The following is a 57,671-nucleotide window of genomic DNA, read 5'->3' as shown; positions in this document are numbered from 1 at the left end:
TTAAGAATGGAAAAGATAACGTCTTGTTTGCGAGAGCGGGCCATATTGTCTATGCCGACTTCTGCTGCGATATCTAATAGTTCATGTACTGATTTCTGTTTTAATTCGGTAAGGTTCATATACGGATGTTTGCGCTGGCTCATGTGAGGAAAATTGACGGAATTAGTGTTAGTGAAAAATATTGAAACGCTAATTTGTGTTTGGAAGTATGATTTTAATATTAGCTATGAAGTTTTCAAATTTTGAACAAATAATTATGCAGTTTGTTCTAAATTGAAGGACCCCAAAGGACAAATCTATATAGCAAAAAACGTTTGATTGGAATCTTGAGCCAAATTGAAATAGTTTCAAAAAGTATCAAGAACACACTTACTATAGTTCGACTTAAAGGCGAGGTCTATAGTGAAACCTCGGAAAAATTGATTTTTGGCATTTTTTTGATCAATTTTTAACGTAATTTGTTTGAAATGACTCTAATTGTACTTATATGTCCGGACTCACCTTATAAAAAGCCTAATAACTCCAAAAAGGTGCCTTGTTTGCTGCTAATGATTTTAGTCGAGTAACTGATATACTCGGGTTTTAAATAAGACCACGGCAAAGAAGGCTAACGGATGCAATCACTCTTTTTGCAACAATCTCATGACTTTCCTTTCGAAAAAATCGCGGCCATTGATCTTGGATCGAACAGTTTTCATATGGTCATTGCGCAAGTAACTCATGGTCAATTGAGGATTATTGCTGAATACGGCGAGAAGGTGCAATTAGCCGCTGGGCTAGTCAATGGTCACCTTGATGATGAATCACAAAAAAGAGGGTTGGACTGTTTATCCCAGTTTGCTCAAGCCATTGAAGATTTACCTCCTGGCTCGGTACGTGTCGTCGGTACAAACGCTTTGCGTGTGGCTAAGAATAAATATAATTTCATTGGCAAAGCGATGGACATCATGAGCCATCCAGTTGAGATCATTGCTGGACGAGAAGAAGCCCGCCTTATCTTTGTGGGGGTGTCCCGCACCATGGATCATGGCGATGCGAAAAAGCTGGTGGTTGATATTGGTGGTGGTAGTACAGAATTCATTATCGGACAGCAGCTTGAGCCTATTCTCACTGAAAGTTTGCATATGGGGTGTGTGAGTTATACCAAACGCTTCTTCCCAGAAGGTGAAATAACCAAGTCCAATTTTCAAAAAGCCATTACTGCTGCCCGCCTAGAATTATTAAGTATCCAAGATGATTACCTCGACGAACAATGGGACATAGCCATTGGCTCATCAGGCACTATTAAGGCGGCTTTCAATATTATCCGTGAAAATAACTGGAGCAAAAAAGGCGTTACCCTCAAGTCTTTGAAGCAGATCCAGAAACTATTATTAGCGGCAGGGCACCCAGATAAAGTGGATTTCCCAGGCTTGAAGCCAGAGCGGAAAAATACGATTGCGGCGGGTATTGCCATCTTAATAGCCGTGTTCGAATGTTTCGATATTAAGCAAATGGATTTTTCTGTTGGTGCTCTTCGTGAAGGGGTTCTGTATGACATAATGGGTCGTTATGCTGAAACCGATATCCGTGAACGCACCGTTAATTACGTCCTAAATCAATATCATATAGACACGGAGCAGGCGAAGTTAGTTACTCATACAGCGTTGTCCGCTTTGGCTCAAGTGAAAGAAAAATGGCAGCTGGATAATATCTCTAGTGAGGACTTGTTACGCTGGGCAGGGCTTATGCATGAAGTTGGACTTGGTATTTCTCATAGCCGATATCATAAGCATGGGGCTTATATTATTAGTGAATCGGATATGCCCGGCTTCTCTCAACAGGAGCAGCAAGCTCTCGCCAATTTAATTTTGCGCCACCGTCGTAAATTTACTCAGTCACTCGACTTTCGCTTTGCTAAAAGTGACCAGCAAGATCTAGATCGTTTGTCGATTTTATTGCGTTTGTCTATCTTGCTACACCACGATCGTAAAGAAGGAGATATGCCTATTTTCTCTTTAAAAGCCGATGGTAAAAACTTGCACATAGAGTTTTTGGCAGAGTGGTTAGACAGTCGTCCGCTTACCTTGGCAAACTTGCAACGAGAAGCCGAGCTACTAAGTGGCAGTGGTTACACGCTTACTTTTAGTTAGAGCCAAGAAGGTTTGATCGAGCGGAATCAATTAGGATAACCGCTCGATTGAGCGATACAGGTCCACCGCTTCTTCGCGACTTAAACCATTGATACGTGAAGATCGACCAACACTGGAAGATACTTGGATCGATTCATTATGAGGTGCTTCTTGTTCCTCTTGTTGAGAAGAAGACGACTGGCTATTGGCGTTATCTAGAAGGGATTTAGCATAGTCAGAAAGCTGAATCGAATCGCTCTCTTTATAGGCTTGCTGATTTTGGGCCGAGTTATTCTCTACTGCTACGGAAGGCGTGGGCAGCATTTGGTGCCAAGAATGATTCGTTACATTTGAAATAGTCACAACAGTCCCCAAAAGTCTGAAGTCGTTTAATTATTAGCCAATAGCACATAAAAAACAACCTCCAATTTATAGCAGACGTTTGTCTTTTTAGTGACTGAAATCCAGCCAGTATTATTTTTGCTAAATTGACTTTTGTCAGTAGGCGTTAACGCTCAAGCTTTGTAAACTAGTTAACCTTTATTCTAATAATAATTCACAGATACGAGGCTTATAATGCCAGCTATTTTGCAATTTACATTGATCGCTCTTGCTGTTCTTGCCCTGCTTGGGGTTATTCTGGAAGATATTATTCATGTTAATAAAGCCAAGGTGACCTTATTTTTAGGGACTTTATCTTGGGTAATTCTCTTTATTTATCACAGCCAAGGCAGTGCAGAACATTCTGACTTAGTGACACTAGGCTTTGCTGAGAATATTGCTGAAATCGCCAGTCTCTGGCTCTTCTTAGTCTCTGCTATGACTTTTGTGGCCTATTTGAATAAAAAGGGTTTAATTGAAAATGTTATTTATTTACTGCTGCCACAAAAAATCACTGAGCGCCGACTGCTTTTCCTAACGGCGATTTTTTGTTTTGTCTTTTCATCTCTGGCCGACAACATTACCGCAACCCTCGTCTCTGTTACGCTCATTTTATCCCTGCGCTTAGACACTAAAAAAACCATACGGTTTGCCACACTAGTGGTGTTTGCCGTGAATTCAGGTGGGGTCGCTCTGATCACAGGAGATGTCACCACATTGATGATCTTTCTGGCCGGTAAAGTGGGCATTATCGACTTGCTTATGCTGTCGTTGCCGGCCTTTATTACAGTGATTTTGCTCGCTACGTTGTTGTGTCGCGGCATGGGAAATAGTGTTGAGATCAATAACCAAAGAGCAGAGGTGCGAGGTGTAGATGTCGCCATCGGCATTATCTTCTTATTAACGATTTTGCTGACGATTGTGGGTAATGTATTGTTCGCGATTCCACCGGTACTCACCTTCTTGATGGGAATGTCCATCATGTTTTTGGTGGCACGTTTCTTTAATGAGGATATAGAAGAAGATCCAATACTGGAGTATATTCGAAATATAGAGTTTGAAACTTTGTTGTTTTTCCTGGGTATTTTACTACTGGTTGGCATGTTAAAAGAGATCAGCGTATTGGACTCTCTGGTGCAGATGTACCAAGTACTGCCGCCTTATATTGCCAATTTCATTATGGGAGTATTGTCTTCTGCAATTGATAACGTGCCTTTAACCGCCGCTTTGTTGAAAGCCGGCATTGTGATGTCTCCAGCTGAATGGTTAGGTTTAACCTATGCAGTTGGGGTAGGCGGCTCCTTATTGGTCATTGGCTCTGCTGCAGGTATTGTTGCCATGAGTAAAGTGCAAGGCTTAACTTTTGCTTCTTATGCTCGTTATAGTCTAGTACTGCTCTTTGTCTACAGTGTGGGCTACTTAATGGTGATGTACCTATCTCAAATCATGCTCAATTAGTTTTTTTAGAGGGCTCTTTAGCCTTAGATAGGCCTAGAAATCTTAAGCTAAATAATAGCTTAAGAGCTTTTCGATAGTTGGCGTAACTATTGAATGCAGATATTTCAAGATATTTTCGATAAGTGTAAAAGTAGGTCTGTAGCGAATTGTTGCCCATAGGATTGAGCATAATTAGTGCGTTTCCATACAACAGGCCTGATTCGGTGCGGGATTAAGAGGGAATCTATGGCGAACTGGTATTGGATAATAAGCGCTTCAGCGCTGGTATTTATTATGCAAGCAGGCTTTTTATGTTTAGAAAGTGGCCGTATTCGTAGTAAAAACAGCATTAACGTCGCTGCCAAAAATATTTCAGATTTTGTGGTATCAACGGCAATTTTTTGGTTGTTTGGCTTTGGCATTATGTTTGGTCAAAGTGTCTCTGGCTGGTTTGGCACCAGTGAATTTTTCTTCGATGAATCCCATACGCCTTTTCAAATCAGTTTCTTTATTTTTCAAATGATGTTTTGTGGTACAGCCGCCACACTTACCTCTGGCGCAGTGGCTGAGCGGATGAGTTTTATTGGCTATTTGGCCATTACAGTGTTACTTAGCGCGATAATTTACCCTGTAGTTGGTCATTGGGCTTGGGGCGGTGCTTTTAGCGGCAATGGTCCACAAGGCTGGCTAGAATCGATGGGCTTTATCGACTTTGCCGGCTCTACTGTTGTGCATTCAGTGGGAGGCTGGGTCGCACTGGCCGCTATCATGATTGTTGGGCCGCGACTTGGTCGTTTTGAGCAAGGCATACGTTTACCACCGGGCAATAACTTACCCTTATCCGCATTAGGCGTCTTGCTAATCTGGTTTGGTTGGATAGGTTTTAATGGCGGCAGTACCCTAGCGCTCACTGCCGATGTGCCCTTAATTATACTCAATACATTTACTGCGGCCGCTTGGGGAGGGATTTGTGCTGCTGCACTTAACTATTACAAAGATAGATATATCGAGGTCAGCACTGTGCTTAACGGTGTTATTGCTGGCTTGGTCGCGATTACGGCCTGTTGTCATTTGGTGACGCCTGGAGCTTCTGTGATCATCGGTGCTATCGCCGGTTTGATCGGCTATTACGGTGCTCACCTAATGGAAAGAGCGCGCCTTGATGATGCTTTAGAGGTTGTCCCAGCTCACTTGTTTGCAGGTATTTGGGGGACTCTATGTGTCGCGTTATTTGGACCGGCCGATAAAATCACCACAGGCCTAAGTTTCTGGCAACAGCTAGGCGTGCAAGGGTTAGGTATTGCTGTCATAGGTGTGTATTGTTTTGGTGTGGCTTACGTCGGTATCCGCTTGTTGAGCTGCATTATTCCTCTTAGAGTGAGTAAGCTGCAAGAGGAGCAAGGGCTTAATGTGTCCGAACACAGAGCCACTACGGAAATGTTAGACCTGTTAAATTCCATGCAATACCAACAGAATAACGCCGACTTTTCATCCCCTGTGCCGGAGGAGCCTTTTACAGAAGTTGGTCAAATCGCTCGAAAGTATAACCAAGTGATCGAGCGAGTGAACAGCGAGATCACCCATCGAGATAATGCGCTCACAAGCTTCCAAGAAAGTGAGATGCGTAAGTCGGCTATTTTGAATTCGTCTATGGATTGCATCGTCAGTATTGACCAATTTGGGCGTATTATAGAGTTCAACCCAGCGGCTGAACGCACCTTTGGTTGTTTAAAAAAGCAGGTGAAGGGCGAGTATTTTATTGAATTATTTATTGCCGAAGCGGATCGAGAAAGCATCTCCAATAGTTTAGCCGCAGGCTTTATGTCTTCGTCAGGTTTGATCTTGAATCGTCGCAATACCTACCCATTACAGCGCTCCCCTAACCATCCGTTCCCAGCGGAAATTACTATAACAAAATCCACTGCGGTAGCCGAAAAGCAGACTGAGTTTACACTACATATTCGTGATGTTACACGACAACGCAAGTTACAAGAGAGGCTTAAGTTCCTAGCCTACAGTGACCCACTGACAGGGCTATTTAACCGTACTTATTTTTTAGAAAGATTAGAGTCATCTTTAGAAACTGCCACTAAACAACATGCTCCTGTTGGGGTGTTGTTTCTGGATCTGGATAAATTTAAGGTGATTAACGATACCTTAGGGCACAAGGCAGGAGATGAGTTGCTATGTGAAGTGGCTGCGCGCTTACGGGAAGTGTCGAAGGCGTCCGATGTCATTGCTCGTTGGGGAGGGGATGAGTTTATCGTCATGTTGAAGGACGGTGTATCTAAAGCTAGTTTAGAAAAGCAAGCGTTGAATATTTTAAAAATCATGCGCGGTACTTTTTTGCTGGTGGGTAAAACTGTTTCTGTTCCAACTAGTATTGGTATAGCGATAAGCCAAGAAAATAACTTGGAAGCTGAGCAGCTCATCCAAGAAGCCGACATTGCTATGTATTGGGCGAAGGAAAAGGGTCGTGATAATGCTCAGTTTTATAATTCCCACATGGCAAAAGCGGCGGCCAGTCGCTTTGATTTTGAGCAAGATTTAAAGCAAGCTTTGAGTGATGACCACTTCGAGCTTTATTACCAGCCGAAAGTCTATTTACAAAAGGATAACCTACTGGGCTTTGAAGCACTGATACGTTGGAATCATCCAACTAAAGGCATGATAATGCCTGAGGACTTCATTCCATTAGCAGAGGAAAGTCGCCAGATCATTTGTATTGATCGTTGGGTGATAAAGCAGGCCATCTTGCAGCTGAAAACATGGTGTGAACAGGGGCAAGACTGTCTTCCAGTTGCCATTAACCTATGTAGCACGCACTTGGTCACGGATGGCTTGGTAGGCTATGTGACCGATCTGCTTAAGACGCATAAAGTCGCGGGAGAGTTGCTGGAAATCGAGATTACCGAAGGTGTCTTGTTGCAAGACGTAGAGCTTTGTATCGAAGTGATGGCGGCCCTGAAAAATCTGGGCATCAAGATCTCAATAGACGATTTTGGGACCGGCTATTCATCCCTGAGTTACTTAAAGCGTCTGCCCATTGATGTGCTGAAAATTGATAAATCTTTTGTACGCGAATGTGATCGCCGCATGGAAGATGCTCAACTGTGTGAAACCATTACTCAGCTGGCTCATAATTTAGAACTGACGACGATTGCAGAAGGCGTAGAAAGTGAATCCCAAGCAAACATACTAAAAACCTTTGGCTGTCACATCTTCCAAGGGTATCACTACTACCCACCGTTAAACTGCCTTGAAACCACAAAGCTTTTAAAGTTTAAGCCTTAGGGGCGTTGTCATCGCTTGGTTTAGCTGGCTGGCTACGGCTACGCATTGGTTTCATTAGGTGCGTGTTTTGGGTCTTTTCCAAAGGTTTAATGCGATAGTGCAGGGCTGTCTTGGCAAGCATGTTCGCTGCCACAGGCGCAGTGATCAAAAGAAACAAAGTAATCAAGAACTCTTTAATGGACAAAAAGCCCTGTAGGTGACTTTGTAGCAACATTGACGCCAGTAGCACTCCTGTAATACCCAAAGTCGAGGCTTTGGTTGGGCTGTGTAAACGAGTATAGATGTCTGGTAAACGAGCAAGACCAAATGAGCCTAGCAATAAAAAGCCGCCACCGATCACCAACAACACACAAATTATAATCTCAAGAAACAAAGGCATAACGTATCCTATTCTATAATGTCGCCGCGAAGTAAGTACTTACAAATAGCTGCTGTACTGACAAAACCAAGCATGGCAATTAAGAGCGCTGCTTCAAAGTACAAAGCACTGCCCATGTACATGCCGTACAGCAAGATAAGGGCAATGGCATTTATGTACATGGTGTCTAACGCCAAAATGCGGTCTGGCAAACTTGGTCCTTTAAAGAGTCGCCAAAGGTTTAAAATTAAGGCGATGCAAATGCAGACTGCTACCGCGGTAATCGTCAGGATTAGCATTGAAAAATCTCCTTAATGGGGGCTTCGTAACGTTGTTTGATTAAATCGATGAGCGCCACTTCGTCCTCTAAATGTAATGTATGAATATAAAGCCAAGCTTTGTCTTCTGACACTTCTGCGCTCACTGTACCCGGTGTTAAAGATACGGTACTGGCGAGTACTGTGATGCCCAAGTCCGAATCTAGATTGATCGGAATAGCGACAAAGCCAGGGGTAAGCTTCTTCACTGGACCGATAATAAGCAGCGCCACTTCAAGGTTCGCAGTAATGATGTCTTTGATCACCATAAAACTGTAGCGCACGGCTAACCAAGGCTTTTTAATGCGTGGGTGTTTTTCGTGCATATCTGAAATGAGCCAAGGAATACTCAGTGCAAAAAACAGTGCTAAAACAATGTGACCCGCACTTATGGAGTTGTTCAATAGTAGCCAAACGCTAAACAACAATAAGCTATGGAATGGCATGGGCAAAAGCTTCATCGCGTCACTCCTGGTAATAAGTCATAAGCTGAACGCTGAATGTCATGTAGGTAGTTTGCGGCATGCAGCGTGAATTCTGCCATGCTACCGCCAAAGATCACGAGCAAAGGAGAAGCCAGTAGTAATAGGCCAACCGCTAGAATTTCAGCAGGTTTTGCTATTTCAGCTTCATCGACCTCGTTACCATTATGGCGCCAGAAAAGCGTGGTACCTGCTCGGGAAAAAGCCACCAAGGTGACTAAGCTGCCGATTAGCAGCAATGGCCAAATCCATAGGGTTTCTGCAATGGATTGGGTGGCTTGTAGGATCATGATCTTGCCAACAAAACCAGACAAAGGAGGCATGCCGATAAGCGCTAAAGCACTGATCGCAAAGCCAAAACCCAATAGTTTAGGTTGTTTCATAAGGCGGGAGTGAACGAACCTGTCCTCAGCTTTACCTCTTTGTCGGCTAATTAAATCAGCCAATAAGAATAACCCAGCTGAAGCGAGCGTACTGTGCACAAGGTAGTACAGGGCAGCAGCCGTACTCTCAATCGAGTTGATCGCAGCACACACCAATAAACTACCACTGGAAACGATAACCAAATTGGCGCTCAAAATACGAATGCTCGGGCTGGCAATAACACCAATGCTACCAATAGCAATGGTTAGCAAAGCCATCGGCCAGAGCCAAGGGGTCGCAATATTTGCAAGCTCACCCGCCTGCTCGCCAAAGATGACAGTGTAGACACGGAAAATACTGTAAATGCCCACTTTGGTCATGATGGCAAACAAAGCGGCCACAGGAGCCGTCGCACTGGCGTAAGTTTTTGGTAACCAGAAATGCATGGGGAGCATCGCAGCTTTGAGGCCAAACACAACCAGCAGTAACAAGGCACCAGTTTTCGCCAGCGTGGCTGTTTCGCCTTGTAAACTGCCTACTTTAATAGCCATATCCGCCATGTTCAGCGTGCCTAAGGTGCCGTATAGAATTCCTAAACCAAACAGGAACAAGCTAGAGCCGACGAGGTTTAGAATTACGTAGTGCATCGCCGCTTGGGTTTTTTGCTTACCGCCAGCGTGGATGAGTAGCGCGTAAGAGGCGATCAGTAAGATCTCAAAAAATACGAAAAGGTTGAAAATATCCCCTGTCATGAACGCGCCATTGATGCCCATTACTTGAAACATAAGCAGCGGATGGAAATAAGCGCCGCCTTTATCTTGTCCGGCGACAGAGTAAAGGATCACGGCAAAGGCTAAAAATGCCGTCACCGATACCATTAGTACCGATAGAGGGTCAGCGACTAAAGCAATACCGAATGGTGGCTGCCAGCCCCCTAAAGCGTAAACAATGACACCCTGGCTTGATACTTGGGTAAATAATAAAATGGCCGCAACGAACACACAGAAGCCCGCAATGACCGAGCAAATACGCTGGGCTTTTAACTGACGAGAAACTGGTGGTAGTAACATAATGACGCCAAAAAATAATGGAATCAGAATCGGAAAAATACTCAAATGTTGCATTTAACGGCTCCCTCCGTTTTTCGGGGCCGCATCGCGACTAGGTGGGGCAAGAGCGCCATCTACGTGGTCGCTGCCTAAATCGGCGCGGGCACGCATCGCAAGGATGACGGCAAATGCAGTCATTGCAAAACCGATAACGATGGCGGTTAGTACCAAGGCTTGCGGTAATGGGTCACTGTATTGCTCCGATTCGCCTAGTACCGCAGCAGCATTAAGCTTCAGACGACCACTAGCGAATAGGAACAAGTTAACGGCGTAAGATAAAAGTGTGAGCCCTACAACCACTGAAAAGCTGCGACCTCGTAAAATAAGAAAGATGCCACAGGCGGTCAAAAGACCGACACAAAACGCATACATACCTTCCATAATTATTCTTGCTCCTGTTGAGTAAGGCGTTCACTGGTGGTGAGCTGGCCAAGGTTAGCCAAAATTAACATGGTCGCTCCAACCACGGTGAGAAACACCCCGAGATCGAAAATCATGGCGCTAGCCAATTCAAATTTGCCGATCACTGGTAAGTAGAAATAGTCGAACCAAGTTTTTAGGAAAGGCTGTCCAAAGGCCCAGCTACCTAAACCGCTCAAAGTGGAAATCCCGATACCCATACCGATCATGACTTGGTAATCCAGTTTGATACGAGTCTTAATCCATTCCACCCCATGGGCCACATATTGCTGAATAATCGCAACGGAAGTGATTAGGCCAGCGATAAAGCCACCTCCAGGCATGTTGTGACCGCGCAAGAAAATATAAGCAGAAACCAACAAGGCCAGTGGTAACAAACTCTGTGAAATCACCGATAACAAAATCGGATGTTTGTCTTTCGACCATGGGCGACCGTGATCATCGGTGGACGGCATGTACAAACGCATACGAGCGATTAATTTATAGATGCCTAAGGCTGCGATACCCAGTACAGTAATTTCTCCCAAGGTGTCAAAACCACGGAAATCTACCAAGATGACGTTAACAATGTTTGTACCGCCGCCGCCTGTTTTACTGTTGGCCGTAAAGAAGGTAGAGATGGTATCGAGAGGGCGGGTCATCAATGCATAACAAATGGTTCCGACAATTCCTCCTGCGAAAGATGCTAAGCCTAAGTCACGAACGACGCGGCGGGGAGAAGACTCTTTCGGCGTTTTCTGTGGTAAGAAGAATAAGGCCAAAATCAAAAGGATAATTGTGACAACTTCTACGGACAATTGCGTTAACGCCAAATCGGGGGCGGAAAACTTAGCAAAGGCTAAGGAAACAATTAAGCCCACAACAGAAAGGGTGATCAGTGCCATCATACGGCTACGGTGACACACTACCGTTGCTAACGCGGCTAGACATAACAGCACCGCACAAGTAATAGAAAGTGCATCCAATGGAATCTCAGCCCTTTGCCCTGCCGTGGTATTTAGCTTCATCAAACTACTGGCCGTCATGATCACAGCCAAAACCAGAGTGAAGAATATATAGCGCTGCAGAGAGCCGTTTTCGGTCAGGCTGATAAAGCGATTCGCTTTCGCGGTTATGCTTTGCACTATGCCTTCAAATACCAGTTTAGGGTCGCTGGCAGGGAATTGTGATTGAAACTTAAACAGGTGCGAACGGTTTTTGTAGACCAACAAACCGCCTATCAATGCGATCACACTCATTAATAATGGGAAGGTGAAGCCATGCCAAATAGCCAAGCTGTAAACAGGCACCAAGCCATTTAGCGTTGCGCTGGCCGCCGCAAAGAGTAAGTCACCGACAACCATGCTCGGGAAAATACCGACAATTAAACAAAGCGCTACAAGTATCTCAACCGGTACTCGCATGTAACGCGGTGGCTCATGAGGGGTTTTAGGTAAGTTGATTGGCTCACCGTTAAAAAACACATCGTGAATAAAGCGTGTGGAGTAAGCCACAGCCAATACGCCGCCTAGGGTTGCTAACACAGGGATAAACCAAGAAAGCGAACCAAGTGATGCTTGGTGTAGGGTTTCGGTGAAGAACATTTCTTTTGATAAAAAACCGTTCAACAGTGGTACACCTGCCATGGAAGCGGAGGCCACCATAGCGAGAGTGGCAGTATAAGGCATATATTTCCACAAACCATTGAGTTGGCGCATATCCCGTGAGCCGGACTCATGGTCAATGATACCGGCCGCCATAAAGAGCGAGGCTTTAAAAATAGCGTGGTTAATAATGTGGAATATTGCCGCGACGGCCGCAAGGTCTGTGCCCATACCGAGCAACAGAGTGATAAGTCCTAAGTGGCTGATTGTCGAGTTAGCCAACAAACCTTTGAGGTCATGTTGGAATAAAGCGATATACGCCCCAACCAAGAAGGTCGCCAAACCGGTTAAACTCACGATTAGGAACCATAAATCAGTGTTGGCCAACGCTGGGTAAAAACGCGCCATTAAGAAGATACCAGCTTTTACCATAGTGGCAGAGTGTAAGTAAGCGCTCACCGGTGTTGGCGCCGCCATGGCGTTTGGTAGCCAAAAATGGAATGGGAATTGAGCTGATTTCGTGAATGCACCCAATAGAATCAATACGACAATCACAGGGTAAGAGGCACTACTTTTAATGAGGTCGCCACTGTAAAGTACGATTTGCAGACTGTAACTGCCCACCGTATCGCCAAGAATCAATAAGCCTGCTAGTAGTGCCAGACCGCCAGCACCAGTAACAGTTAGTGCCATGCGAGCGCCTTTTCGGGCCTCTGTTTTGTGTCCCCAAAAGCTGATCAATAAGAAGGAGCTAATACTGGTTAATTCCCAGAAAAACCAGATCTGTATCAGGTTGTCCGAAAGCACCACGCCCAGCATGGCAAACATAAACAGAATCAAGTAGGCGTAAAATTTCCCTATAGAGTCTGTCGCCGATAAATAATAGCGGGCATAGAGAATAACCAATAAGCCGATGCCAAGAATCAAGATAGAGAAGAGCAATGCTAACCCGTCTAAACGGAAAGCTAGCTCTAGGCCCATGCTCGGGATCCAAGGGATAGAAGCCTGAAAGAGAGAGCCGTTAAAAATTTCGCCAGCATGACTCAGCACGAGTAGTAAAGTGATAGCAGGTAATATGGCCGTCATGAATGCACAAGTTGTGCGACTAAAGCGAGCAGCAAATAACGGGACTAGTGAGCCTAAAAGCGGCAGGAAAGGAAGCCAGATTAAAGCATTCAAACGGCGTACTCCTCATGTGTAAATAGGCATTCTTCAGAAGTCTGAAACACGGGTACTCTCATCCTCACAAGTTAAATTAATAACATCGACATTAGGGGGTTTGATTACAGACTAAACATTAACAAAACCACACTAGGTACGCCTAGCTTTTTTCGAGGATATTCAATGAAATAGGCATAAAAAAGCGCCAGCGATGAAGAAAACACCGCTGACGAAAAGAGAGGGGTAATAGAAAAGTCGCTTTAAACCTTCGATTTAACCTAGGCTAGAAAAACGTCCACACAATGCTATCTTCAGATCCTAGGTGCCATAGTAGAACAACAGCAAACAGTAATGCTTCAAGAACCAGCACCCCAATAGTGAGTGTGGTACTGGAGATAATAAAGCCCTGCTTGTGACTGATCCCTAAGAAGCTTGGAGTGCCTCGGTAGAGTAAATATCCAGTGTAGACCACACCTACAATTGCCGCCAATAAACACAGCCAAATAACCGGATAAATTGCAAAAAGCCCAGCTAAAAACATGGGCGTCGCTATATAACCTGCGAAAACCACACACTCTTGACGGCTTGGTCTTTGTGGGTAACTCCTTGCCATCCAATGGATTATATTGCCAACCACAATCACAGCGAAAAGGATGAGGGCGTAAAACATAATGCCCAAACCAACACCGTCAAATAGGCTCACTTTTATGGCTTCTTCACCACCAAAGGTCCAGCCAAACTGGGTTGTGCCAATGAAGGTGCTCACCACAGGAATCGCCGCCATCCATAACACATGATGCATGTACAAATGGCTGACTGACTCGTGTTCTTTATTGATCTCGCGCCACTCTCTATCTGGATGATGAAGAAGTCCCCAAACATGATTGATCATAGATTCCCCCTTGCTTCATAACTGAAGCGTAAAAGTATGGAAAAAACCTAACTCAGCCACGCCCGAACTGTTGTGGCTATTAGTCAGTATAGATACATACGCAAGAAATTGAGAAATGGCTCATTGAAATCTGAATGAGGGAATGTCGCCACAAAGTACTTAGCTACTTACGTGGGGGAAAGTGTGGGGGTAACACGAGGGGGAAATAAAAAAGCGAGCAGTCTCTAAGTTTTTGAAAACAAAGAAATTGCTCGCCTTTATAATTTGGTGGAGGCGGGGGGGATCGAACCCCCGTCCGTCAGTCCTCTGCCATCGGCTCTACATGCTTAGTCACTTCAATTATTTGACCACGAACCGCCCGAAGGACAGGGTGTTAATGGCGAGCCTACTTAATCTTAGAACCTTATCCCTAGGCGGGGCATCAGTTAGCATCTCGTAATTTATGATACTGCAGAGTCCCTGGCTACGAGCAACCTGAGTGCAGCACACTAGCAGCGGTTTAGGCTGCTAAAGCGTAGTTTTCGTCGTTTGCGACTATAAAATTGATGCGGGGGATTTACGAGATCACGCATCACTCTCGACATGCACCTCAGGGTTTGTAACCGACGTCGAAACCATGTCGCCCCCAAAGCGGTTGCTATTCTAGCGGAAACACGTTGCTTTCGCTAGCGATAACCTACAAATGCACTCTTTATGCTTTGTGTTTCATTAATCGTTCTTTATCACGGGCCCAATCACGCTCTTTGGCGGTATCGCGTTTATCGTGATCTTTTTTACCTGTTACCAAGGCGACTTCACATTTGATCTTGTTGCCTTTCCAATAGATCGCCATGGCGGCACAGGTTTTACCCTTTTGTTCCGTTACTTGAATGATCCGATCAAGCTCTTTGCGATTGAGCAACAATTTGCGTTGTCGCAAGGGTTCGCAGACCACGTGTGTCGAAGCACTTAGTAGAGGCGTAATACGTGCGCCGACTAGCCATGCTTCGTTTTGGTGGATAATGACAAAGGAGTCAACCAATTGTGCTTTGCCTTCGCGTAAACTTTTCACTTCCCAACCAGATAAAACCAAACCGGCTTCAAATTTTTGGTCGACAAAGTAGTCATGTTTAGCGCGTTTGTTGAGCGCGATGGTGCCTGTGCTGTTAGATTTCTTCTTTACTTTACTCATAGTGCCAAATTATACGGTCGATACACGCAAAAACCTATGCTTTTCTTGAGGTATGCGGCTGAATGTTAGAAAATTCAATCTTATTAATTAAATTGTGTCGGCGAACAAAGCTAGGTTATTTGCTTTGCGTATTTTTGTTTCACTGACGACACATTATTCATTTATTTAGAGCCGTAATTTATGCCTGAAAATCGTTGTTTACAAGGGATTTGGTCAAGTCCTTGGATCTTTATTTTTGCGGCCGGAGGTTCAGCGGTCGGTTTGGGGAATATTTGGAAATTTCCCTATGTGCTAGGTGAAAATGGTGGCGGTGCTTTTTTGATGGTGTACTGCCTATGCTTATTGGCGGTCGGTCTTCCTGTGTTGATCGCAGAAGTGTCTTTAGGGCGAACAGTTCGCTCTAATCCAATTGATACCGTTAATGACTTAAGCGAACGTAACCTTTTGCATTCTAGATGGGTGCTTGTGCCTTGGTTGGCAGGGATTACCGGTTTTTTGATTTTGACTTTTTACAGTGTGATTTCTGGCTGGTCTATGGCGTATTTAGAGCGCGCGGTGGCAGGGAAATTTGCTAGCTTGGATCAAGGTAGTGCTCAAGGTATGTTTGATGCACTGCTTAATTCGCCGGGGGAAATGCTGTTTTGGCATTCCTTGTTTATGTTCTTGGTTATTTTAACTGTCGGCCAATCGGTAACCCGTGGTTTATCGACGCTTGTGCGTATTTTACTACCCGCCCTTATTATCATTTTATTATTTTTAGCCAGTTATTCCATGCTGGTGGGTAACGCTGGTGAAGCCATTGATTTTTTGTTCCGCTGGTCTTGGGAGGATTTGACGTTCGATGTGGTATTGTCCGCAGTGGGTCATGCCTTATTTAGTTTAAGCGTGGGAATGGGGGCAATGTTTGCCTATGGTGCTTACATGAGTAAGCGCATGTCCATTGCTAGGGCTTGTGCGATTGTGGTGGGCGTGGATCTCTTAGTGGCACTGTTGGCGGGCTTGGTGATTTTCCCGTTAGTGTTTGCTTTCCAAATTGATGTCGAGGCTGGGCCAAGTTTAACGTTTGTGTCGCTGCCTATTATTTTAGGCGCTTTGCCAGCTGGACCGTTTGTAGGTGCCATCTTTTTCTTACTGTTAGTGATTGCCGCACTAACGTCTGCGATTTCTATGCTGGAGTTATTTGTTGCTTGGATGCATGAAAAATATTATATCAGCCGGTTGCAAGCCGCCACTATGTTGGGTGGCGCGGTCTGGTTTATAGGTATTGCGGTGTTGATGTCGTTTGCAGATTGGGACAGTAAGCTGATGTTTGGCCTTAATGGATTTGAGCTATTAGATAAATTTACAACCCTAATTATGCTTCCTGTTGTGGCTATTTTATTATCTGTATTAGTGGCTTGGGCCTTGCCGAGAGATATGTTGCAGAAAGAGTTAATCACCCAGCAAGTGGCTCATTTCCAGTGGTGGCATAACGTATTGAAGTATATAAGTATCCCTGTCATGGTGTTGATCACTGTAGCTGGTTGGATAGGAGTTTGATTTGAGTCGTATAGAGCGTTTTGCTCATGTGAATTACAGCTGTGCACAGATGTTTCAGCTGGTGAATGATGTGAAAGGTTACCCAGAGTTTTTACCTGGGTGTTTAGGGTCCAAGCTAATCTCTGAGTCCCCAAGCGAAATTGTTGCTTCGTTGGATGTAGGTAAAGGACCAATGCGTCAGTCCTTTACTACCAAGAATTTTTTAACGACTAATCAACAGGTTGAGATGACCTTGCTGGAAGGTCCGTTTAAGAAACTGCACGGTGTTTGGACTTTCACAGAACTGTCTCCAATTAGTTGTAAAATTTCGTTAAGTATCGAATTTGAATTAAGCGGTATGTTAAAATTTGCCTTTGGTGGGGTGTTTAGTCAGATTGCTAACTCTATGGTCGAGGCTTTCTGCCAACGTGCAAAAGTGGTTTATGGTGAGTAGAATGAACGTAGAAGTGGCTTACGCTTTACTGAATAAGCAAAAAATTATTGCCCTAGATGTAGAAGAAGGCTGTTCTGTAAGAGAGGCTGTGCGTCGCTCGAACATTCATGCATTTTTTCCTGAGGTGGATGTTGAGAACGCAAAACTGGGTATTTTCGGTAAAGCGGTTCGTAACCCTGAAAGTCAGGCTTTAAAAGAAGGTGAGCGAGTAGAAATTTATCGTGAGCTGTTGGTTGACCCTAAACAAGCTAGAGCCAACCGAGCGGCGAAAGCGACCAAAGGTTAGTCGTTTTCGATTGTTACCAAGACACCATTATCGAACGTCAGAATCAAATCGTCCGCCGCACTGGTGGGGGTTTCTGGAGTAGGGTAAAGGCTGGTGTATAAGTAATGCCATTCGTTTGGCTTAAATAAGTCTTTTACCATAGGGTTGCCTAGTAGGTAAGTGACTTGGGATTCAGACATTCCTACTTTAAGTTGGGATAGCTGCTCCTCTGTTATAAGATTGCCTTGCTCTACAGGGACCTTGTAAGGTGGTGGAAATAAACTGCATGCGCTCAGTGTTAATGCGGCGCATAGTACAAAAATTGATTTTTTCATCGGTAATATCCTAAAACGGGTGTGCTAATGATAAAGTAAATATCAACAAGATCGAATAGAGAATGACTCATGAGCAGTGAAAATCAAGAACTAAAGAAAGCCGGACTCAAGGTAACTCTTCCACGAGTGAAAATTTTACAAATTCTTGAGAATGCTGGCGAGCATCATTTGAGTGCGGACGATGTGTATCGTACGTTGCTAGATCAAGGTGAAGACGTTGGTTTGGCAACAGTTTACCGAGTGCTTACTCAGTTTGAAACCGCAGGCTTGGTGATGCGTCATCATTTTGAAGCCGGTACTGCTGTGTTTGAGTTGGCTAAAGGTGATCACCACGACCACATGATCTGTCTAGAAAGTGGCCGAGTGATTGAATTTGTTGACCCTGTTATTGAAAAACGCCAGCACGAAATTGCTGAAGAATATGGCTTCGAGATCGAAGATCACAGCCTAATTATGTACGTGCGCCCTAAGAAAAGCTAAGGGTGTAAAAAAATCGAAAAAGCGGAGTTTCTTTACCGAGAGCTCCGCTTTTTTGTTTTTATCGAGTGGTGACTGGCTAGGGTTACTGCAGTTGCACATTACCCAGCATTTCTCGGGCATGGGCAAGGGTTTGTTCTGTTAGCTCTATACCACCGAGTAGACGGGCAATTTCTTGAGTGCGCTGGGTGTCTTTTAGTTGTTCCACTTGTGAGGAGGTGGCTTCATTGACGACTTGTTTGCTCACACGTAAATGCTGGTTACCTTGAGCCGCTACTTGTGCCAAGTGAGTAACACAGAAAACTTGTCCACGAGCGCCTACAGATCGCAACATACGGCCAACTACTTCTGCTACCCCACCACTGATGCCCACATCGACCTCATCAAACACCAGGGTTGGAATAACTGAGGTGTTGGCGGTCACTACCTGAATGCCAAGGCTAATACGTGATAACTCTCCTCCGGAGGCCACTTTTCGAATGGCTTGAGCTGGCTGCCCAGGGTTGGACGCAATAAGGTATTCGACTTCTTCAAAACCATTAGCGCTGACTTGGTTCAATGGCTGACATTGAATGTAGAAGCGCGCATGGGGCATGCCTAATCCATGCAACTGTTCCTCCACTTGTTTGGTCAGCCTATCTTTTGTAGCAATGCGTTGCTCGGTCAAATTTGTGGCGAGAGCTGTGAGCGTTTCGTAGGCTAGCTCTTCTTTTTCTTTTAAAGCGTCGATGCTTTCTTCGCTGCCTTGCAGCTCTGCGAGTTCAGCATCGACGCTTTCTCGCAAGATCAGCAATGATTCTGGTAATTGTTTGTGTTTGCGGGCCGTGTCGTAAATATGGCTTAACCGTTCTTCAACTTGGGTTAGGCGAGCTGGGTCTTGCTCTAAGGTGTCTTGATAATGATGTAAGCTATCAGACGCTTCTTGGGCTTGAATCAGGGCGGCATTCATCATTTCCAGTGCGTTTTCCAGCTCTTTGGTGGCTGGGGTGATTTGTGATGCGCTTTGAAGGGCTTGATTGAGCAAGGAGCAAATATTGCCTTCGTCGTTGTCCGCTAATATTCCGCTCGCTTGATAAGCCTTGTATTGGGAGTCTGCAATGTTAGATAGAAAGGCTTGTTCTTTTTCTAGCGATTCGATTTCGCCTTCTTTTAGGTCGAGCTGTTCTAATTCCTGAGATTGATAAGCCAATAGCTGTATTTTGGCTTCTTGTTCACTCGAACGGTTTTGTTGGGCACTAAGCTCTTCTTTCAGTTGCTTCCAAGTGCCATATTGCTGGGCGACTTGCTTGCTTAACTCGGTCAATTGGCCATATTCGTCCAGTTGCTGGCGCTGAGCACTTTTTTTCAATAAAGATTGATGTTCGTGCTGGCCATGTATGTCTACTAGGTGGCTACCCACTTCTTTTAAATCACCTAAGGTGCATGGGCGGCCATTGATGTAAGCCTTTGAGCGGCCCTCTTTACTGATGACGCGACGTAGGATGCAGTGTTGATCTTGGTCGAGCTCCCTTTCTTCTAGCCAATCGTGTACATGAGGGTAAGCTTGGATATCAAAGGTGGCGCTAATATCGGCGCGTTTTTCCCCGTGACGCACTACACCCGCATCCGTTCGCCCACCTAAGCATAGGGATAAGGCGTCGACCATGATGGACTTACCAGCACCTGTTTCTCCAGAAATAACCGTCATGCCAGTTTTGAACTCCAAGTCTAAGGATTCCACAATAGCGAAGTTAGATATAGCGATGCTGGTTAGCATAGTAAGCTCCAAGAAAGAGTAACGATTTATATGGTTATTTATACAGTACTTTTGGATTTAATGGCAAGTATCAATTTTAGATTTAATTCCCTTAAAATTAATGCGGTTTTGCTGTTGAAAGGTGAGAAGCAGACCCCATATAGCCCTGACAGAGTGAACATTTTCTGTTATTTGGAGTAAAAAATGAGTGATCAGCAAGAAAAAAACACGGTAGAAGCGGAGCAAGTTTTGAATAGCGAAACAGAAGAGCAAGCAGTAGATGGCATTTTAGAGCCAGAGGCTGAAATTTTTGAAGACGCACCAGAGAACGAAGAACTAGCAAAAGCGATAGAAGAGGCTGCTCAATACAAAGAAGCGGCTCTTCGAGCTCAAGCAGACGCACAGAACGTTCGTCGTCGTGCTGAACTGGACGTTGAAAAAGCCCATAAATTTGGTCTAGAGAAATTTGCCAAATCTGTTGTAAATGTGGCGGACAATCTTGAGCGTGCTTTGTCATCTGCTCCGAGTACAGGTGAATCAGACCCTGTTCGTGAAGGTGTAGAATTAACGCTGAAAGATTTGATTGAAACCCTTGCTCGTTTTGAAGTGAAGGTTGTCGATCCACACGGTGAACCTTTCAACCCTGATCTGCATCAGGCGATGACGATGGTGCCGAATCCAGAAATGGAGCCTAACACTGTTATGGATGTTATCCAGAAGGGTTATACGCTTCATGGACGCTTATTACGCCCAGCAATGGTCGTGGTTTCAAGCGCAGCATAAAATACTGTCATTTTTTTGACACTGGTCGCTTGAAAAGCTCAAAAGCGTACCCAAATACAGATTATCAACGAAACAAACGAATTTAACGGAGATACACACCATGGGTAAAATCATTGGTATTGACTTAGGTACAACTAACTCTTGTGTTGCTGTCTTAGACGGCGAAAAAGCACGCGTAATCGAAAACGCTGAAGGCGATCGCACCACCCCATCCATCGTTGCTTACACTGACGATGGCGAAACATTGGTAGGCCAGTCTGCTAAGCGTCAAGCGGTTACTAACCCAAACAACACTATCTTCGCGGTTAAACGTCTTATCGGCCGTCGCTTTAAAGATGATGTTGTACAAAAAGACATCTCTATGGTGCCATACAAAATCATTGGTGCTGAAAACGGTGATGCTTGGGTAGAAGTAAAAGGCGACAAGAAAGCGCCACCACAAGTATCCGCTGAAATTCTTAAGAAAATGAAGAAAACAGCGGAAGATTTCCTAGGTGAAAGCGTATCAGAAGCAGTTATTACCGTTCCTGCTTACTTTAACGATTCTCAGCGTCAAGCAACGAAAGATGCGGGTAAAATCGCTGGTCTAGAAGTTAAGCGTATTATTAACGAGCCAACAGCGGCTGCTTTGGCTTACGGCCTAGACAAAAATGCTGGCGACTCTACGATTGCTGTATATGACCTTGGTGGTGGTACATTCGATATCTCTATCATCGAAATCGCTGATGTAGATGGTGAGAAACAATTCGAAGTACTGTCTACAAACGGTGATACGTTCCTAGGTGGTGAAGATTTCGACATGCGCGTTATCGAATTCCTAGCAGACGAATTCAAGAAACAGTCTGGTATTGATCTACACAGTGACCCATTAGCTCTTCAGCGTCTTAAAGAAGCAGGTGAGAAAGCGAAGGTTGAGTTGTCTTCATCTTCACAAACAGAAGTTAACTTGCCTTACATCACAGCCGATGCGACAGGTCCTAAGCACTTGAACGTGAAATTGACACGTTCTAAGTTGGAGTCTTTGGTTGAAGAGTTGGTTGTTAAGTCTCTAGAGCCTTGCCGTCAAGCGCTTAAAGATGCAGAACTATCAGCTTCTGAAATCGATGAAGTTATCTTGGTTGGTGGTCAGACTCGTATGCCACTTGTACAAGAAAAAGTTACTGAGTTCTTCGGTAAAGAGCCACGTAAAGACGTAAACCCAGATGAAGCGGTAGCCATTGGTGCTTCTATCCAGGGTGCGGTACTAGCAGGTGACGTAAAAGACGTTCTTCTTCTGGACGTTACACCTCTGTCTCTAGGTATCGAGACTATGGGTGGCGTGATGACAGCGTTGATCGAGAAAAATACTACGATCCCAACGAAGAAATCACAAACTTTCTCAACAGCAGAAGACAACCAGAATGCGGTAACAATCCACGCATTGCAGGGTGAGCGTAAGCAAGCGGCACAAAACAAATCTCTAGGTCGTTTCGACTTGGCAGATATCCCACCAGCACCACGTGGTGTGCCACAAATCGAAGTAAGCTTCGACATTGATGCGAACGGTATTTTGAGCGTTTCTGCGAAAGATAAAGCGACAGGTAAAGAGCAGTCTATCGTCATCAAAGCCTCTTCTGGTTTGAGCGATGAAGAAGTAGAGAAAATGGTTCAGGACGCTGAAGCGAATGCGGAAGAAGACCGCAAGTTCGAAGAGCTTGTACAGGTTCGCAACACGGCTGACGGCATGATCCACGCAACTCGCAAAACTTTGACTGACGCTGGCGATAAAGCGACAGAAGAAGAGAAAACAGCGATTGAAACAGCAATCACGGAATTAGAAGAAGCGCTAACGTCTAATGACAAAGAGAAGATCGAAGAGAAAACCAATGCGTTGACTCAAGCATCTGGTACTTTGGCTCAGAAGATGTACGCAGAAGCTGAAGCGGCTGAGCAGGCACCAGAAGGTGAAGCTAAGCCACAAGATGATGCGGTAGACGCTGAATTTGAAGAAGTAAAAGACGAGAAAAAATAAGCCTTAAACGCTTATTCTTGTCGCCCTTTTAATAGGGCCAGTTATAGCGAACACGGTTTTAGGACCGTGTTTTGCTATTTACAATCTCTGTAACAAGACATTGTAAAGCTAACATTTTTTACGACCCAGACTAATGATTCAGGAATACCTGCGATGAGCAAAAGAGACTATTACGAGGTTCTTGGCGTTGCCAAAGACGCGGATAAAAAAGCAATCAAGAAAGCGTATCGCTCGTTAGCCAACAAATACCACCCTGATAAAAACCCAGACAACGCAGAAGCCCTTGAGAAGTTTAAAGAGTTGGCGGAAGCCTACGAAATTTTGTCTTCTGAAGAAAAGCGTGAAGCTTATGACCGTTTCGGTCATGAAGGCGTAAACGGTCAAGGTGGCTATGGCGGTGGCGCGGGAGCAGGCGGCTTTAGTGACATCTTTGGTGATGTATTTGGGGATATCTTTGGCGGTGGTGGCGGTCAGCAAAGCCGTACTCGTCGTGGTTCCGATCTACGTTACACCTTAGAGCTAGACCTAGAGCAAGCGGTATGGGGTTGTGATGAAAAAATTCGCATACCAACAGCGGTAAACTGTAAAACATGTGATGGTTCTGGTGCGAAAAAGGGCACTAAACCAGTCACTTGTCCAACCTGTCAGGGTCAAGGGCAAGTTCGTGTTTCACAGGGCTTCTTTTCGGTACAGCAAACGTGTCCACAGTGTCATGGTCAAGGTCAGGTTATCAGTGATCCATGTAATGACTGTCATGGCCAAGGCCGTAAGCAAGAATACAAAACCTTGTCTGTGAAAATTCCTGCGGGCGTGGATACAGGTGATCGTATTCGTCTATCAGGTGAAGGCGAAGCTGGACCACATGGTGGTCCTTCCGGTGACTTATTCGTGCAAGTCTCGGTAAAAGAGCACAACATCTTCGAACGTGATGGTGCTAACTTGTACTGTGAAGTACCAATTAGCTTCACAACCGCTGCCCTAGGTGGCGAAATTGATGTACCAACCCTAGATGGTCGAGTACGTTTAAAAGTCACGGCTGAGTGTCAGACAGGTAAATTGTTCCGCCTGCGTAATAAAGGTGTTAAGCCGGTACGTGGTGGCCCAGTGGGTGACTTGATCTGTAAGGTTGTAGTGGAAACTCCAGTCAACCTGACCGCTCGTCAGAAAGAATTGTTTGAAGAGTTAGCCGGTAGCATGGGGGAAGGTACAAACCATTCCCCTAAGCAAAAAAGCTGGTTTGATGGCGTAAAACGTTTTTTTGACGACATCAAAAAATAACGGCTCACGTCATTATGTGACGAGTCCCGATATAAGAAAAAGGCGCCTATTTGGCGCCTTTTTCTTTGAGCAAGAAATCGATGTGATTTCTTAATAGATTCGCGGCATTGGTGAAGCTTTTATTATTCGGAATGATAAAGTCTGCTTTGCTACGAATGTCAATGGTTTTCAATGCGGCTTGGCGCACATGGCGCATGTAGCGACTGGTTACTTCATTTACATTGCGACCACGTTCTGCAATATCGCGTTTCAAACGGCGTACGACTGCAATGTCCATGTCCGTGTCCACATACAACAAATAGTCTACGGCATCACGGACTCCAGCGTCTTGGAACATCATGTGACCTTCCACCAGCACTACATGGGTAGGATCAAGGTTACGGTAACCGACACGTTTGTGTTGAGAGTGGTCATAAACCGGAATTTCATTAGGTTGTTGACGGTTCTTACAATTGTGAATGGCGAGGGTCAAACTTTCTATGTCTAATGAACTTAGATCATCAAAGTTGTATACGTCTGGGTCGATACTACCGCAGCCATTATAAAAGTCGTCCTGACATAGAAGGGTTATTTTATCATCTTGACCTTCTGCAAGAAGGGAGCAAAGTCGGCTTTTGCCACTGCCTGATACGCCAGTAACGCCAATAATAAGCGCCATGTTTTACCTCAAAAAATAGAGTGAGAAAGTACCTTTCCTTAACGGAAAGGCTGATGGCGCAATATTAGCAGATATCACAGAGTGCCAACCAGTTATTGAAAGCGGTTTTTATGGCTGATAATGGGAATATTAAAAAGGATTGTATCATTGCGTTAACGCACCTTATGGAAGTTATTTAACTTTGCTATGCTTATGGCGAGTGTGAATTTTGGTCTGTTTATCAGCTTTTTGGTTGTTACTATTGTGAGGCATGCAATGCACGTTCAGCGATTGACTCTGTGCTTTATCTATCTTTATAGCTTGTTCTTTGCAGCAGCGACATGGGCGCAAAGCGGCGAATTATCTGCTGATGAAGCCAATGAAAAGAGTGTTTCGAATAGTGCTGAATTATTTGGTCTACGCATTAATGACTTAAGTAAAGAGCAACTTGAAGCCCAGCTATCTGCCATGGGTCTACAATCCTTCCCTTCTTATAAAAACAATGTAGTGAGCTATACCTTGGGTACCGAGGGTATTTTGGGTATCAAGATATTATCCGTGTATTTCAATCAGTCAGATTACTTCCGTCAAGCCATTATGGCTGGCATAGTAGAAGATAATGAGAAGCGTCGTTTACTTGGTTCGTTATTAGTTAAAAAATATGGTGAACCAGATGTTGGTTACGTTACGGATGGCTATGGGCGAGCCAAGTGGTTATTTGACGAAGGCAACTATATTGAATTACACAACACGACTTTCGACGTGTCAGTGAGCTATGTAGACGAACGGCCAAAAATTGAATCCCATTCTGGTTCTATCGACGTTCACGCTTTATCAAGAAAATCCCGTTAATATCCTTCCTTTTACTAAACGACGACTGCTATGTTGCTGCTCGACCTGAACTTACGCCTAACGTATTTCCTACAACCCTATCTTGACGATATTTCCTTGGCCTTGATGGCGACCTGTTTGGTGATTTATGGAGATAAAGTAAATGGTTTTGTGAAGCGACAGGTGTCTTCTTGGGTTTTCATTGCTCGCATTATGGCGTTCATCTTGATGTGTACCTTCGGCTACGGGTTACTTACCCTGTGGGGGCAGCCGGTTATTTACTGGGCGATCATGAAGGTGGATCTGGTCTATCGTCCGTTAGCCATTTTCGCCAGCTTTTGTCTGTTAGGTGTCTTGGCAGAAAGAAAACGTTATTTATAAAAAATATTTCATGAAAGTTCCTCACATTTTTTGTTGCCAAATTACGAAATTGAGCAACCAAATCCTTTCTTATAGGCTTGCTACTCTTACGAATGTAGTAAAGTTTCTAAACGTGTCAGAGTATTTCGTTATTAATATAAAATAACCTCTAAATTACGGATTAATAAGGTTTTTTTGTTGCCTTATTACAATTTGTTTTTGTCAAATGCTGGCGGTAGACTGCGCTCATCTTGATCACACAGCGTCTTTTTTCGGGGGCAGAAAATGACAAACACTTGGTTACAAGCACTTTCACAAGCGGAATCTATGATTCCACTGTTGGGTAAACTTGGTCGTGAAAAAGCGGTTAAAGTACAGCTTGCGGGGAATACCCTAATGGCTGATTCTGTGACGGCACTTATGGCGACTTTTGAGCAGTATCCAGAGTTAGATCTTGTGCAAGTCTATCAAGTGTTGGAGCAGTTGCTCGCCAGTGATGTGCAGCAAACTTCCGTTGAACTTGAAAGCCTAATTGCTGAGCAAGATGTACAAACATTGATCAGTGCTCAGTCTTCAAAAAGCACAGATACCACACCGGTTGTACTGTACGGTTTTGGGCGAATTGGTCGTTTATTAGCACGTCGAATGTGTACATTAGGGCATACCACGCCAGGCATGGAATTGGCCGCCATTGTAGTTCGCAAAGCCTGTGATAATGACTTAACCAAACGTGCCAGCCTACTTAAATACGATTCCGTACACGGTACGTACGATGGTGTGGTAAAAGTCGACGAATCGAATCAAGCTTTAATTATTAATGGTCAAACCGTAAAAGTCATTTACGCAAGTGATCCTGCTCAGGTGGACTACCAGGCTCATGGCATTGATCAAGCGTTGCTAGTGGATAACACAGGTCGCTGGCGTGACCACGACGGTTTGAGTGTTCATTTAAATCGTCCGGGTATTGAGCGAGTCGTCCTCACTGCACCGGGCAAAGCTATGAAAAACATTGTTTTCGGTGTGAATGATCAAGACTTAACGGATGATGATCGTATCGTTTCTGCTGCGTCTTGTACCACCAATGCGATTACGCCAATCTTGTCTGTGTTGGAAGATAAATACGGTATCGAGTCGGGTCATGTGGAAACTGTACACGCCTACACTAATGACCAAAACCTGATTGATAATATTCATAAAGGCGACCGTCGTGGTCGTGCTGCGGGTATGAACATGGTGATGACAGAAACCGGTGCAGCGAAAGCGGTCTCCAAAGCCATTCCTTCCTTAGAAGGTAAGCTGAGTGGTAGTGCCATTCGCGTTCCAGTGATTAACGTATCCATTGCCGTATTAAGTTTGAACCTAAAGGCGACGGCAAGCGTTGACGAGATTAATCAGTTGCTCAAAGAGGCTTCTCAAAGTGCTGAACTGACAGGACAAATTGGCTACAGTGATGGAGCTGATGCCGTAAGTTCTGATTTTATTGGTTCTCAGCAAGCCGGGGTAGTGGACTCCCTGTCAACAAAAGTACGTGACAACCAAGCCATCCTTTACGTTTGGTACGATAACGAATACGGCTACAGCTGTCAGGTGGTACGTTTAATGGAAAAACTCGCTCAAGCTAACCTGCAAGGCTGTGCGCTCATTAAAGATGCGGCTGCCTAAGCGAGCAAAAGGTTAGTGTTTTAAAAGTGCGTCCTTTTTAGGGCGCACTTTTTTTGTTTGTGGACTTGGTCTATAACCCGTAATTATTCACTCTCTGAATGGCAATACCTATGTCATGAGAAGGTAAAGCCTTGGCTTTTCAATCTATACCTAGGTTTTCTATTTGGGGATAGGTGAGTTATACGGTAAAGTTAATATTTTCTTATACACAGTAAAAATGGAAGCTACATGAGGCGTTATATCCCGTCCTCCACTGCGCTCAAGTGTTTTGAAGCGTCGGTTCGACATTTAAGTTTTACCCGTGCTGCAGAGGAGCTGCATCTTACTCAAAGTGCGGTGAGTCGCCAGATTCGCAATCTCGAAGAGTTTCTGGCCAGAGACTTGTTTATTCGCCTAAATAAACGCTTGGTGCTCACAGGAACAGGAGCGGCATATTATAAAGAAGTCGTACCATTGTTGGATGGCATGGAGAACGCCTGCTTGCGTATGCTCCATAGAGAAGACGAAAAAACCACGTTAACAATCTCAACCTTGCCAACCTTTGCTTCCCATTGGTTGATGCCTCGTCTTGCTGAGTTTCAGTCTTCCCATCCGCAATTTCAGATAAAAATTCGTTCATTAGACGATGCTGCGAAGATTGACCCTGAAAACATTGATATTATTTTACATTATGGTGGAGACCATTGGCCTAGGGCGATATCTCATCAATTGTTACAAGAACAGGTTGTTGCTGTGTGTTCTCCACAACTCATTTCATCCGCTACCGGGTCTGGCCCACAGGGCAGTTGGCAGGCAGAAGATGTTACTCAATTTCAATTATTGCATTTGTCATCCCGTATTAATGCTTGGCCAGACTGGATGGTCTCACAAGACTTAGAAAGTGGCTCTTATGTAGGCACTTCGTTTGCGCATTTTCATATGTTGTTGGAGGCGGCGAAAAATACTATGGGGATAGCCGTAATTCCGACCATTATTGCTGAACGTAGCTTAGCCAGTGGTGAGCTGGTAGCGCCATTTGGAGAGCCGGTAGCAACGACACATGAATACCTTTTGTCTTACCCTGCCGACAAGGCAGACCTAGAGCAGGTGGTGACTTTTAGGGATTGGCTATTGGCGAAATGCCGCGAATCATAAAGAGAATTAATGGTCCGAATAGTTAAACGGATATGTAATAAAATTACAAAACTTGTTAGTATCAAGCCATTGTCATCATCAATCTATGGGATTAAGTTCATATGAAAAAGCAGACAACAGCACTCTTTATTCTAGATGGTTGGGGCTATAGCGAAACCTCTAAGTCTAATGCCATTGCCGCTGCCAATACGCCGAACTGGGATGCGCTTTGGGCAAATAAGCCTCATGCTCTAATTAAAACCTCTGGCTTAGCAGTAGGTTTGCCAGAAGGTCAAATGGGTAACTCCGAAGTTGGCCATATGAATTTGGGTGCTGGTCGAGTGGTTTACCAAAACTTTACTCGTATTGGTAAAGCCATAGAAGATGGAAGTTTCTATGAAAATCCAGCCTTAGTTGCTGGGATTGATAAAGCCGTACAGTCTGGTAAAGCGGTACATATTCTAGGTTTGTTATCTGCGGGTGGTGTACACAGCCATCACGAGCAAATCATGGCGATGTGTGAAATGGCCGTGAAGCGTGGCGCGAAAGCGGTTTATGTTCACGGTTTCACCGACGGTCGTGATACCCCACCTCGTTCTGCACAAGACCCTATTGCCGATCTTGAAGCGAAACTAGCTGAGTTAGGGACAGGTAAAATCGCTACCTTGACTGGCCGTTACTTCGCACTAGACCGTGATAACCGTTGGGACCGTGTTCAGGCGGCCTACGACGCTATTGTATTGGGCAAAGGTGTTCATCAAGCAGCAAGTGCTAAAGACGCTGTACAAGAAGCTTATGCACGCGATGAAAACGATGAGTTCGTCACAGCAACTGTTATTGGCGATGCCGTGAGCGTAGAAGATGGCGATACGATTGTGTTTGCTAACTTCCGTCCTGACCGTGCTCGTCAGTTGACTCGTGCTTTCACTGATGCAGATTTTGCTGGTTTTGAACGCGCAGCCACACCTCAGTTATCTGCTTTCATTACTTTCACTGAATTTGCCTCCGACATTAAAGCGGATGTTGCTTTCCCGCCTGTGGCGCTAAGCAATACTTTAGGTGAAGTGTTGGCGAACGCAGGCAAAAAGCAGCTTCGTATCGCGGAAACAGAGAAGTACGCACACGTTACTTTCTTCTTTAATGGCGGCGAAGAAGCTTTGTTTGATGGAGAAGAGCGCGAGCTGATTCCGTCACCAAACGTTGCCACTTACGACTTACAACCTGAAATGAGCGCGCCAGAAGTGACCGACAAGTTAGTCGAAGTCATTGAAGCGGGTAAATACGATACGATTATCTGTAACTTTGCCAACGGCGACATGGTGGGGCACAGCGGTATCTTCGAAGCAGCGGTTAAAGCAGTAGAAGCGGTAGATGCTTGTATTGGTCGTATCCTTAAAGCGTTAGAAGTGAATGGCGGTCAGTGCCTTATCACGGCCGACCACGGTAACGTTGAGCAGATGCTAAGTGATGATGGGACTCAGCCATTAACCTCTCACACGATCGAACCTGTGCCATTAGTTTTGGTTACACCAATAGCGGGTCTAGGTATTCAAACCGGTGCTCTATGTGATATCGCGCCAACCTTGTTGGATATGATGGGCATGGAAAAACCTGCAGAAATGACAGGCGTAAGCTTGTTGACTCGCCAGTGAGACACACAATGTTGTTCTCTTTTCGCTCCATCATCTGTGTATTGCTGATCACCCTACTGCCCAGTGTGAGCTGGGCGGCAGGCGAGCCGCAAACGCCAGAAGAAGCCAAACAGCAAATTGAAGCATTGCAAAAAGATTTGAAAAAGCTCAATAGCTGGATGAAAGAGCTGAAGTCGGAACGAACGGGAGTAGAAAGCCAGCTTGAAGATAAAGAGCAGGCCATTCAAGACTTGATCAAGAAGCTGCAGCAGATAGAGCAGAGCATACAGAAAAGCGAGCAACAGCTTGGTGATCTCCGCCTGCAGCAAAAGTCGCTGCAGAGGAGTATCCAACAACAGAACGAACAAATAGCCGCCCAATTGAGGGCGGTTTATCGTTCTGGTGACGAAGAAGGCGTTAAATTATTGCTAAACGGCACCAGTGCCGAGCAAGCACAGCGCTTGGTGCAGTATAACCGTTACTTTTCTAATGCCCGTACCTCATTGATAAATGGTTTTATTAATGAGGTGGGCGATTTAGAACTGGTCGAGAAAAGTATTCGTAGCCACAGTGCCCAACAAGCCAGAGAAAAAGCGGTGCTGGTGGAAGAGCGTCAAAGATTGAAGGGTCAGCAACTAGAGCGCCGTAAATTATTGGCGAAAATCGATAAAGACTTACAAACTGGTGGGCAGCGCACTGCCCAAATTGCCCAAGATCAAAAGAATTTACAGTCCCTTTTGCAGCAGCTCGAAGAAGCTTTGGCATTGGCTGAAATCCAAATACCTGATCAGGACGTTCCTTTTTCTTCCCAACGCGGAAAACTTATTAAACCTTTACCAAAACTTGCTGCTTTACCCACCGATGGTCGAGTTAATCTAGGTGGCGTGACCTTAAGGGCGGAGGAAGGCGAGTACGTACATGCTATTTATCAGGGACGAGTCGTTTTTTCTGATTGGATGCGCGGCTTCGGTTTTCTGTTAATATTGGACCATGGTGACGGTTATATGTCCTTGTATGGCTATAACCAAAGTTTATTGAAAGAGGTTGGTGAGTGGGTCGGCGCAAATGATAGAGTGGCAACAGTGGGTCGCTCAGGTGGTCGTGCCGATGCGGGTTTGTTCTTCGCCATTCGACATAACGGTACACCACTCAAACCACTCGCTTGGGTTCGTTCTTAAGTGATTACAAGGCGTAAAGCATACGGAGAAAAATTGCTAATGAGTATTAAATCGACATGTATTCGTGCTTTGGCCAGCCTGTCTTTCGTCCTATTCCTACCTGTGTCTGTCATGGCGGCTGAAGGGCAGTCCCCTATCATTAAAATCCAATCTTTTGTGGAAGCATTTGAAACCATCCGTGAAGGTTATGTGGAAGTACTAAGTGACGAGGAAGTCATGCAAAAAGCCTTGAAAGGCATGGTTTCTGCCCTTGACCCACATTCAGAGTACTTCACCGAAGAAGAGCTTGCCGAATTTAACGAACTAACTTCTGGTAAGTACGCGGGTATCGGTATAGAAGTCGAATTTAAAGATAAGCGATTAACCATTATTACCCCGATTGATAACTCCTCTGCGGCGCATGCAGGCATATTACCCGGTGATTTGATCGTTAAAATCGACCACACTTTAATCACAGATTTAACCATGCAAGACATTGTCAACTTAATGCGTGGTGAAATTGGCACATCAGTTCATCTAGATATTGAGCGTGGTGAAGAAAGTTTAGAATTCGACGTTGAGCGTCGCTTGGTACAAGAAAATAGCGTGACCTCGAAATGGTTAAAACCTGGGTTAGCCTACTTCCGAATTAGTCAGTTCCAGAGCAATAGCGATGAAGACCTCTACCAAGCCATTGATGATTTACAAAGCGAAGGGGAAATAGAAAGCCTAGTGCTGGACCTGCGTAATAACCCTGGTGGTATTTTGCAAAGTGCAGTAGGGGTGGTGGATGCTTTTATTGATAAAGGCTTGATTGTCTATACAGACGGTCGTCACGAAATATCTAAAAACCAATATTTAGCGTCTCTTGCGAACACTCGCTTGCTAAAAGCTCCGATGGTGGTTTTGGTGAACGAAGGTTCGGCGTCGGCCTCGGAAATTGTCGCAGGTGCTTTGCAGGATCATGGTCGAGCCATCATCATTGGTGTCGAAACCTTTGGTAAAGGTTCAGTGCAAACCATAGTGCCATTATCCAATGGTGATGCCGTCAAAATTACCACCGCTTTGTATTACACCCCCAACCGTCGCTCGATTCAAGCTCAGGGGATTGTGCCAGATTTAACTGTGCCCCAAGCTAAGCTGACGTTAGATACCAACCACTTTTTCGTAAAAGAGTCTGAACTGAAAGGTCATCTTAGCAATGGTACAGGTGGCGAAGAATATAAAAGCTCTCATGTCGCCACTGGTATCAATGAGTTGTCACAAACCGACTACCAGCTTTATCAAGCTACTCTCATTCTTCAGTCCTTCCCCAAGTTGTATAAAACTCAGTGATGTTTTTTGTGAACAATGCGTTAAAGCGAAAAGTGAAAGGCTTAAATTTATTAAAAAAAGTGCGGCTAATCCCCCTGGTATTAGTGGCAATGACAAACGGCGCGCAGGGTCAAGAAGAGCCTAAGCTCGAAACAAACTCGGCAGAACCGGTTGTTTTACAACAGGTAGGTGATAAGGCAGCGCCCTCTAAAACGACCGCTGAATTACCGCATTGGCTTGGACCTATTGTTTATGATGCAAGCTCTGCTACTGATTCGACGAAGTCCACGCCTAGCGTGCTTGGGCCAGTAGCACCTTGGTATCCTATTGTTTCACCTTTGTTGGAAAGCCTGCCTGATTTCACGCCAGAAGCTATTGCTAACGTTTCAGAAATGGATCAAGGTGAAGTGGCTGAGCTGGCTGCAGATGACCAAGAGGAGGAATCTGCAGCCTTAGTGGTACAGCCTGAAGAGAAAGAGACGTCTACATTGCCTAAGATAGTCATCCTTATCGATGATCTAGGCTACAATCGCAAAGGAATGGAGGGGGCCTTAGAGCTACCTTCTCAAGTCGCCCTAGCAATCTTACCTAGTACACCATTTGCTTTGAAAACCGCTGAGGTTTCTCAGCAACAAAAGCGTATCACCTTGTTACATGCGCCCATGGAAAATCAGCGAGAGCTAAAACTCGGCCCAGGTGGCCTATATGCCAACATGACAGAGCAAGAATTGAAATCTTCGTTGATAAAAGATATTGATAGCTTACCGGGTATTGTTGGGGTGAATAATCATATGGGGAGTCTGCTAACGACGAAGCAAGTCCCCATGAACTGGGTGATGGAAACGCTTAAAGAACGCTCTTTGTTCTTTATTGATAGTTTAACTAGCCCTAAAAGCGTTGCGCAAAAAACGGCAAAGGATTATGGGTTGAGAACGGTGAGCCGTGATGTATTTTTAGACAATATCCGCCATGAAAAAGCCATTGATAAGCAGTTTAACCGCTTATTAAAAACTGCGCGTTCACAAGGCGTTGCCTTAGCGATAGGTCATCCATACCCTGAGACGATGGCCTATTTACACAAGCGTTTACAGCAGATAAAAGGTGATGGCGTGCAGTTAGCACCGTTAACTGACATCTTGATTAACCCCTCCAAATAATAGACAGAAGTCCAATACCAAACGTCTTCCCTTGTAGGCTTTATGTCTGTTAACTAATTGTTCTAATATGAAAAGGCAGATTGCATGGTTTAAGCGTGAAGTCTGTCTTTAGTGCCAATAAGCGCGCTCATTATTCTATTCCGTGGTTATTCATATCGCGATTTTTGTACTTTTGGTAAATATCTTCAGTGGCTGATGCCCCATTTAAGTGCTTAACTATTGACCATTGATAGGTCAAAGATTAATCTCTAGCGACGTTGTGGTGCGCAAAATATGAACATCCGTTGCCATAACAGTTCCTAAATACACGTCCTTCACAGGTTTGTTTTTTTTGGAACGCTTCTTGCTTTTGAATAATAACGATAAAACCCAAAATGAATAGAGGCTCTTCTTATGTCAAATATGCTTGTTAAAAGAACACTGCTATCAATTGCTGTTGCGGGTACTGTTACATTGGCTCAGGCCGATGTAGTCATTGGTGTCGCGGGACCGCACACAGGTGCTTACGCTGCTTTCGGTGAACAACTTTGGAAAGGGGCTGAAAAAGCTGCAGCAGATATTAACGCTGCTGGTGGTCTGAACGGTGAAATGATTAAGCTTGTTAAAGCAGATGATGCTTGTGAGCCTAAACAAGCAGTATCGGTTGCTAACCGATTAGTTGACTCTGACGAAGCCGTTGCTGTGGTCGGTCACTTCTGTTCATCTTCAACTTTGCCTGCTTCTAATATTTATGAAGAAGCGGGTGTGATGGTGGTTACGCCAGCCTCTACTAACCCTCAAATTACTGAGCGTGGTTTAGATAACGTTTTCCGTGTATGTGGTCGTGATGACCAACAAGGTGATGTGGCTGCAAGCTACATTGTTGACACATTAGGCGCTAAACGCGTAGCGATTATTCACGATAAAGACACTTATGGTAAAGGCCTTGCGGATGCGACCAAATCTACTTTGAACTCACTTGGTGTAAACGAAGTGATGTATGAAGGTCTAACTCGTGGTGAAAAAGACTTTAATGCCTTGATCACTAAGATCCGTTCTGTCGATGCTGACGTGGTTTATTTCGGTGGTTTGCATTCAGAAGCTGGTCCATTGGTTCGTCAGTTGCGTGAGCAAGGTTCAAAAGCCATCTTTATGTCGGGTGACGGTATCGTATCGGATGAGTTTGTATCAGTTGCGGGCTCGCCTCAATACGTCGATGGCGTGCTAATGACATTTGGTGCGAACCCAACCTCTTACCCATCAGGTAAAAAGGTGATTGAAGAATTCCGTGGTGCTGGGTATGAGCCTGAAGGTTACACGCTTTATTCATACACTGCGATGCAAGTGGTGGCCGCTGCACTTTCAAATAATGACCTTGACCCAATCAAGGGTGCTGATTGGTTGAAATCTCATTCCGTTGATACGGTAATGGGTAAGAAGACCTTCGATTCTAAAGGTGACTTAACTGTGTCCGATTACGTAATGTACGAATGGGACGGCACAGGTGCTTACACTCAACTCAACTAATATTTAGTCGATCTAGGCTTATCAACTCACGCGGTTGATAAGCCTCCTTTCTATTTTCTACCACTCTCACGAGGTCTTACGATGGATATCGTTCTCCAGCAGCTGGTAAACGGCCTGACTCTTGGCTCGGTTTATGGACTTATTGCGATCGGGTATACCATGGTATACGGCATCATTGGCATGATTAACTTTGCTCATGGTGATGTTTATATGGTGTCTTCTTACATCACGGCTATTGCCATTGCGTTACTGACTTTTTTTGGTCTGGAATCTTTCCCTATTATTATCCTCGGGACACTGTTCATCACCATTGTTGTGACGGGAACTTACGGCTGGGTTATTGAACGAGTTGCTTATCGCCCATTGCGCAATTCGAGTCGTCTATCGGTATTAATCTCTGCGATTGGTATGTCATTGATTTTACAAAACTATGTTCAATTGAGTCAGGGGGCGAATCAGCAGGGTGTGCCAACCTTACTGACGGGGGCTCTGCGCTTTGATGTGGGTGATGGTTTTGTGCAAATCACTTACATGAAGGTCTTTATCCTGATTGCCTCTTTCTTAGGTATGGGAGTACTGACCTATATTATTCAAAAAACCAAATTAGGCCGTATGTGTCGTGCGACTCAGCAAGACCGTAAGATGGCGTCTATTTTGGGTATTAACACCGACCGTATTATCTCCATCGTTTTCGTGATTGGTGCCACCATGGCCGCCCTTGCGGGTGTGTTGATCACCCTCGATTACGGTGCTTTCGACTTCTATGTCGGCTTTATTATCGGTATCAAAGCCTTTACCGCAGCAGTATTAGGCGGCATAGGGTCTTTACCGGGTGCTATGTTGGGCGGATTGATTCTTGGTCTATCAGAAGCTTTGTTTGCAGGCTTAATTAGCTCGGATTATAAGGACGTTTTCTCCTTCTCTTTGTTGGTGCTTATTCTAATCATTCGTCCGAGTGGTCTGTTGGGTAAACCTGAAGTGGAGAAAGTATAGATGAGTGCATCCAGTTCAATTAATTTTAATAAAAGCCTGATAGATGGTCTCTTAGCTGGCTTATTGGCCTTAATCGTCTTTGGCCCGATTGTGGGTGTGGTGTTAGACGGTTATGAGTTTAACGCTCAGTTCGATCGTGTGGCTTGGATGGTGGGTATCGTCGCCATTGGTCGTTTTGTAGTGTCATGCTTTTTCCAAACCGCTAAAGGCCAAGCGTTAGCGTTTCAGTATGCGAATAACGACGACGGTGTGGTGGTTCGCTCACCAGATCACAAGTCGAAGCTAGTCTGGATTATTCCTGTGGTCATTGCCATTGGTTTACTGGTGCCGTTTGTGGCTTCTAAGTATGTATTGACGGTGATTATCCTTGGACTCATTTATGTTCTACTGGGCTTGGGACTAAACATAGTAGTAGGGCTAGCAGGCTTGCTAGACCTAGGCTTTGTGGGTTTTTATGCCATTGGTGCTTACGGCTTAGCGTTAGGTTATGAAAACCTTGGCTTGGGTTTCTGGTCTATGTTGCCTATTGCGGCAATATTGGCGGCCATTGCAGGGGCTATTCTAGGCTTTCCGGTATTGCGAATGCACGGTGACTATTTGGCCATCGTAACCCTAGGTTTTGGTGAAATTATACGTTTGGTGCTAACCAACTGGGCGTCTTTCACTCATGGACCAAATGGTGTTTCAGCGCCACTACCGACTCTTTTTGGATTGGAGTTTAAACGGCGTTCCCGAGATGGGGAGACCTTTCATGAATTCTTTAATATCCCTTATGACTCCGCTTATAAATACATGTTTGTCTACTTGATTCTATTCATAGTGGTTTGGGCGGTATTGTTTGTGAAGCATCGACTGGTAAAAATGCCGATTGGACGCGCTTGGGAAGCGCTTCGAGAAGATGAAATAGCGTGTCGTTCATTGGGGCTAAACCACGTACTGGTGAAATTATCGGCCTTTATGTTGGGAGCTTCAACCGCAGGTCTTGCAGGGGTCTTCTTTGCAACGTACCAAGGTTTTGTGAATCCATCATCTTTCACCTTCTTTGAATCGGCTTTAATTCTTGCCATTGTGGTATTAGGCGGAATGGGCTCCACATTAGGTGTGGTAATCGCTGCTTTTTGTTTGACGGTATTACCAGAACTACTACGGGAATTTGCGGAATATCGAGTGCTGATGTTTGGTATCTTGATGGTTGTTATGATGATCTGGAAACCTAGGGGCATAGTACGCGTGACACGAACAGGTTTTGCCGCAAGAAAAGGAGTCATCAAATGAGCCAAGAAAATATCTTAGCAGTAAAAAATTTAGTAATGCATTTTGGTGGCATTAAGGCCCTTAACGATGTCACTTTTGATATTAAACGTGGCTCAGTTTCAGCGTTGATTGGTCCTAACGGTGCGGGCAAAACGACTGTTTTTAACTGTCTCACAGGTTTTTATAAGGCAACCGGCGGAGACATTAATTTGTCAGCCTGTGGTCGCCAGACCAGTATTATTAAAGTGCTGGGTGAACCCTTTAAAACCAGTGACTACTTTTCGCCACTGGCGTTTCTCGGGCGTCTTAAATACAAGATGTTTGGGGGCTCTCATTTGGTAAACCGTGCGGGATTATCTCGTACCTTCCAAAACATTCGCTTGTTCAAAGAAATGTCCGTGGTGGAAAACCTACTGGTCGCTCAGCATATGCAGGCCAATCGCAGCATGATAGCGGGCATTTTAAACACCAAGGCTTATCAGCGAGCGGAAGAAGAGGCGCTAGAAAGAGCGTTTTATTGGTTAGGGGTGGTGGATCTTGCAGACTTTGCTAATCGCCTGGCGGGTGAGCTTTCTTATGGTCAGCAAAGACGTTTGGAAATTGCTCGAGCCATGTGTACTAATCCGGAAATTGTTTGTTTAGATGAGCCTGCTGCAGGTCTGAACCCCTCTGAAACGGAAGCACTCACCAAGATGATTCGCGTACTACGTGATGAGCATAATGCAACCGTGCTACTAATTGAGCACGATATGGGTATGGTGATGGATATTTCCGATTATATTGTGGTGCTTGATCGAGGGGAGGTCATTGCCAAAGGTGGCCCAGACGACATTAAGAACAACAGCAAAGTAATTGCTGCGTATCTTGGTGCAGAAGAAGGTGAAGAGGTGTCTTTATGAGTACATTAATGGAATTTAAAGACGTCGATGTCCACTACGGACCCATTCAGGCGCTAAAGAAAGTCTCTTTAAGTGTCAACGAAGGGGAAATAGCGACACTAATTGGCGCCAATGGTGCTGGTAAATCCACATTGTTGATGTCTATTTTTGGGCAACCGAGAATTTCTGCTGGTGAAATTATTTATCGTGGAGAAGATATTTCACAAAAATCTGCTCACTATGTGGCATCGAATGGTTTGGCGCAATCACCAGAAGGGCGACGTATTTTTCCGGGTATGTCGGTCGAAGAAAACCTGTTGATGGGGACAATTCCGATTGGGATGGATCATGCGGAAGAAGACATGCAGAAGATGTTTGAACTGTTTCCTCGTCTATTAGAGCGTCGTAATCAAAGGGCTTCTACTATGTCGGGTGGTGAGCAACAAATGCTGGCCATTGCTCGAGCTTTAATGAGCCGCCCTAAACTACTGCTATTAGACGAACCGAGCTTGGGATTGGCGCCGATCATAGTGAAGCAAATCTTTAAAATTCTAGAAGACGTGGCCAGTACTGGCATGACGATCTTCTTAGTGGAGCAGAATGCTAACCACGCCTTAAAGCTAGCCGACCGTGGTTATGTGATGGTGAATGGTGAAATTCGTATGTCGGGGAGCGGTGATGAGCTGCTGGTTAATCCTGAAGTACGTGAGGCGTATTTAGGCGGTCACTAAACACTCCGACTCTGCGGTATGATTAAAAAAAAACGCGATCTTGTGTTTATTCACAGGATCGCGTTTTTTTTATTCTGTGAATAACCTGTAGGGTTCTGCACAGCTTTTGATGAGTTAATGGCGGAATAGTGTGCCATCAAGTAGGTCGAGTATTTGTGATGGCTGATCGGCATTACCCAATGGCGCATCAAAGATAGCGTCAATTTGATCACCGAAATACTCTGTCAGTTGTTGCTGGGTCAAAGCTGGCTCTAAACCCGCAGGGTTGGCGGAAGTCGAAACAAGGACACCATTAAATGCTTGGCAAATTTTCTGCACAGCTGGATGTTGAGAGAGCCTTATCGCCACACTTTGATGATCGCCGCGTACCCAGCTTGGGGTGATCTTTGTATCCGGCACAATCCATGAAGTAGGGCGTTCGGTTTGGCTTAACAGGCGTGCTGCAGCGATGGACTCTAAAGTATCAACCCATGGCTGTAAATGGGTTGCGTGGCCGCCAATGAGGATCAGTCCTTTGGCTTCTGGACGAGATTTTAACGTCAGTATCCGACGTACCGCTTGCTCATTAAATGGGTCGCAACCAAGCCCCCAGACGGCTTCTGTTGGGTAGGCAATGACGGCCCCTTGCTTAAGGCGTTTAGCGAGTTCGAATTCACAATGAATAAGTTGCATAAAGAAATATCAGGGTAATAGATAGGTGGGCTAAGTGTGGTGCAAATTGACCGAAAACATCTCGGCCAACAGGAAGGGATTCCTAAAATGCACCCATCACAACACGGCTTAAGAAATTGCGTTGATTTTCTCTTTAATTTCTTTGATCTTGCTGTTCATGACCTTTTCAAGGTGCTCAAGCTCTGTAATTAAATCTTCTTTGGTGACTTTGTCTTCTGCTTGCTTACCGACAATTTTGCTAAGCTCTTCTGTTGCACGTAGCACGATCAAGGAAGGCTCTTGCACTTGGCGGTAAGTCTGTTGGCCGCCATCCGCTAAAACGGTTTTAGTAGAACGACCGAATTTGAATTTTTTACTTTTTGGTAAGAGAGAGCCTTTTTCACGACGGTAATAGACTTTTAATACATCGTGACCACCTTCGTAGCGCAAAGTGAATTTTTCAATGTCTTGGATACTTGTGATGCCCATGGATTCGAGCGTTGGATACATAATTATTCCCTACTTTATGTTGATGAATTGATAGCTATTTATTAGTAGGGGATTGTTTGGCTAAATGCAAGCCCAAAAGGCCAACAAGCTGCGAATATATCTCACAATAAATGCGTGAGTATAGGGTTTCAGCTTATTGGTCTTTAGGCTTGTTCGTATCTTCCCTGTATTACTCGTCGTCTTGCTCAGAGTGATCGATGTTTAACTCTTTGATTTTTCGAGTCAGCGTGTTGCGCCCCCAGCCAAGTAATAACGATGCATCGCGACGTCGTCCGCCGGTATGAGCAAGAGCAGTCTCAATCATGATACGTTCAAACTTAGGCACAGCTTGTTCCAAAATACCTTTTTGACCCGATGCCAAACTACTGTCTACCCAGTTTTTCAACGCTTCTTCCCAAGAATTAAATGGCTGTTCACTTGGTGGTGTCGACAATAGTTCAGGTGGTAGATCCTCAACCAGTACTTCACGGCCAGATGCCATGACAATTAACCAGCGACAGGTGTTTTCCAACTGTCTTACGTTACCAGGCCAATCTAGCTGAGTTAGGTAGGCCTCCGTTTCTTTAGTTAACACTTTAGGTTCAACTGCTAACTCTTCTGCCGCGCGACTTAGGAAATGACGCGCCAACTTGGCAATGTCTTCACGGCGCTCAGCAAGTTTTGGTAAGTGGATACGGATAACGTTCAAGCGGTGGAATAAATCCTCACGGAATGAGCCACTTTGCACTAAACCTTCAAGGTTTTGGTGGGTCGCAGCAATAATACGCACATCTACTTTGACTGGGGTGTGGCCGCCCACGCGGTAAAACTCACCGTCCGCTAAAACACGTAATAATCGTGTTTGAGTTTCCGCGGGCATATCACCAATTTCATCTAAAAATAATGTGCCACCGTTGGCTTGTTCAAAACGCCCACGACGCTGGGTGTTGGCGCCAGTGAACGCGCCTTTTTCGTGACCGAACAGTTCTGATTCAATCAGGTCGTGTGGAATTGCGGCCATATTAAGAGCAATAAAAGGGTTTGCGGCTCTAGGGCTGTGAGTGTGCAATGCTTGCGCAACCAATTCTTTACCTGTACCGGATTCACCGTTAATAAGTACCGTGATGTTGGAGTTGGCTAAGCGGCCGATGGCACGAAACACTTCTTGCATGGCAGGGGCTTCACCGATGATCTCTTTATCGGCTTCCACTTCGATCTCGATGGCCGCGGTTTCTGAATCTGGGCGTGAGTTACGATGATGCAACATCGCACGTTTCACTAGACTAACGGCATCTTCTACATCGAATGGCTTTGGCAAATACTCAAATGCGCCACCTTGATAAGAAGCCACCGCACTTTCTAGGTCAGAGTGTGCTGTCATGATAATCACCGGTAAGTAAGGGTGATCTTTTTGCAGTTTATTTAGTAGTGTTAAGCCATCCATGCCCGGCATGCGGATATCACTAATGATAGCGCTAGGTTGGTCTTTGGCTAACATGCTGACGAGGTTTTCAGCGGAATCGAATAGCTTACACTGAATACCTTCTTGTTCTAGGGTTTTCTCTAGCACCCAACGGATAGAGCGATCGTCATCTACGATCCATACAGTGTCTTCTGGTGTCATGGGGTTGTCTCCTGAGCGGTAGCTTTCGTCTCAATAGGTATTAAGATGTTGAATTCGGTGGTTTTAGCGTTGCTGTTGCATTCAATAATGCCTTCATGTTGATGGACAACAGATTGAGAAATGGACAATCCCAGTCCTGTGCCGTCGGCACGTCCGCTAACCATGGGGTAAAATAAAGTTTTTAATATGTGAGGTGGAATGCCTGGACCGTTGTCGATAATACTGATCTTGCACACCAGACGATGACGGCTGGTACCTATGGTAAATTGACGTAATGCACGGGTAACGATACGTATTTCTTTGTAATCATTTGGATTGCCTTCTAGCAAGGCTTGCATGGCATTGCGTGTGACATTAAGCAGGGCTTGGATGAGTTGAGATTCGTCACCCACAATGTCTGGAATGCTTGGGTCGTAATCACGGATAACCTCAATTTTTCCATCAGATTCTACCAAAATTAATTGGCGAACTCGTTCAATCACCTTATGGATATTAAGTGGCTTGTTTTTCGGTAACTGTCGGGGACCTAATAATCGATCGACTAGATCCCGCAGACGGTCGGACTCTTCGATAATAACTTGGGTGTAATCGTTGAGCGCTTCGTCGGTGAAGGCACGACTAATTAATTGCGCAGCACCGCGAATGCCGCCCAGCGGGTTTTTGATTTCATGGGCAAGACCACGAACCAACTCTTTGCTGCTTTGATGGTTAGCAATGAGCTCACCTTCTTGAAAGATGCGCTTCATTCTATCTCTAGGGTAGAACTCAATCAGTAAACTTTCGGCTAGATTAGCGCTGCCTAAAACAGGGGTCACAGTGTAATCACAAAACAGTTTTTTACCATTAATGCGGGCCACTTCTGCTTCACGCTTAGTGAAAGGGTAGCCAGTTTCCAAGGCATTACGCAGAGCATCAAGATTACTGTCATCATCGCTAAATGCGCTATTGACACTTTGCCCGTATATACGACGACGACTAATCGCCAATAAAATCTCTGCAGCCGGGTTAAGGTATATAATTTCGAGTTGCTGATTTAACTGAATAACAGCCGTCGATAAATGGTCGATTAATAAACTATGCACGATGAGCCTCTTTAGTGATCCTATTTAACTGCAAAAAACGAACCAACATTGGGCAATTTGAAAGCACCTATTTGTCTAGGTAGATCAGGATTGAGTTAGGGAAAGTTGCCCTACTTTGGTGCGGCTGTCTAGAGGTGTTTATTATAGGGCAAAAAAAAGCCCCGATATGAATCGGGGCTTTTTTGAGTTTCTAGCAGTATGGAAACTTATACGCTGTAGTAAAGTTCGAATTCTACAGGGTGAGTTGTCATAGAAACGCGTTGTGCATCACCAGATTTAAGCTCGATGTAGGCATCGATCATTTCGTCGGTGAATACACCGCCTTCTGTTAGGAAGGCACGGTCATCACTTAGACACTGAAGTGCTTCTTCTAAGCTAGCAGCAACCGTTGGGATAGCCAACGCTTCTTCCGCTGGAAGATCGTACAAATCTTTGTCTGCAGCATCGCCAGGGTGGATCTTGTTTTTGATACCGTCAAGGCCAGCCATCAACATAGATGCGAACGCTAGGTATGGGTTAGCGGTTGGATCAGGGAAACGTGCTTCGATACGCTTGCCTTTAGGGCTCGCAACGTAAGGAATACGGATAGAAGCAGAACGGTTACGAGCAGAGTATGCCAACATAACTGGAGCTTCGAAGCCTGGAACAAGACGCTTGTAAGAGTTTGTTGAAGCGTTAGTGAACGCATTCAATGCTTTAGCGTGCTTGATGATACCACCGATGTAGTAAAGCGCTGTTTCAGAAAGGCCTGCGTATTGGTCACCAGCAAATTGGTTAACGCCATCTTTCCAGAAAGATTGGTGAACGTGCATACCAGAACCGTTATCGCCAACGATTGGTTTAGGCATGAAAGTCGCTGTTTTGCCGTAAGCGTGAGCAACGTTGTGTACACAGTACTTCATTACTTGAACTTCGTCGGCTTTCTTAACTAGTGTGTTGAATTTAACACCGATTTCGTTCTGACCAGCTGTCGCAACTTCGTGGTGATGAACCTCGATCACTTGGCCCATTGCTTCGATAGCGTTACACATAGCGCCACGTAGGTCATGGTGAGAATCAACTGGTGGTACTGGGAAATAACCGCCTTTAACGAATGGACGGTGACCCATGTTACCGCCTTCGATAGACTTGTTAGAAGACCATGCTGCTTCTTCAGAGTTGATCTCTACAGAACAACCAGACATGTCTGATTTCCATTTAACATCGTCAAAAATGAAGAATTCTGGCTCTGGACCGAAGAATGCTGTGTCACCTAGGCCTGTAGACTTCAAGAACTCTTCTGCACGCAATGCAACAGAGCGTGGGTCACGGTCGTAGCCTTGCATAGTTGCAGGTTCGATGATGTTACAACGAACAATAACGGTCACTTCTTCAGTGAAAGGATCCAATAGAGCCGTTTCAGGCTGAGGCATCATGATCATGTCAGATTCGTTAATGCCTTTCCAACCAGCGATAGAAGAACCGTCAAACATTTGACCAGTTTCAAAAAATTCTTCATCTACAGTAGCGGCTGGGATAGTGACATGCTGTTCTTTACCTTTAAAATCGGTAAAACGAAGGTCTACCCACTTCGCTTCGTGCTCAGCAATCAAGGCAAGGGTCATGTTTGACATAATTGTTCTCCAATGAAATAAGTAAAATTACTTTCGTTAAATAGAGTGCTTCAATAAGAAGCGCAATTTGGGTTTTATAAAGCATTTCCTGTGCCAGAAATCTGTGCGATAAAATATTCTTTTAAATAACAATAAGATAAAAGCTTTTCACGAAAGGCTTTGCTTTTTTAAGGAGCATAACTCAATCCAGCGCACTATAAAATGAATCTTTTTGGTGCGATATATCGAGCGATGTGCTTTTTTGGTGCGGTAATTATTGTTTTCGCCCAGGCGGACTTTTCTTTATACTTGCGCCTCCTTAATCCCCAACTGGTTGCCACGCAAATCCGCTATGAAATTTATTGTCAAATTCTTCTCTGAAATCACTATTAAAAGTCGCCCTGTACGTAAAGCTTTCGTGAAACAGCTACGTCATAATATTCGCTTGGTTTTGCGAAAGTATGATGACGATGTAAAGGTCACCGGGAACTGGGACTTCATTGAAGTGCATTCAGAGCGAGACGAATTGCGTGATGAGTTTATTGAGGCCATTTCGAATATTGCAGGTATTGCCCATTTTCAATATGTGCGTGAATTTCCCTTTGTCAGTCTAGACGATATTGTTGATCAGGCCATCGTATCTTACGGTGAGCAAATTAAGGGCGCCGTGTTTGCGGTACGAGTGAAGCGCGTCGGCCAACATGACTTTAGTTCAGTGGAAGCCGAGCGTTATGTTGGCGGTTGCTTGAAGGCTCGCTGTGAAGCACTTGCCGTACGCTTAAAAGATCCTGAAGTATTAGTACCGATTGATATTCGTGATGATCGCGTATGGATGATTGAGCAACGCATAGAAGGTTTGGGTGGTTACCCGATTGGCTCTCAAGACTCAGTATTGTCTCTGATGTCTGGTGGTTACGATTCTACCGTGAGTTCCTACTTAACCATGAGTCGCGGACTGAAAACCCATTTTTGCTTCTTCAACCTTGGTGGCGATGCCCACGAAATTGGTGTGAAGCAAGTCTCTAGCTATATTTGGGAAAAATTTGGTTCCCAAATTAATGTAAAGTTCATTACGGTGCCGTTTGAAGAAGTTGTGGGAGAAATACTCACGAAAGTCGATAACGCAGAGATGGGGGTTATCTTAAAACGCATGATGTTGCGTGCGGCTTCGCAAGTGATGGAAGGTGTGGGTGCGAAAGCGCTGGTCACCGGTGAAAGTGTGGCCCAGGTCTCAAGCCAAACCTTGATCAACCTAAAGGTGATTGATCAAGTGACGGAAGAGTTAGTCATTCGTCCTCTTATTACCACCAACAAACAAGACATTATTGATACGGCGGTAAAAATTGGTACTGCGCCATTTGCGGCCAGTATGCCAGAATTTTGTGGGGTGATTTCGGTTAAACCTACGACCCGCGCGAAAATGCACCGTGTCGATAAGCAAGAAGCCAACTTTGACTTTGCGGTGCTGGATAAAGCCGTCGCGGAAGCAAAGGTCATGTCTATCCAGAACGTGATGGACGATGTGGAAAAGCAATACCAAGGGGAAGTGCCGGTTGTGCGCATGCCTGTGGGCGAAGAGATCATTATCGATATTCGTCATCCAGATGAAGCTGCTAATCGTCCACTTAAAGTCAGTGGTCGTCCAGTAAAAGTGATTCCATTTTTTGCCTTATCATCAAATTGGCAAAACCTCGACCCGAACGTGCCGCACCTATTGTATTGCGGTAAAGGCGTCATGAGCCGAATCCATGCCTCCTATTTATTGGGTAAAGGGCACACGAATGTGGGGATTTATCTCCCTTAGTAAAAAAATTAATGGGTAGCAGGACTGTCTTATTGTCGTGCTATCCTTTTTGAAAATGTCGCAAATACCCTGAGCTGAATATTATTTGTGTGATTTTTTGATCACTTTAATGGGATATTCATCAATATAAGGGTACAATTGCGCGAATTTTACCCCGCAGCAAGATTTTGACGCGCTTGAAGGCATAACCGCCCAAGGCAAGCGGCGGTATATCTTTTTGCTCAAATCAAATGCAGAGAATGATAAATGTCTAATGATATTAGTAAGTTACGCAATATAGCCATTATTGCGCACGTTGACCATGGTAAAACTACCCTAGTCGATAAGTTGTTAAGCCAGTCTGGCACGTTGGATCGTAAAGATGAAGGTGCAGAGCGCATCATGGACTCTAACGATCAAGAAAAAGAACGTGGTATTACCATTTTGGCAAAAAACACAGCCATTAAATGGAATGATTACCGTATCAATATCGTAGACACACCTGGACACGCCGACTTCGGTGGTGAAGTAGAGCGTGTACTTTCTATGGTTGACTGCGTATGTCTATTGGTTGATGCCGTAGACGGTCCAATGCCACAAACACGTTTCGTAACGTCTAAAGCATTTGAGCAAGGCTTGCGTCCGATTGTTGTTATCAACAAAATTGACCGTCCAGGTGCTCGTCCTGATTGGGTTATGGATCAAGTATTTGACTTGTTCGATAGCCTTGGTGCGACGGAAGATCAATTAGATTTCCCTGTTATCTACGCTTCTGCCATCAATGGTATTGCGGGCGACGACCCAGAAAACATGGCCGAAGACATGACACCACTTTATCAAATGATTGTTGATAGTGTGCCTGCGCCAGATGTTGACCCTGAAGGTACGTTCCAAATGCAGGTTTCTGCATTGGACTACGATAGCTACGTTGGTGTTATCGGTGTAGGCCGTATCACTCGTGGTAGTTTGTCTCCTAACCAACAAGTGGTTGTTAAATCAGCTGATGGTTCTGAGCGTAAGGGTAAAGTACTTAACGTGAAAGGCTATCTAGGTCTAGACCGTATTGATACAGAACTTGCAACGGCTGGTGACATCGTATGTATCAATGGTATCGACAAGTTAAGTATCTCTGATACTTTGTGTGATCCAACGTGCGTTGAAGCATTGCCAGCGCTAAGCGTTGATGAGCCAACAGTAAGCATGAACTTCATTGTTAACAACTCTCCATTCGCTGGTAAAGAAGGTAAGTTCGTTACGACTCGTAACATCAAAGACCGTCTAGACCAAGAGCTTATCCACAACGTTGCATTGCGCGTTGAAGAAGGCGATACACCAGATAAATTCATCGTATCTGGTCGTGGTGAGCTTCACCTTTCTGTATTGATTGAAACCATGCGTCGCGAAGGCTTCGAAATGGGTGTATCTCGTCCAGAAGTTGTTGTGAAAGAAATTGATGGCGTGAAATCTGAACCATTTGAAGTGGTTGTAATTGATGTCGAAGATCAGCATCAAGGTTCTATCATGGAAGAAATTGGTTTACGTAAAGGTGAACTAACGAACATGGAGCCAGATGGTAAAGGCCGTACGCGTCTTGAATTCATGATGCCTTCTCGTGGTTTGATCGGTTTCCGTGGCTTGTTCCTAACCTTGACGTCTGGTTCTGGTATCTTAACAAGTGTATTCGACCATTACGGTCCAGTAAAAGATGGTGAAGTACAAAGCCGTAAAAACGGTGTATTGGTCAGTATGCTTACTGGTAAAACAGCGGCTTACGCTTTGTTTAACCTACAAAGCCGTGGACGTATGTTCCTAGGTCATGGTGCGGAAGTATACGAAGGCCAAATCATTGGTATTCACTCACGCGACAACGACTTGGCGATCAACCCTGTTAAAGGTAAGCAGCTGACTAACGTACGTGCTTCTGGTACGGACGAAGCGTTGACTTTGACGCCACCAATCAAGCAAACGCTTGAACAAGCACTTGAATTCATCGAAGACGACGAGTTGGTAGAAGTAACACCAGAAAGCATCCGTATTCGTAAGAAATTCCTAACTGAAAACGAGCGTAAACGTAACGGTCGTAAGTAAGAGTCGTTCAATAAAACACTCTTATAAAAGTGTTTTAACAGAGCAGCAGCAAATGAGCCTATGCAAATAGGTTCAGGAGCGACAGAGGCGCCTTCGGGCGCCTTTGTTTTTTCTGGCGTTTGATAAAGTTTAGACAAACATCGTCATGTTACAAAGAAGGAAAAGTCATGAAGGTTCTCGTACAGCGTGCATTAAATGCCAGTGTCGTCGTTGGAGGCAAAACAATCGGTGCCATCGATCACGGTCAGCTTGTCTTAGTGGGTATCGAAAAAGGCGACACAGAAGCTGACACGCAGCGTTTAGCGGATAAGTTATTGAAATATCGTATGTTCTCAGACGATGAAGGGAAAATGAATCTAAACGTTCAGCAAGTAGGAGGTGGTGTGCTTTTAGTGTCGCAATTCACCTTGGCGGCTGAAACAAAAAAAGGCCTTCGCCCTGGTTTCTCTACCGCAGCGATTCCAGCAGAAGGTGAGCGCTTATTTAATGACTTCGTGAGTAAAGTACGCGCACAGTACAACAAGGTTGAAACAGGTCAGTTTGGTGCTGACATGAAGGTCGCTTTTACCAATGACGGCCCTGTTACCTTTATGCTGGATTAACCGTACCGTTATTACTGTTAAAACGGTTACTTCTTAGGTCGTCTGAGACGAATTGGTTGGCCTGCACTATCTGGAATGTCTAACTTATCGTGTACGGCCTGAATAGCTTCCACTAACGACAGTGTGTGCGCTAAAAAAGGTGCTGGTTTATGGTTCTTCATGTCCATATGAAGTAATAATGTTTCCATCGTCGCTAATGTGTCACCGCTTACTGCATGAAACATGGTTAAAAAGAGACGTAGTTTTTTACTGTCGCTTTCTAACAGCTGTGCTTTGACGATCAGCGTCTCACCCTCTGACACTTCCTGTAAATAAGTGACCATGCTTTGCAGTGTATATATCGATACACCGTTTGCTTCACGAAAGGCTTCATGGAGGTCAATCTTAGCCATAAAGCCCTCTACAGATTGACTAAAAGCCACCACATAGCAAGCATCATTCATGTGTCCATTGTAATCAATCCATTCCGTTAAAACCGGGCTTTCAAACACGGTCATAAGCTGATCTGCTTGCTGTGCTGTGTTTTCAGGAATAGAGGACATATTTCACCTTTGATCTATTAATTTATGTTAATGAATGATGTTTGTTTCATATACAAGGTTATTGTTGAACTCTATATTAGAGCTAAATAAGATATTTGATTGCTCAAAGTCGTATATATATTGTATTTTTACGACGATTATATCGATTCTTATTGATGACATGAGGGTGCAATGGCTATTTCTCCACGACCAATTCCTACTCGGAAAATACATTTTTTACTAACAGCTGGAACGTCATTATTTGGCTTGAGTTCTATGTTGGGCGCATTACGACATGCGAATGAAGTGAGTGGTCTGAGTTTATATGAATGGGAGCTGGTGTCGGAATTTGGCGGTTTAGTCAAAAGCAGTGATGGCATTGATATTATGACTGGTGTCAGTGTTCAAGAGAGTGAAAATTGTGAAACGCTGATTATCTGTGCGGGCTGTGCTGATCCAACAACAGTATCTACGCCGGCTGTGCTAGGTTTCATCCGCCAGCAGAGTTCGTTGGGCGCCTTCATTGGTTGTCAAGATATGGGGGCGTATATTGCGGCGGCGGCGGGTGTCCTTGATGGTTACAGAGCAACCGTTCATTGGCAGAACCACGAAACGACACAAGCGCTTTTTCCCCATGTGCATTTTGTTCAAGAATTGCTGGTGATAGATCGAACCTTTTTCTCTTGTCCTGGTGGTTTGTCGGGTTTGGATATGATGCTGCATCTGATCGACACCCATTACGATAAAAACATCATCAGCCAAGTGGCGGATGAAATGATTTATACCCATGATCGAGATCATACCGGGCCACAACGCCGTTCCTTGCAAATACGATTAGACAGCCGCAACAAGAATTTGATTGAAGCCGTTCAATTGATGGAACGAAACATAGAAGAACCATTATTGGTGTCGGAATTAGCCGAACACATTGGTATTTCAAGAAGGGAATTGGAGCGTTTGTTTAAACGCAATTTAAAACAAGGACCTAAATCCTTTTATCGACAGTTAAGGTTGGAGAAAGCACGCAATATGTTGCAGCAAACGAAAGAGACAGTCACTACGATTTCAGTGGCGTGTGGTTTTGTGTCGTTGTCCCATTTTACTCGTTGTTATCAACAGCAATACGGAAAAAAACCGAGCCAAGAAAGGTGAAATATTTTAGTAAACTAAGGAATGCTTTTTACTTTTGCATCGAGGAAGGCTAGATTGTGGCGCATTAAACATGCGCTCCTTGTGAGCTTTATTAGTCATTGTATTTGTATTTTTACGGAGATTTTGGATGTCACACCCTATCATTGCTGATTTAGAACGTCGCCATACGGTAAAACATTATGACGACTCTAAAACGGTTTCTCAGGAAGATCTTGATGTAATTTATGAAGCATTACGCCTTTCACCTTCGTCGATTAATTCCCAACCTTGGAAATTCATTGTGATTGAAAGTGACGAAGCGAAACAGCGCTTTGAGGACACTTTTGCCAATAAATTTGAGTTTAATAAAAAACACGCCAAAGCCGCTTCCCATATTATCTTGTTTGCCCATAAAACCCATTACGACCGAGAAGATTTCTCGAAAATGCTGGATGTACATGTGGAAATTGGTCGTATCACGGATGCCGATCGAGAAAAAGCCTTCGGCTCTTTTGCTTTTGCAGAAATGAATTCTGATGAAAATGGCAATAACGCCGAATGGACCAAAGCCCAAACCTATATTGCTTTAGGTAATGTCATGCACACCTTAGCTCGCTTAAAAATTGATTCTACGCCACTGGAAGGAATTGACAGTGAACTGGTCCGAGAAATTTTTTCTGATGAGTTAGAAGGGTATGAATGTGACGTGGCGTTGGCCATGGGGTATCATCACAAAGAGCTGGATTTCAATGCACCTTTACCTAAATCTCGCTTCCCTAAAGAGCAAGTGATTAAAGTGCTTTAAAGCGAATTTACATCGAAAGGAAGAACAAGTCTTAGGCTCGATTTATTCTTCCTTTCTTTTTCTTTTCTTCTTTTTTGTTACCTCTGTTTGTTACTTTCCGATATCTGCATTTTCTTAAAATTCTTAAGCGTTGTCGCATAGGGTTAAATGACTAATCACGACAGCTTTATGTTTTTGTCTCATTTAGGCTAATAATGATCGGATTTTGACAAAATAAAACTATTTAGACGTGTAATTTTATAGAGGCTTAGACCTAGAGTTCATTTTACTTTGAATTGTTCTAGTCATTATTTATTTAAAAAAGAGTCTTCATAATGAATCAAGATGTCATTATCACTTGTGCTGTCAATGGTGCTGCAGATACCGCTGCACGTAATCCAAACGTCCCTGTTACGCCTCAACAAATCGCGGATTCAGTCATTGAAGCATGGAATGCAGGCGCTGCTATTGCGCACATTCATGTCCGCGATATCGAAACCACGCAGGCATCACGACAAGTCAGTTTGTATGCAGAAGTGTGTGAAATTTTACGCGCATCCGATTGTGACATTGTGATCAATTTAACGGGCGGTATGGGCGGTGATTTATACGTTGGGCCAGAAGAGAATCCAGCACAATTTGGTAAAGACACAGACCTAATTGGCGCGATTGACCGCCTTGAACACATTGCTTTATTGAAACCTGAAATTTGTACTTTGGATTGTGGTTCGTTGAACTTTGGTGACGGTAATCTCGTGTATATCTCCACACCAGATATGTTGCGACTGGGTGCAGCGCACATTAAAGAGCTTGGCGTCACAGTGGAGTTGGAAATTTTCGATACGGGTAATTTGGCGTTTGCACTGCAAATGCAGAAAGAAGGACTACTGGCAGATAACGCCATGTTCCAGTTATGTCAGGGCATTCCTTGGGGAACACCTGCTAACGCGGCTTTATTAAAAGCCATGGTCGATATGCTTCCAGCAAACACAAACTGGGCGGCTTTTGCATTAGGCCGAAATCAACTGCCTTGGGTCGCGCAATCCGCTCTACTAGGCGGTCATGTTCGTGTGGGCTTAGAAGACAACCTTTATCTTGGTAAAGGCGTGTTAGCAACCAATGGTCAATTGGTTGAGCGAGCCGTGAATATTATTGAAAACATGGGATCGAACGTTCTTTCGCCTGCTCAAGCGCGTGAGAAATTAGGCTTACGTGGTACTCAATAGTAGGAGAAAGATTATGGCTCGTCCGCATCCAAGTAAAGTGAAACGTGTTGGGGTTATTGGTACAGGTGTCATCGGTGGAGCATGGGCTTTGCATTTCCTACGAATGGGGATGGACGTTGTTGCTTACGATCCGGGTCCGAATGCGAAAGAAAAGCTGTTAGACATGGTGGAGCGTATTTGGCCAACCATGGAAACGTTGGGATTGCGAGATGGTGCCAGCAAAGAAAGATTGCGCTTTACCGATTCTGTAACAGATCTTGTGTCGAGCGTAGAGGTAATACAAGAAAATACCCCAGAGCGATTGGATGCAAAGCGCACCTTATTTGCTGAGCTAGATCGGATTTCGCCACCTGAAATGGTGATTATATCCAGCACATCAGGCTTTGCTATGACTGACATGGCTGCCGAGCTAGATCAACAGCCTGAACGTTTTGTGGTTGGTCATCCTTTTAATCCACCATATTTGATACCTTTTTGTGAGGTGTGCGGAGGAGAGAGAACCAGTCAAGATGTGGTGGATTGGACGGCTGCTTTTTATGAGTCAATAGAGAAACAAGTGGCGAAAATGGAGCAAGAGCTGCCGGGCTTTATTGGTAATCGCCTGCAAGAAGCCATTTGGCGTGAAGCGCTTCATATGGTGACCAATAAAGAGTGTACGGTAGAGGACATTGATAAGGCCATTATCCACGGTCCGGGCTTACGCTGGGCAATCATGGGACATTGTCTGACGTATCACTTAGGCGGTGGTCAAGGCGGCATGGAATATTTACTTGAACATTTCGAAGACTCTCTCGATGCCCCTTGGACGCGAATGAAAGCGCCAGAGCTAACGCAAGGTTTGAAGGATGACATGATCCAAGGTTGCTTGAACCAAGCCAATGGCGCGTCGATTAATGATTTGATCCAAGAGCGAGATGATTGCTTGATCCGCATTATGCAAACCTTAAAAGAATATCGAGAAGAAAAAGGAATTCAGCGCTAAAAATCGTCTATGAGCGAGCCAAGGAGGGTAAGTTTTGAGTTTTCTATTATCAGAAATTAACAACAGGTGGGTTCAATTAGATGTTAGAAAAAAAGACAGTAAGACCTGCAATTGAGTGCCGGAATGTCTGGAAAATATTTGGAGATCGAGCGGTCGAGGCTTTACAGGCGATTAAGGCACGAGGCTTGAGTAAAGATCAGGTACGTGAAGAGTTTGGGTGCGTTGTGGGGGTTGCCGACGCCAGTTTTGAAGCAATGGAAGGGGAGATATTCTGCATTATGGGTTTGTCAGGCAGTGGCAAGTCGACACTTGTGCGTCATATTAACCGTCTTATCGAGCCGACTGCCGGTGACATTTTAATTGAAGGCCAAGACATAAACAGCCTGAACGATCGAGACTTACGCAAGTTGCGCGGCGAAAAAATTGGGATGGTGTTCCAGCACACGGCGCTGTTACCTCATCGTACGGTACGAGAAAACGTCGCTCTTGGTCTTGAGCTACGCCATGTCGATGAATTTCGTCGATTAGACATTGCCCAGGAAAAACTTTCTTTAGTGCAGTTGGATGGATGGGAAAACCGTCTACCAGCGGAGCTGTCAGGTGGGATGCAGCAGCGTGTTGGGTTGGCTCGTGCAATGGCCGCTGATCCTGCGATATTGCTCATGGACGAACCTTTTAGTGCCTTAGATCCGCTTATTCGTCGACAGCTGCAAGATCAGTTCTTAGAGCTGTCACGTGAAATGCAGAAAACCACCATTTTCATCACCCATGATTTGGATGAAGCCATTCGCATTGGTAATCGTATTGCCATTATGAAAGACGGTGAAGTGGTACAAATTGGTACACCAGAAGAGATTATTACCGCGCCTGCGAACGATTATGTGGCGGAATTCGTAAAAGACATCTCTCGTTTGAAACTGGTCTCTGCTCAATCCATTATGAACTCCATTCAAGCATTCCAAGCTGAAAACTCCCTCGATCTTAGCTTGTGTCCTGTCGCACCACACGATGCAGATATCGATGAGCTGATTAATTTGGCGATCGATCATGAGCATCCAATCATAGTGACGAAGCAAGGTGAGAATGTCGGCATTATTACGAAACGCCAGTTATTACGCGGAATACAGGGGAGGGATATAAATGAGTAATTCAGCCAGTGAAAAGACCAAGTTGTCTTTAAGTAAAAACGAAATTGAAAGTTTAAAAACCTTTCTAAGCGGTTCAACGGAATACTACGTACAAGCCTTTAACCAGATTATACAAGGTAAAAAATACCAGTTTAACACTGCCGCCGCGATTCTAGGGCCTTTGTGGGCTGCCGGAAAAAATGTTTGGTTTTTGTTCTGGGCTTTTTTAGTTATCGACATTGTGGGTTGTATATCCATCGCGAGAAGCTTCTGGGGAGTGGAAGAATATCCAGATGCCAGTGCGGCGCTTGGTGTTGCTGTTCTTTTAATCGGACGATTATGTGGCGGCTTCGTTGCCAACAATATGTATTATAAGTTCTACAGTCGATGGCGCATTACGCCGGATATTTTGAATGGAACTTCAGGAGAAAGGGTGGCAAGAGGCGCTATCTTAATGGTAGCGATTTATCCTCTTACTGTTTACCAATTCAGTGTTTCCCGCATCGCAGAATATTTAGAAACCTTCCCAACCAGCCGAAAAATAGCCTCTTCTACTGCCAAAGTGATCGACAATAGCGTCGAATGGTTAACCATTACATTTGAAGATATGTTCGACTCCATTACTTGGGCAATCCGAGGCATGTTGGACTTCCTTGAGCTGTTGTTTATTGGAACACCTTGGCCAGTTATGGCGCTGATTCTTCTTTTGTTGTCTTGGAAAATGGCAGGCTGGAGAATCGTTGCTTTCACGGCGATCTCTTTGTCGTACCTTGGTTTCTTCGGATTCTGGGACAAAGCCATGAGCACTATGGCGTTGGTTGGTTCTTCTGTTTTTATCTGTTTGTTGATTGGTGCGCCTTTAGGAATCCTCGCTGCGAAAAAGCCACGTTTTAGCACTATTTTGAACCCTATTTTGGACATCATGCAGACCATGCCTAGCTTCGTTTATCTAATTCCGGCGATTGCTTTTTTCTCGGTAGGTAAGCCTCCTGCAGTGCTTGCGACGGTGGTATTTGCTATGCCGCCGATGATTCGTTTAACCGCGTTGGGTATTCAACAAGTTAGTCCCTCTGTTATCGAAGCTATGCTGGCTTTCGGAGCAAGCCCAAGACAAATTCTTTTCAAAGCACAGTTGCCGTTGGCCATGCCTTCGATTATGGCTGGGATCAACCAAAGCATCATGATGAGTTTGTCTATGGTGGTGGTTGCTGCCTTGATCGGTGCGGGTGGCTTGGGTTACGACGTCTTGTCTTCTTTGCAGCATTTGGACGCGGGTAAAGGCTTATTGGCCGGATTAGCCATTGTGTTATGCGCCATGATTTTGGATCGCATCATTCGTGGCCGAGTGGAAAGCGCTAAGCATTAATTTTCAAGAAGCACAGGATGATGCAGTACGCCATTGTTCTGCGCTTTATCGATTTATTATAAGAAAGAGGAATGAAAGATGAACAGATTGTTAAGTATGTTGAGTTTGAGCACGGTAATAGGTTTAGGCGCTTCTCAAGGCGTCATGGCGAAAGAAACCATCGTTATTGGTGAGCTGAACTGGGACGGCGCGAAAGCCATTCAAAACGTTTTAAAAGTGGTGATGGAAGAAGAATTCAACGTAGATGTTGAGTTTATTGCTGCAGACCAAGCCGCTATCTGGGCAGCTATGGACTCAGGGAAAGGCAGTGTGGACGTATTTCCTGATATTTGGACGACCTTGCAAGACCAAGCTTGGAAGAAATATGTATTAGAAAAAGGCAGTGTAAAATCCAACAAGGTGCCGTATTTGGGCAGTGATGGATTTTTCATTCCCGGGTATATCCAAGACGAATACGGTGTGAAGACGGTTTACGACTTAGCGAAACCAGAAATTGCAGCATTATTTGACTCAGACGGCGATGGTTTAGGTGAATACTGGCCAGGGGCTTCTGGTTGGGAATTGGTAAAAACCAACCAGATTAAAGCGAAGAGCTACGGCTTTGCAGAGTATTTCGAACCGGTTGTTGTGACGGATGCCATCATGAAGGCGCAGTTGAAAACCGCGTTCCGTAAGAAAGAAGGCTTGCTGTTTTATTACTGGACACCAGAATGGATTCATTACGCTTACGATTTAAGAAAACTGGAAGAGCCTGAGTTTACAGGCTACACAAACGAGCGTAAAAAAGATGACAAAAATTACAACCCAGAAGCTGGTTGTTATAGCTATGAAGACACAGATAATTGGTTAGAAGACAGTGAGATTTCTTGTGCTTATCCAATTACTCCAATTTATATTGGTTACTCTGCTTCATTGGAAGAGCGTGCGCCTGAAGTAGCGACTTTCTTGAGTAATGTTGTGTTGGATTCAAGCTATGTAAGCGAGTGGGTTTTCAGTATGTCTGAAGGTGACGACGCAATCGATGTTGCAGAAGATTGGGTTGAAGGTCATCAAGATATTGTAAACAGTTGGTTGCAATAAACACTCATCTAACACGCCTTTTAAAACATGAGAGTGTCAAATAAAGAAAAAATAGCAGCCTTACGTTAAAGTGGGGCTGTTATTTTTTTGTTTTCTAAGTAGGGTTCTTTTCTATGAATGCGTTATCAGGTTCTCAAACTGCTCCCTTACTGGCCGATGAGGATGGTGTTATCACGCTGTCTCTTTTGCTTTTGCCGGAATACTCCATGATGTCTCTGCTTTCCATTACCGAGCCTTTGCGAATCGCAAACAGTATTCTTGGTAAAAAAGTATTCCATTGGCAGTGCCTAAGCGAAACAGGAAAACCTGTGATAGCGAGTAATGGCATGGCGCTAGAGCAAGCCATTTCAATTCAATCTTGTGGGCAGCCTAAAAACATCTTCG

General features: G+C 44.7%; 53 protein-coding genes and 1 other RNA gene (2 of these 54 running past the window's edge). 34 read left to right on the top strand and 20 right to left on the bottom strand.

Features of this window, described 5'->3' with window-relative positions:
* On the bottom strand, positions 1-119 hold the 5' portion of the coding sequence (rho, locus tag ABJF92_RS14310) for a transcription termination factor Rho (RefSeq protein ID WP_446816476.1). The gene continues 1,147 nt to the left of window position 1, outside the view; only the first 119 of its 1,266 coding nucleotides appear in the window; it begins with the start codon at positions 117-119; the stop codon falls past the left edge of the window.
* A 495-nt stretch (positions 120-614) separates the two neighbouring features.
* Between rho and ABJF92_RS14305 the strand changes: the two genes are divergently transcribed.
* Positions 615-2,132: a Ppx/GppA phosphatase family protein gene (locus ABJF92_RS14305; RefSeq protein WP_446816460.1), complete on the top strand. Its 1,518-nt coding sequence runs from the start codon at positions 615-617 to the stop codon at positions 2,130-2,132.
* Positions 2,133-2,162: 30 nt separating this feature from the next.
* Here the strand turns inward: ABJF92_RS14305 and ABJF92_RS14300 are convergent, their stop codons facing one another.
* The gene (locus tag ABJF92_RS14300) at positions 2,163-2,474 is read right to left on the bottom strand and encodes a hypothetical protein (protein WP_446816459.1); all 312 of its coding nucleotides are present in this window, start codon (positions 2,472-2,474) and stop codon (positions 2,163-2,165) included.
* Positions 2,475-2,687: 213 nt separating this feature from the next.
* Between ABJF92_RS14300 and nhaD the strand changes: the two genes are divergently transcribed.
* Both nhaD and amt read left to right on the top strand, forming a co-directional pair.
* Positions 2,688-3,950, top strand: coding sequence for a sodium:proton antiporter NhaD (nhaD, locus tag ABJF92_RS14295; RefSeq protein ID WP_446816458.1), 1,263 nt, complete (start codon positions 2,688-2,690; stop codon positions 3,948-3,950).
* Between the two features lie 225 nt (positions 3,951-4,175).
* A complete protein-coding gene (gene amt, locus ABJF92_RS14290; RefSeq protein WP_446816457.1) occupies positions 4,176-7,223 on the top strand; it encodes an ammonium transporter in 3,048 nt (1,015 codons plus the stop codon).
* On the opposite strand, the gene ABJF92_RS14285 is transcribed toward amt, so the two are convergent.
* From ABJF92_RS14285 to smpB, 9 genes are all read right to left on the bottom strand, one after another.
* Entirely contained in the window at positions 7,213-7,602 is a 390-nt protein-coding gene (locus ABJF92_RS14285) for a Na+/H+ antiporter subunit G (RefSeq protein ID WP_446816456.1), read from the bottom strand. The two genes, amt and ABJF92_RS14285, sit on opposite strands and share 11 nt — an antisense overlap.
* Positions 7,603-7,610: 8 nt before the next feature.
* Positions 7,611-7,880 (bottom strand): K+/H+ antiporter subunit F, encoded by a 270-nt coding sequence (locus ABJF92_RS14280; protein WP_445975644.1) that lies wholly within the window; start codon positions 7,878-7,880, stop codon positions 7,611-7,613.
* Positions 7,874-8,359 carry a Na+/H+ antiporter subunit E gene (locus ABJF92_RS14275; protein WP_446816455.1) on the bottom strand — a complete coding sequence of 162 codons (486 nt, stop codon included), beginning with the start codon at positions 8,357-8,359 and terminating at the stop codon, positions 7,874-7,876. The genes ABJF92_RS14280 and ABJF92_RS14275 overlap by 7 nt, the downstream gene beginning before the upstream one ends.
* Positions 8,356-9,867 carry a monovalent cation/H+ antiporter subunit D gene (locus ABJF92_RS14270; protein WP_446816454.1) on the bottom strand — a complete coding sequence of 504 codons (1,512 nt, stop codon included), beginning with the start codon at positions 9,865-9,867 and terminating at the stop codon, positions 8,356-8,358. Before ABJF92_RS14270 ends, ABJF92_RS14275 begins: the two co-directional genes overlap by 4 nt.
* Entirely contained in the window at positions 9,868-10,233 is a 366-nt protein-coding gene (locus ABJF92_RS14265) for a Na+/H+ antiporter subunit C (RefSeq protein ID WP_445975641.1), read from the bottom strand.
* Between the two features lie 2 nt (positions 10,234-10,235).
* Positions 10,236-13,034, bottom strand: coding sequence for a monovalent cation/H+ antiporter subunit A (locus ABJF92_RS14260; protein ID WP_446816453.1), 2,799 nt, complete (start codon positions 13,032-13,034; stop codon positions 10,236-10,238).
* 265 nt (positions 13,035-13,299) lie between these two features.
* Positions 13,300-13,908, bottom strand: coding sequence for a Yip1 family protein (locus ABJF92_RS14255; RefSeq protein WP_446816452.1), 609 nt, complete (start codon positions 13,906-13,908; stop codon positions 13,300-13,302).
* A gap of 265 nt (positions 13,909-14,173) precedes the next feature.
* Positions 14,174-14,535: a transfer-messenger RNA gene (gene ssrA / locus ABJF92_RS14250) on the bottom strand.
* Positions 14,536-14,599: 64 nt separating this feature from the next.
* Positions 14,600-15,079 carry an SsrA-binding protein SmpB gene (smpB, locus tag ABJF92_RS14245; RefSeq protein ID WP_446816451.1) on the bottom strand — a complete coding sequence of 160 codons (480 nt, stop codon included), beginning with the start codon at positions 15,077-15,079 and terminating at the stop codon, positions 14,600-14,602.
* A 180-nt stretch (positions 15,080-15,259) separates the two neighbouring features.
* Between smpB and ABJF92_RS14240 the strand changes: the two genes are divergently transcribed.
* Genes ABJF92_RS14240 through ABJF92_RS14230 form a run of 3 tightly spaced genes read left to right on the top strand, consistent with a single transcriptional unit; the run spans position 15,260 to position 17,337 of the window.
* Complete coding sequence (locus tag ABJF92_RS14240; RefSeq protein ID WP_446816450.1) at positions 15,260-16,618, top strand: sodium-dependent transporter; 1,359 nt, start codon at positions 15,260-15,262, stop codon at positions 16,616-16,618.
* A gap of 1 nt (position 16,619) precedes the next feature.
* On the top strand, positions 16,620-17,051 hold the full coding sequence (locus ABJF92_RS14235; protein WP_446816449.1) for a type II toxin-antitoxin system RatA family toxin: 432 nt from the start codon (positions 16,620-16,622) through the stop codon (positions 17,049-17,051).
* Between the two features lies 1 nt (position 17,052).
* A complete protein-coding gene (locus tag ABJF92_RS14230) occupies positions 17,053-17,337 on the top strand; it encodes an RnfH family protein (RefSeq protein ID WP_446816448.1) in 285 nt (94 codons plus the stop codon).
* Here the strand turns inward: ABJF92_RS14230 and ABJF92_RS14225 are convergent.
* Positions 17,334-17,651 (bottom strand): outer membrane protein assembly factor BamE, encoded by a 318-nt coding sequence (locus ABJF92_RS14225; RefSeq protein ID WP_446816447.1) that lies wholly within the window; start codon positions 17,649-17,651, stop codon positions 17,334-17,336. The two genes, ABJF92_RS14230 and ABJF92_RS14225, sit on opposite strands and share 4 nt — an antisense overlap.
* Before the next feature lie 69 nt (positions 17,652-17,720).
* Here ABJF92_RS14225 and fur point away from each other — a divergent pair, with 69 nt between their 5' ends.
* Entirely contained in the window at positions 17,721-18,131 is a 411-nt protein-coding gene (gene fur, locus ABJF92_RS14220; protein ID WP_445975633.1) for a ferric iron uptake transcriptional regulator, read from the top strand.
* 82 nt (positions 18,132-18,213) lie between these two features.
* On the opposite strand, the gene recN is transcribed toward fur, so the two are convergent.
* Complete coding sequence (recN, locus tag ABJF92_RS14215) at positions 18,214-19,884, bottom strand: DNA repair protein RecN (protein ID WP_446816446.1); 1,671 nt, start codon at positions 19,882-19,884, stop codon at positions 18,214-18,216.
* 183 nt (positions 19,885-20,067) lie between these two features.
* On the opposite strand from recN, the gene grpE reads away from it, so the two are divergent.
* From grpE to dnaJ, 3 genes are all read left to right on the top strand, one after another.
* Entirely contained in the window at positions 20,068-20,646 is a 579-nt protein-coding gene (grpE, locus tag ABJF92_RS14210) for a nucleotide exchange factor GrpE (protein WP_446816445.1), read from the top strand.
* Positions 20,647-20,746: 100 nt separating this feature from the next.
* Positions 20,747-22,657, top strand: coding sequence for a molecular chaperone DnaK (gene dnaK, locus ABJF92_RS14205; RefSeq protein ID WP_446816444.1), 1,911 nt, complete (start codon positions 20,747-20,749; stop codon positions 22,655-22,657).
* 153 nt (positions 22,658-22,810) lie between these two features.
* Positions 22,811-23,935 (top strand): molecular chaperone DnaJ, encoded by a 1,125-nt coding sequence (gene dnaJ / locus ABJF92_RS14200; protein ID WP_446816443.1) that lies wholly within the window; start codon positions 22,811-22,813, stop codon positions 23,933-23,935.
* 46 nt (positions 23,936-23,981) lie between these two features.
* On the opposite strand, the gene ABJF92_RS14195 is transcribed toward dnaJ, so the two are convergent.
* Positions 23,982-24,593 (bottom strand): uridine kinase family protein, encoded by a 612-nt coding sequence (locus tag ABJF92_RS14195; RefSeq protein ID WP_446816442.1) that lies wholly within the window; start codon positions 24,591-24,593, stop codon positions 23,982-23,984.
* Positions 24,594-24,848: 255 nt separating this feature from the next.
* Between ABJF92_RS14195 and ABJF92_RS14190 the strand changes: the two genes are divergently transcribed.
* From ABJF92_RS14190 to ABJF92_RS14130, 13 genes are all read left to right on the top strand, one after another.
* Positions 24,849-25,424, top strand: coding sequence for a uridine kinase (locus ABJF92_RS14190; protein WP_446816441.1), 576 nt, complete (start codon positions 24,849-24,851; stop codon positions 25,422-25,424).
* Between the two features lie 30 nt (positions 25,425-25,454).
* On the top strand, positions 25,455-25,784 hold the full coding sequence (locus tag ABJF92_RS14185) for a DUF3392 family protein (protein WP_446816440.1): 330 nt from the start codon (positions 25,455-25,457) through the stop codon (positions 25,782-25,784).
* 264 nt (positions 25,785-26,048) lie between these two features.
* Positions 26,049-27,425 carry a glyceraldehyde-3-phosphate dehydrogenase gene (locus ABJF92_RS14180; protein ID WP_446816439.1) on the top strand — a complete coding sequence of 459 codons (1,377 nt, stop codon included), beginning with the start codon at positions 26,049-26,051 and terminating at the stop codon, positions 27,423-27,425.
* 228 nt (positions 27,426-27,653) lie between these two features.
* On the top strand, positions 27,654-28,559 hold the full coding sequence (locus tag ABJF92_RS14175) for a LysR substrate-binding domain-containing protein (RefSeq protein WP_446816438.1): 906 nt from the start codon (positions 27,654-27,656) through the stop codon (positions 28,557-28,559).
* 101 nt (positions 28,560-28,660) lie between these two features.
* Entirely contained in the window at positions 28,661-30,190 is a 1,530-nt protein-coding gene (gene gpmI, locus ABJF92_RS14170; RefSeq protein WP_446816437.1) for a 2,3-bisphosphoglycerate-independent phosphoglycerate mutase, read from the top strand.
* 8 nt (positions 30,191-30,198) lie between these two features.
* Positions 30,199-31,347, top strand: coding sequence for a murein hydrolase activator EnvC family protein (locus tag ABJF92_RS14165; RefSeq protein ID WP_446816436.1), 1,149 nt, complete (start codon positions 30,199-30,201; stop codon positions 31,345-31,347).
* Positions 31,348-31,386: 39 nt separating this feature from the next.
* Complete coding sequence (locus ABJF92_RS14160; RefSeq protein ID WP_446816435.1) at positions 31,387-32,661, top strand: S41 family peptidase; 1,275 nt, start codon at positions 31,387-31,389, stop codon at positions 32,659-32,661.
* A gap of 89 nt (positions 32,662-32,750) precedes the next feature.
* Positions 32,751-33,797, top strand: a complete 1,047-nt coding sequence (locus tag ABJF92_RS14155; protein ID WP_446816434.1) for a divergent polysaccharide deacetylase family protein — start codon at positions 32,751-32,753, stop codon at positions 33,795-33,797.
* A 393-nt stretch (positions 33,798-34,190) separates the two neighbouring features.
* Positions 34,191-35,303, top strand: coding sequence for a branched-chain amino acid ABC transporter substrate-binding protein (locus ABJF92_RS14150; protein ID WP_446816433.1), 1,113 nt, complete (start codon positions 34,191-34,193; stop codon positions 35,301-35,303).
* Between the two features lie 81 nt (positions 35,304-35,384).
* Complete coding sequence (locus ABJF92_RS14145) at positions 35,385-36,296, top strand: ABC transporter permease subunit (protein WP_445975609.1); 912 nt, start codon at positions 35,385-35,387, stop codon at positions 36,294-36,296.
* A complete protein-coding gene (gene livM, locus ABJF92_RS14140; RefSeq protein WP_446816432.1) occupies positions 36,297-37,571 on the top strand; it encodes a high-affinity branched-chain amino acid ABC transporter permease LivM in 1,275 nt (424 codons plus the stop codon).
* Positions 37,568-38,449 (top strand): ABC transporter ATP-binding protein, encoded by an 882-nt coding sequence (locus ABJF92_RS14135; RefSeq protein ID WP_446816431.1) that lies wholly within the window; start codon positions 37,568-37,570, stop codon positions 38,447-38,449. Before livM ends, ABJF92_RS14135 begins: the two co-directional genes overlap by 4 nt.
* Positions 38,446-39,159 carry an ABC transporter ATP-binding protein gene (locus ABJF92_RS14130; protein WP_446816430.1) on the top strand — a complete coding sequence of 238 codons (714 nt, stop codon included), beginning with the start codon at positions 38,446-38,448 and terminating at the stop codon, positions 39,157-39,159. The genes ABJF92_RS14135 and ABJF92_RS14130 overlap by 4 nt, the downstream gene beginning before the upstream one ends.
* A 114-nt stretch (positions 39,160-39,273) precedes the next feature.
* On the opposite strand, the gene ABJF92_RS14125 is transcribed toward ABJF92_RS14130, so the two are convergent.
* From ABJF92_RS14125 to glnA, 5 genes are all read right to left on the bottom strand, one after another.
* Entirely contained in the window at positions 39,274-39,831 is a 558-nt protein-coding gene (locus ABJF92_RS14125; protein ID WP_446816429.1) for an L-threonylcarbamoyladenylate synthase, read from the bottom strand.
* A 108-nt stretch (positions 39,832-39,939) separates the two neighbouring features.
* Complete coding sequence (locus ABJF92_RS14120) at positions 39,940-40,320, bottom strand: DUF3461 family protein (protein WP_446816428.1); 381 nt, start codon at positions 40,318-40,320, stop codon at positions 39,940-39,942.
* A 169-nt stretch (positions 40,321-40,489) separates the two neighbouring features.
* A complete protein-coding gene (gene ntrC, locus ABJF92_RS14115) occupies positions 40,490-41,923 on the bottom strand; it encodes a nitrogen regulation protein NR(I) (RefSeq protein ID WP_446816427.1) in 1,434 nt (477 codons plus the stop codon).
* Positions 41,920-43,005 (bottom strand): nitrogen regulation protein NR(II), encoded by a 1,086-nt coding sequence (gene glnL, locus ABJF92_RS14110; RefSeq protein ID WP_446816426.1) that lies wholly within the window; start codon positions 43,003-43,005, stop codon positions 41,920-41,922. Before glnL ends, ntrC begins: the two co-directional genes overlap by 4 nt.
* Positions 43,006-43,211: 206 nt before the next feature.
* Positions 43,212-44,618, bottom strand: a complete 1,407-nt coding sequence (gene glnA, locus ABJF92_RS14105) for a glutamate--ammonia ligase (protein WP_446816425.1) — start codon at positions 44,616-44,618, stop codon at positions 43,212-43,214.
* Between the two features lie 331 nt (positions 44,619-44,949).
* On the opposite strand from glnA, the gene thiI reads away from it, so the two are divergent.
* From thiI to dtd, 3 genes are all read left to right on the top strand, one after another.
* Positions 44,950-46,401 carry a tRNA uracil 4-sulfurtransferase ThiI gene (gene thiI / locus ABJF92_RS14100; protein WP_446816424.1) on the top strand — a complete coding sequence of 484 codons (1,452 nt, stop codon included), beginning with the start codon at positions 44,950-44,952 and terminating at the stop codon, positions 46,399-46,401.
* A 246-nt stretch (positions 46,402-46,647) separates the two neighbouring features.
* Entirely contained in the window at positions 46,648-48,468 is a 1,821-nt protein-coding gene (gene typA, locus ABJF92_RS14095; RefSeq protein WP_446816423.1) for a translational GTPase TypA, read from the top strand.
* A 167-nt stretch (positions 48,469-48,635) separates the two neighbouring features.
* Positions 48,636-49,070: a D-aminoacyl-tRNA deacylase gene (gene dtd, locus ABJF92_RS14090; RefSeq protein ID WP_446816422.1), complete on the top strand. Its 435-nt coding sequence runs from the start codon at positions 48,636-48,638 to the stop codon at positions 49,068-49,070.
* 26 nt (positions 49,071-49,096) lie between these two features.
* Here dtd and ABJF92_RS14085 read toward each other — a convergent pair whose 3' ends face one another.
* The gene (locus ABJF92_RS14085) at positions 49,097-49,612 is read right to left on the bottom strand and encodes a thioesterase family protein (RefSeq protein WP_446816421.1); all 516 of its coding nucleotides are present in this window, start codon (positions 49,610-49,612) and stop codon (positions 49,097-49,099) included.
* 171 nt (positions 49,613-49,783) lie between these two features.
* Here ABJF92_RS14085 and ABJF92_RS14080 point away from each other — a divergent pair, with 171 nt between their 5' ends.
* The 8 genes from ABJF92_RS14080 to ABJF92_RS14045 form a co-directional block, all read left to right on the top strand.
* Positions 49,784-50,743 (top strand): GlxA family transcriptional regulator, encoded by a 960-nt coding sequence (locus ABJF92_RS14080; RefSeq protein ID WP_446816420.1) that lies wholly within the window; start codon positions 49,784-49,786, stop codon positions 50,741-50,743.
* A 127-nt stretch (positions 50,744-50,870) separates the two neighbouring features.
* Complete coding sequence (locus ABJF92_RS14075) at positions 50,871-51,527, top strand: NAD(P)H-dependent oxidoreductase (RefSeq protein WP_446816419.1); 657 nt, start codon at positions 50,871-50,873, stop codon at positions 51,525-51,527.
* Positions 51,528-51,841: 314 nt separating this feature from the next.
* On the top strand, positions 51,842-52,732 hold the full coding sequence (locus ABJF92_RS14070; RefSeq protein ID WP_446816418.1) for a 3-keto-5-aminohexanoate cleavage protein: 891 nt from the start codon (positions 51,842-51,844) through the stop codon (positions 52,730-52,732).
* 13 nt (positions 52,733-52,745) lie between these two features.
* The gene (locus ABJF92_RS14065) at positions 52,746-53,714 is read left to right on the top strand and encodes a 3-hydroxyacyl-CoA dehydrogenase NAD-binding domain-containing protein (RefSeq protein ID WP_446816417.1); all 969 of its coding nucleotides are present in this window, start codon (positions 52,746-52,748) and stop codon (positions 53,712-53,714) included.
* 80 nt (positions 53,715-53,794) lie between these two features.
* The gene (locus ABJF92_RS14060; protein WP_446816416.1) at positions 53,795-54,862 is read left to right on the top strand and encodes a quaternary amine ABC transporter ATP-binding protein; all 1,068 of its coding nucleotides are present in this window, start codon (positions 53,795-53,797) and stop codon (positions 54,860-54,862) included.
* The gene (locus tag ABJF92_RS14055; protein WP_446816415.1) at positions 54,855-56,207 is read left to right on the top strand and encodes an ABC transporter permease; all 1,353 of its coding nucleotides are present in this window, start codon (positions 54,855-54,857) and stop codon (positions 56,205-56,207) included. Before ABJF92_RS14060 ends, ABJF92_RS14055 begins: the two co-directional genes overlap by 8 nt.
* 78 nt (positions 56,208-56,285) lie before the next feature.
* Entirely contained in the window at positions 56,286-57,287 is a 1,002-nt protein-coding gene (locus ABJF92_RS14050) for an ABC transporter substrate-binding protein (RefSeq protein ID WP_446816414.1), read from the top strand.
* Between the two features lie 113 nt (positions 57,288-57,400).
* Positions 57,401-57,671, top strand: the 5' end (the start) of a protein-coding gene (locus ABJF92_RS14045; protein ID WP_446816413.1) for a GlxA family transcriptional regulator. Its footprint extends 746 nt past the window's final position; 271 of the gene's 1,017 nt are visible here — the first part of the coding sequence; the start codon lies at positions 57,401-57,403; its stop codon lies beyond the right edge, outside the window.

Origin of the sequence: Marinomonas sp. (assembly GCF_039940335.1) — a bacterium.
Lineage (GTDB): Bacteria > Pseudomonadota > Gammaproteobacteria > Pseudomonadales > Marinomonadaceae > Marinomonas.
Note: the sequence above shows the minus strand (reverse complement) of the source record. Positions and strands in the feature narration are given on the sequence as shown.

Bases quoted from the DNA above. Each gene is read 5' to 3' on its own strand.
- ABJF92_RS14305 (WP_446816460.1), top strand. From the start codon at position 615: ATGCAATCACTCTTTTTGCAACAATCTCATGACTTTCCTTTCGAAAAA.
- nhaD (WP_446816458.1), top strand. From the start codon at position 2,688: ATGCCAGCTATTTTGCAATTTACATTGATCGCTCTTGCTGTTCTTGCC.
- amt (WP_446816457.1), top strand. From the start codon at position 4,176: ATGGCGAACTGGTATTGGATAATAAGCGCTTCAGCGCTGGTATTTATT.
- ABJF92_RS14285 (WP_446816456.1), bottom strand. From the start codon at position 7,602: ATGCCTTTGTTTCTTGAGATTATAATTTGTGTGTTGTTGGTGATCGGT.
- ABJF92_RS14280 (WP_445975644.1), bottom strand. From the start codon at position 7,880: ATGCTAATCCTGACGATTACCGCGGTAGCAGTCTGCATTTGCATCGCC.
- ABJF92_RS14275 (WP_446816455.1), bottom strand. From the start codon at position 8,359: ATGAAGCTTTTGCCCATGCCATTCCATAGCTTATTGTTGTTTAGCGTT.
- ABJF92_RS14270 (WP_446816454.1), bottom strand. From the start codon at position 9,867: ATGCAACATTTGAGTATTTTTCCGATTCTGATTCCATTATTTTTTGGC.
- ABJF92_RS14265 (WP_445975641.1), bottom strand. From the start codon at position 10,233: ATGGAAGGTATGTATGCGTTTTGTGTCGGTCTTTTGACCGCCTGTGGC.
- ABJF92_RS14255 (WP_446816452.1), bottom strand. From the start codon at position 13,908: ATGATCAATCATGTTTGGGGACTTCTTCATCATCCAGATAGAGAGTGG.
- smpB (WP_446816451.1), bottom strand. From the start codon at position 15,079: ATGAGTAAAGTAAAGAAGAAATCTAACAGCACAGGCACCATCGCGCTC.
- ABJF92_RS14240 (WP_446816450.1), top strand. From the start codon at position 15,260: ATGCCTGAAAATCGTTGTTTACAAGGGATTTGGTCAAGTCCTTGGATC.
- ABJF92_RS14230 (WP_446816448.1), top strand. From the start codon at position 17,053: ATGAACGTAGAAGTGGCTTACGCTTTACTGAATAAGCAAAAAATTATT.
- ABJF92_RS14225 (WP_446816447.1), bottom strand. From the start codon at position 17,651: ATGAAAAAATCAATTTTTGTACTATGCGCCGCATTAACACTGAGCGCA.
- fur (WP_445975633.1), top strand. From the start codon at position 17,721: ATGAGCAGTGAAAATCAAGAACTAAAGAAAGCCGGACTCAAGGTAACT.
- recN (WP_446816446.1), bottom strand. From the start codon at position 19,884: ATGCTAACCAGCATCGCTATATCTAACTTCGCTATTGTGGAATCCTTA.
- grpE (WP_446816445.1), top strand. From the start codon at position 20,068: ATGAGTGATCAGCAAGAAAAAAACACGGTAGAAGCGGAGCAAGTTTTG.
- dnaK (WP_446816444.1), top strand. From the start codon at position 20,747: ATGGGTAAAATCATTGGTATTGACTTAGGTACAACTAACTCTTGTGTT.
- dnaJ (WP_446816443.1), top strand. From the start codon at position 22,811: ATGAGCAAAAGAGACTATTACGAGGTTCTTGGCGTTGCCAAAGACGCG.
- ABJF92_RS14195 (WP_446816442.1), bottom strand. From the start codon at position 24,593: ATGGCGCTTATTATTGGCGTTACTGGCGTATCAGGCAGTGGCAAAAGC.
- ABJF92_RS14190 (WP_446816441.1), top strand. From the start codon at position 24,849: ATGCACGTTCAGCGATTGACTCTGTGCTTTATCTATCTTTATAGCTTG.
- ABJF92_RS14185 (WP_446816440.1), top strand. From the start codon at position 25,455: ATGTTGCTGCTCGACCTGAACTTACGCCTAACGTATTTCCTACAACCC.
- ABJF92_RS14180 (WP_446816439.1), top strand. From the start codon at position 26,049: ATGACAAACACTTGGTTACAAGCACTTTCACAAGCGGAATCTATGATT.
- ABJF92_RS14175 (WP_446816438.1), top strand. From the start codon at position 27,654: ATGAGGCGTTATATCCCGTCCTCCACTGCGCTCAAGTGTTTTGAAGCG.
- gpmI (WP_446816437.1), top strand. From the start codon at position 28,661: ATGAAAAAGCAGACAACAGCACTCTTTATTCTAGATGGTTGGGGCTAT.
- ABJF92_RS14165 (WP_446816436.1), top strand. From the start codon at position 30,199: ATGTTGTTCTCTTTTCGCTCCATCATCTGTGTATTGCTGATCACCCTA.
- ABJF92_RS14160 (WP_446816435.1), top strand. From the start codon at position 31,387: ATGAGTATTAAATCGACATGTATTCGTGCTTTGGCCAGCCTGTCTTTC.
- ABJF92_RS14155 (WP_446816434.1), top strand. From the start codon at position 32,751: ATGACAAACGGCGCGCAGGGTCAAGAAGAGCCTAAGCTCGAAACAAAC.
- ABJF92_RS14150 (WP_446816433.1), top strand. From the start codon at position 34,191: ATGTCAAATATGCTTGTTAAAAGAACACTGCTATCAATTGCTGTTGCG.
- ABJF92_RS14145 (WP_445975609.1), top strand. From the start codon at position 35,385: ATGGATATCGTTCTCCAGCAGCTGGTAAACGGCCTGACTCTTGGCTCG.
- livM (WP_446816432.1), top strand. From the start codon at position 36,297: ATGAGTGCATCCAGTTCAATTAATTTTAATAAAAGCCTGATAGATGGT.
- ABJF92_RS14135 (WP_446816431.1), top strand. From the start codon at position 37,568: ATGAGCCAAGAAAATATCTTAGCAGTAAAAAATTTAGTAATGCATTTT.
- ABJF92_RS14130 (WP_446816430.1), top strand. From the start codon at position 38,446: ATGAGTACATTAATGGAATTTAAAGACGTCGATGTCCACTACGGACCC.
- ABJF92_RS14125 (WP_446816429.1), bottom strand. From the start codon at position 39,831: ATGCAACTTATTCATTGTGAATTCGAACTCGCTAAACGCCTTAAGCAA.
- ABJF92_RS14120 (WP_446816428.1), bottom strand. From the start codon at position 40,320: ATGTATCCAACGCTCGAATCCATGGGCATCACAAGTATCCAAGACATT.
- ntrC (WP_446816427.1), bottom strand. From the start codon at position 41,923: ATGACACCAGAAGACACTGTATGGATCGTAGATGACGATCGCTCTATC.
- glnA (WP_446816425.1), bottom strand. From the start codon at position 44,618: ATGTCAAACATGACCCTTGCCTTGATTGCTGAGCACGAAGCGAAGTGG.
- thiI (WP_446816424.1), top strand. From the start codon at position 44,950: ATGAAATTTATTGTCAAATTCTTCTCTGAAATCACTATTAAAAGTCGC.
- typA (WP_446816423.1), top strand. From the start codon at position 46,648: ATGTCTAATGATATTAGTAAGTTACGCAATATAGCCATTATTGCGCAC.
- dtd (WP_446816422.1), top strand. From the start codon at position 48,636: ATGAAGGTTCTCGTACAGCGTGCATTAAATGCCAGTGTCGTCGTTGGA.
- ABJF92_RS14085 (WP_446816421.1), bottom strand. From the start codon at position 49,612: ATGTCCTCTATTCCTGAAAACACAGCACAGCAAGCAGATCAGCTTATG.
- ABJF92_RS14080 (WP_446816420.1), top strand. From the start codon at position 49,784: ATGGCTATTTCTCCACGACCAATTCCTACTCGGAAAATACATTTTTTA.
- ABJF92_RS14075 (WP_446816419.1), top strand. From the start codon at position 50,871: ATGTCACACCCTATCATTGCTGATTTAGAACGTCGCCATACGGTAAAA.
- ABJF92_RS14070 (WP_446816418.1), top strand. From the start codon at position 51,842: ATGAATCAAGATGTCATTATCACTTGTGCTGTCAATGGTGCTGCAGAT.
- ABJF92_RS14065 (WP_446816417.1), top strand. From the start codon at position 52,746: ATGGCTCGTCCGCATCCAAGTAAAGTGAAACGTGTTGGGGTTATTGGT.
- ABJF92_RS14060 (WP_446816416.1), top strand. From the start codon at position 53,795: ATGTTAGAAAAAAAGACAGTAAGACCTGCAATTGAGTGCCGGAATGTC.
- ABJF92_RS14055 (WP_446816415.1), top strand. From the start codon at position 54,855: ATGAGTAATTCAGCCAGTGAAAAGACCAAGTTGTCTTTAAGTAAAAAC.
- ABJF92_RS14050 (WP_446816414.1), top strand. From the start codon at position 56,286: ATGAACAGATTGTTAAGTATGTTGAGTTTGAGCACGGTAATAGGTTTA.